Origin of the sequence: Qipengyuania qiaonensis (genome assembly GCF_019711515.1) — a bacterium.
Classification (GTDB): Bacteria; Pseudomonadota; Alphaproteobacteria; order Sphingomonadales; family Sphingomonadaceae; genus Qipengyuania; species Qipengyuania qiaonensis.
In genome coordinates this window covers 1-55,202 of sequence record NZ_JAIGNO010000015.1, presented here as the reverse complement: position 1 = coordinate 55,202, position 55,202 = coordinate 1, and the positions used below count along the sequence as shown (strand labels likewise).

Annotated in this window: 62 protein-coding genes and 2 tRNA genes; 21 read left to right on the top strand and 43 right to left on the bottom strand. The window is 62.0% G+C overall.

The features are described 5' to 3' along the window. Nucleotides 1-145: 145 nt before the first annotated feature. From K3174_RS15430 to K3174_RS15420, 3 genes are all read left to right on the top strand, one after another. A complete protein-coding gene (locus tag K3174_RS15430; RefSeq protein ID WP_221560329.1) occupies nucleotides 146-427 on the top strand; it encodes a type II toxin-antitoxin system RelE/ParE family toxin in 282 nt (93 codons plus the stop codon). Next, entirely contained in the window at nucleotides 427-729 is a 303-nt protein-coding gene (locus K3174_RS15425; protein ID WP_221560328.1) for a HigA family addiction module antitoxin, read from the top strand. The genes K3174_RS15430 and K3174_RS15425 overlap by 1 nt, the downstream gene beginning before the upstream one ends. Nucleotides 730-1,347: 618 nt before the next feature. After that, complete coding sequence (locus K3174_RS15420; RefSeq protein WP_221560327.1) at nucleotides 1,348-1,614, top strand: hypothetical protein; 267 nt, start codon at nucleotides 1,348-1,350, stop codon at nucleotides 1,612-1,614. A 154-nt stretch (nucleotides 1,615-1,768) separates the two neighbouring features. Here K3174_RS15420 and K3174_RS15415 read toward each other — a convergent pair. The 6 genes from K3174_RS15415 to aspS all read right to left on the bottom strand — a co-directional run bounded on the left by K3174_RS15415 (nucleotide 1,769) and on the right by aspS (nucleotide 7,034). After that, a tRNA-Met gene (locus tag K3174_RS15415) sits at nucleotides 1,769-1,845 on the bottom strand. Nucleotides 1,846-2,048: 203 nt separating this feature from the next. Continuing rightward, nucleotides 2,049-2,579 (bottom strand): 2'-5' RNA ligase family protein, encoded by a 531-nt coding sequence (locus K3174_RS15410; RefSeq protein ID WP_345719669.1) that lies wholly within the window; start codon nucleotides 2,577-2,579, stop codon nucleotides 2,049-2,051. Further along, nucleotides 2,576-3,547, bottom strand: coding sequence for an endolytic transglycosylase MltG (mltG, locus tag K3174_RS15405; RefSeq protein WP_221560325.1), 972 nt, complete (start codon nucleotides 3,545-3,547; stop codon nucleotides 2,576-2,578). The genes K3174_RS15410 and mltG overlap by 4 nt, the downstream gene beginning before the upstream one ends. A 1-nt stretch (nucleotide 3,548) precedes the next feature. Next, entirely contained in the window at nucleotides 3,549-4,808 is a 1,260-nt protein-coding gene (fabF, locus tag K3174_RS15400) for a beta-ketoacyl-ACP synthase II (protein WP_221560324.1), read from the bottom strand. Between the two features lie 94 nt (nucleotides 4,809-4,902). Next, nucleotides 4,903-5,139, bottom strand: a complete 237-nt coding sequence (locus K3174_RS15395) for an acyl carrier protein (protein WP_006834437.1) — start codon at nucleotides 5,137-5,139, stop codon at nucleotides 4,903-4,905. A gap of 110 nt (nucleotides 5,140-5,249) precedes the next feature. Beyond that, a complete protein-coding gene (aspS, locus tag K3174_RS15390; RefSeq protein ID WP_221560323.1) occupies nucleotides 5,250-7,034 on the bottom strand; it encodes an aspartate--tRNA ligase in 1,785 nt (594 codons plus the stop codon). Nucleotides 7,035-7,217: 183 nt separating this feature from the next. Between aspS and rnd the strand changes: the two genes are divergently transcribed. The 4 genes from rnd to K3174_RS15370 all read left to right on the top strand — a co-directional run bounded on the left by rnd (nucleotide 7,218) and on the right by K3174_RS15370 (nucleotide 11,544). Next, complete coding sequence (gene rnd, locus K3174_RS15385) at nucleotides 7,218-8,420, top strand: ribonuclease D (protein WP_221560322.1); 1,203 nt, start codon at nucleotides 7,218-7,220, stop codon at nucleotides 8,418-8,420. A gap of 250 nt (nucleotides 8,421-8,670) precedes the next feature. After that, the gene (locus K3174_RS15380) at nucleotides 8,671-9,567 is read left to right on the top strand and encodes a hydrogen peroxide-inducible genes activator (protein WP_221560321.1); all 897 of its coding nucleotides are present in this window, start codon (nucleotides 8,671-8,673) and stop codon (nucleotides 9,565-9,567) included. 244 nt (nucleotides 9,568-9,811) lie between these two features. Next, entirely contained in the window at nucleotides 9,812-10,849 is a 1,038-nt protein-coding gene (locus K3174_RS15375; protein WP_221560320.1) for a hypothetical protein, read from the top strand. A 20-nt stretch (nucleotides 10,850-10,869) separates the two neighbouring features. Further along, entirely contained in the window at nucleotides 10,870-11,544 is a 675-nt protein-coding gene (locus K3174_RS15370; protein ID WP_221560319.1) for a hypothetical protein, read from the top strand. A gap of 397 nt (nucleotides 11,545-11,941) precedes the next feature. Here the strand turns inward: K3174_RS15370 and pgsA are convergent, their stop codons facing one another. Beyond that, nucleotides 11,942-12,535 (bottom strand): CDP-diacylglycerol--glycerol-3-phosphate 3-phosphatidyltransferase, encoded by a 594-nt coding sequence (pgsA, locus tag K3174_RS15365; protein WP_221560318.1) that lies wholly within the window; start codon nucleotides 12,533-12,535, stop codon nucleotides 11,942-11,944. A gap of 113 nt (nucleotides 12,536-12,648) precedes the next feature. On the opposite strand from pgsA, the gene K3174_RS15360 reads away from it, so the two are divergent. After that, nucleotides 12,649-13,986 carry an MFS transporter gene (locus K3174_RS15360; RefSeq protein ID WP_221560317.1) on the top strand — a complete coding sequence of 446 codons (1,338 nt, stop codon included), beginning with the start codon at nucleotides 12,649-12,651 and terminating at the stop codon, nucleotides 13,984-13,986. On the opposite strand, the gene K3174_RS15355 is transcribed toward K3174_RS15360, so the two are convergent. Further along, a complete protein-coding gene (locus K3174_RS15355) occupies nucleotides 13,983-14,177 on the bottom strand; it encodes a hypothetical protein (protein ID WP_221560316.1) in 195 nt (64 codons plus the stop codon). The two genes, K3174_RS15360 and K3174_RS15355, sit on opposite strands and share 4 nt — an antisense overlap. Before the next feature lie 136 nt (nucleotides 14,178-14,313). Here K3174_RS15355 and K3174_RS15350 point away from each other — a divergent pair, with 136 nt between their 5' ends. Then, nucleotides 14,314-15,981: a thiamine pyrophosphate-binding protein gene (locus K3174_RS15350; protein ID WP_221560315.1), complete on the top strand. Its 1,668-nt coding sequence runs from the start codon at nucleotides 14,314-14,316 to the stop codon at nucleotides 15,979-15,981. A gap of 70 nt (nucleotides 15,982-16,051) precedes the next feature. Here K3174_RS15350 and K3174_RS15345 read toward each other — a convergent pair whose 3' ends face one another. Beyond that, entirely contained in the window at nucleotides 16,052-16,234 is a 183-nt protein-coding gene (locus K3174_RS15345) for a CsbD family protein (RefSeq protein WP_221560314.1), read from the bottom strand. 114 nt (nucleotides 16,235-16,348) lie between these two features. Continuing rightward, nucleotides 16,349-16,756, bottom strand: coding sequence for an EVE domain-containing protein (locus K3174_RS15340; RefSeq protein WP_221560313.1), 408 nt, complete (start codon nucleotides 16,754-16,756; stop codon nucleotides 16,349-16,351). A gap of 113 nt (nucleotides 16,757-16,869) precedes the next feature. Here K3174_RS15340 and K3174_RS15335 point away from each other — a divergent pair, with 113 nt between their 5' ends. From K3174_RS15335 to K3174_RS15295, 9 genes are all read left to right on the top strand, one after another. Continuing rightward, a complete protein-coding gene (locus K3174_RS15335) occupies nucleotides 16,870-18,591 on the top strand; it encodes a putative bifunctional diguanylate cyclase/phosphodiesterase (protein WP_221560312.1) in 1,722 nt (573 codons plus the stop codon). 47 nt (nucleotides 18,592-18,638) lie between these two features. Then, nucleotides 18,639-19,448, top strand: a complete 810-nt coding sequence (dapF, locus tag K3174_RS15330; RefSeq protein ID WP_221560332.1) for a diaminopimelate epimerase — start codon at nucleotides 18,639-18,641, stop codon at nucleotides 19,446-19,448. Next, nucleotides 19,445-20,620: a MiaB/RimO family radical SAM methylthiotransferase gene (locus K3174_RS15325; protein ID WP_221560311.1), complete on the top strand. Its 1,176-nt coding sequence runs from the start codon at nucleotides 19,445-19,447 to the stop codon at nucleotides 20,618-20,620. Before dapF ends, K3174_RS15325 begins: the two co-directional genes overlap by 4 nt. Further along, on the top strand, nucleotides 20,617-21,540 hold the full coding sequence (gene ftsY / locus K3174_RS15320) for a signal recognition particle-docking protein FtsY (RefSeq protein WP_221560310.1): 924 nt from the start codon (nucleotides 20,617-20,619) through the stop codon (nucleotides 21,538-21,540). Before K3174_RS15325 ends, ftsY begins: the two co-directional genes overlap by 4 nt. Nucleotides 21,541-21,670: 130 nt before the next feature. After that, nucleotides 21,671-22,333 carry an inner membrane-spanning protein YciB gene (locus K3174_RS15315; protein ID WP_221560309.1) on the top strand — a complete coding sequence of 221 codons (663 nt, stop codon included), beginning with the start codon at nucleotides 21,671-21,673 and terminating at the stop codon, nucleotides 22,331-22,333. Nucleotides 22,334-22,596: 263 nt separating this feature from the next. Beyond that, on the top strand, nucleotides 22,597-23,436 hold the full coding sequence (locus K3174_RS15310) for an oxidoreductase (protein WP_221560308.1): 840 nt from the start codon (nucleotides 22,597-22,599) through the stop codon (nucleotides 23,434-23,436). Next, entirely contained in the window at nucleotides 23,433-23,915 is a 483-nt protein-coding gene (locus tag K3174_RS15305) for a nuclear transport factor 2 family protein (protein WP_221560307.1), read from the top strand. Before K3174_RS15310 ends, K3174_RS15305 begins: the two co-directional genes overlap by 4 nt. Nucleotides 23,916-24,156: 241 nt before the next feature. Next, nucleotides 24,157-25,089: an AraC family transcriptional regulator N-terminal domain-containing protein gene (locus K3174_RS15300; RefSeq protein WP_221560306.1), complete on the top strand. Its 933-nt coding sequence runs from the start codon at nucleotides 24,157-24,159 to the stop codon at nucleotides 25,087-25,089. 40 nt (nucleotides 25,090-25,129) lie between these two features. Next, nucleotides 25,130-25,999: an NmrA family NAD(P)-binding protein gene (locus K3174_RS15295; RefSeq protein WP_221560305.1), complete on the top strand. Its 870-nt coding sequence runs from the start codon at nucleotides 25,130-25,132 to the stop codon at nucleotides 25,997-25,999. A 70-nt stretch (nucleotides 26,000-26,069) separates the two neighbouring features. Here the strand turns inward: K3174_RS15295 and K3174_RS15290 are convergent, their stop codons facing one another. The 10 genes from K3174_RS15290 to K3174_RS15245 form a co-directional block, all read right to left on the bottom strand. Beyond that, nucleotides 26,070-28,016, bottom strand: a complete 1,947-nt coding sequence (locus K3174_RS15290) for a potassium transporter Kup (RefSeq protein WP_221560304.1) — start codon at nucleotides 28,014-28,016, stop codon at nucleotides 26,070-26,072. Nucleotides 28,017-28,123: 107 nt separating this feature from the next. Then, nucleotides 28,124-28,777: a tetratricopeptide repeat protein gene (locus K3174_RS15285; RefSeq protein ID WP_221560303.1), complete on the bottom strand. Its 654-nt coding sequence runs from the start codon at nucleotides 28,775-28,777 to the stop codon at nucleotides 28,124-28,126. Next, nucleotides 28,774-29,193: a cytochrome c-type biogenesis protein gene (locus tag K3174_RS15280; RefSeq protein WP_221560302.1), complete on the bottom strand. Its 420-nt coding sequence runs from the start codon at nucleotides 29,191-29,193 to the stop codon at nucleotides 28,774-28,776. Before K3174_RS15280 ends, K3174_RS15285 begins: the two co-directional genes overlap by 4 nt. Beyond that, nucleotides 29,190-29,717, bottom strand: coding sequence for a DsbE family thiol:disulfide interchange protein (locus tag K3174_RS15275; protein WP_221560301.1), 528 nt, complete (start codon nucleotides 29,715-29,717; stop codon nucleotides 29,190-29,192). Before K3174_RS15275 ends, K3174_RS15280 begins: the two co-directional genes overlap by 4 nt. Beyond that, nucleotides 29,714-31,669: a heme lyase CcmF/NrfE family subunit gene (locus K3174_RS15270; RefSeq protein ID WP_221560300.1), complete on the bottom strand. Its 1,956-nt coding sequence runs from the start codon at nucleotides 31,667-31,669 to the stop codon at nucleotides 29,714-29,716. The genes K3174_RS15275 and K3174_RS15270 overlap by 4 nt, the downstream gene beginning before the upstream one ends. Beyond that, nucleotides 31,666-32,136, bottom strand: a complete 471-nt coding sequence (gene ccmE, locus K3174_RS15265) for a cytochrome c maturation protein CcmE (RefSeq protein ID WP_221560299.1) — start codon at nucleotides 32,134-32,136, stop codon at nucleotides 31,666-31,668. Before ccmE ends, K3174_RS15270 begins: the two co-directional genes overlap by 4 nt. Then, entirely contained in the window at nucleotides 32,133-32,276 is a 144-nt protein-coding gene (locus K3174_RS15260; protein ID WP_221560333.1) for a hypothetical protein, read from the bottom strand. The genes ccmE and K3174_RS15260 overlap by 4 nt, the downstream gene beginning before the upstream one ends. Next, a complete protein-coding gene (gene ccmC, locus K3174_RS15255) occupies nucleotides 32,273-32,995 on the bottom strand; it encodes a heme ABC transporter permease CcmC (protein ID WP_221560298.1) in 723 nt (240 codons plus the stop codon). The genes K3174_RS15260 and ccmC overlap by 4 nt, the downstream gene beginning before the upstream one ends. Before the next feature lie 60 nt (nucleotides 32,996-33,055). Continuing rightward, nucleotides 33,056-34,120 (bottom strand): Leu/Phe/Val dehydrogenase, encoded by a 1,065-nt coding sequence (locus tag K3174_RS15250; protein WP_221560297.1) that lies wholly within the window; start codon nucleotides 34,118-34,120, stop codon nucleotides 33,056-33,058. Between the two features lie 51 nt (nucleotides 34,121-34,171). Further along, nucleotides 34,172-34,248 (bottom strand) — tRNA-His (locus tag K3174_RS15245). 193 nt (nucleotides 34,249-34,441) lie between these two features. On the opposite strand from K3174_RS15245, the gene K3174_RS15240 reads away from it, so the two are divergent. Continuing rightward, nucleotides 34,442-35,077 (top strand): prolyl hydroxylase family protein, encoded by a 636-nt coding sequence (locus tag K3174_RS15240; protein WP_221560296.1) that lies wholly within the window; start codon nucleotides 34,442-34,444, stop codon nucleotides 35,075-35,077. Nucleotide 35,078: 1 nt separating this feature from the next. Continuing rightward, nucleotides 35,079-35,501, top strand: a complete 423-nt coding sequence (locus tag K3174_RS15235) for a GFA family protein (protein ID WP_221560295.1) — start codon at nucleotides 35,079-35,081, stop codon at nucleotides 35,499-35,501. 30 nt (nucleotides 35,502-35,531) lie between these two features. Here the strand turns inward: K3174_RS15235 and K3174_RS15230 are convergent, their stop codons facing one another. From K3174_RS15230 to rpsB, 17 genes are all read right to left on the bottom strand, one after another. Continuing rightward, the gene (locus tag K3174_RS15230; RefSeq protein ID WP_221560294.1) at nucleotides 35,532-35,855 is read right to left on the bottom strand and encodes a DMT family transporter; all 324 of its coding nucleotides are present in this window, start codon (nucleotides 35,853-35,855) and stop codon (nucleotides 35,532-35,534) included. 115 nt (nucleotides 35,856-35,970) lie between these two features. Continuing rightward, nucleotides 35,971-36,198 carry a 50S ribosomal protein L31 gene (gene rpmE / locus K3174_RS15225; RefSeq protein WP_221560293.1) on the bottom strand — a complete coding sequence of 76 codons (228 nt, stop codon included), beginning with the start codon at nucleotides 36,196-36,198 and terminating at the stop codon, nucleotides 35,971-35,973. A gap of 94 nt (nucleotides 36,199-36,292) precedes the next feature. Then, the gene (gene fabZ / locus K3174_RS15220; RefSeq protein WP_221560292.1) at nucleotides 36,293-36,745 is read right to left on the bottom strand and encodes a 3-hydroxyacyl-ACP dehydratase FabZ; all 453 of its coding nucleotides are present in this window, start codon (nucleotides 36,743-36,745) and stop codon (nucleotides 36,293-36,295) included. 22 nt (nucleotides 36,746-36,767) lie between these two features. Then, nucleotides 36,768-37,460: an OmpH family outer membrane protein gene (locus tag K3174_RS15215; RefSeq protein ID WP_221560291.1), complete on the bottom strand. Its 693-nt coding sequence runs from the start codon at nucleotides 37,458-37,460 to the stop codon at nucleotides 36,768-36,770. Further along, nucleotides 37,460-40,213, bottom strand: coding sequence for an outer membrane protein assembly factor BamA (bamA, locus tag K3174_RS15210; protein ID WP_221560290.1), 2,754 nt, complete (start codon nucleotides 40,211-40,213; stop codon nucleotides 37,460-37,462). The genes K3174_RS15215 and bamA overlap by 1 nt, the downstream gene beginning before the upstream one ends. A gap of 172 nt (nucleotides 40,214-40,385) precedes the next feature. Further along, nucleotides 40,386-41,522, bottom strand: a complete 1,137-nt coding sequence (gene rseP, locus K3174_RS15205) for an RIP metalloprotease RseP (protein ID WP_221560289.1) — start codon at nucleotides 41,520-41,522, stop codon at nucleotides 40,386-40,388. Nucleotides 41,523-41,531: 9 nt separating this feature from the next. Next, a complete protein-coding gene (dxr, locus tag K3174_RS15200; protein ID WP_221560288.1) occupies nucleotides 41,532-42,692 on the bottom strand; it encodes a 1-deoxy-D-xylulose-5-phosphate reductoisomerase in 1,161 nt (386 codons plus the stop codon). Continuing rightward, entirely contained in the window at nucleotides 42,689-43,384 is a 696-nt protein-coding gene (locus K3174_RS15195; RefSeq protein ID WP_247712222.1) for a phosphatidate cytidylyltransferase, read from the bottom strand. The genes dxr and K3174_RS15195 overlap by 4 nt, the downstream gene beginning before the upstream one ends. Beyond that, nucleotides 43,371-44,054, bottom strand: a complete 684-nt coding sequence (uppS, locus tag K3174_RS15190) for a polyprenyl diphosphate synthase (protein ID WP_221560287.1) — start codon at nucleotides 44,052-44,054, stop codon at nucleotides 43,371-43,373. The genes K3174_RS15195 and uppS overlap by 14 nt, the downstream gene beginning before the upstream one ends. A 25-nt stretch (nucleotides 44,055-44,079) precedes the next feature. Beyond that, nucleotides 44,080-44,637, bottom strand: a complete 558-nt coding sequence (gene frr / locus K3174_RS15185; protein WP_221560286.1) for a ribosome recycling factor — start codon at nucleotides 44,635-44,637, stop codon at nucleotides 44,080-44,082. Nucleotides 44,638-44,650: 13 nt separating this feature from the next. Continuing rightward, complete coding sequence (gene pyrH, locus K3174_RS15180; RefSeq protein ID WP_221560285.1) at nucleotides 44,651-45,376, bottom strand: UMP kinase; 726 nt, start codon at nucleotides 45,374-45,376, stop codon at nucleotides 44,651-44,653. Between the two features lie 202 nt (nucleotides 45,377-45,578). Continuing rightward, nucleotides 45,579-46,397 carry a hypothetical protein gene (locus K3174_RS15175; RefSeq protein ID WP_221560284.1) on the bottom strand — a complete coding sequence of 273 codons (819 nt, stop codon included), beginning with the start codon at nucleotides 46,395-46,397 and terminating at the stop codon, nucleotides 45,579-45,581. A gap of 3 nt (nucleotides 46,398-46,400) precedes the next feature. After that, a complete protein-coding gene (locus K3174_RS15170) occupies nucleotides 46,401-47,219 on the bottom strand; it encodes a hypothetical protein (protein ID WP_221560283.1) in 819 nt (272 codons plus the stop codon). Further along, a complete protein-coding gene (locus K3174_RS15165; RefSeq protein WP_221560282.1) occupies nucleotides 47,216-48,130 on the bottom strand; it encodes an AHH domain-containing protein in 915 nt (304 codons plus the stop codon). Before K3174_RS15165 ends, K3174_RS15170 begins: the two co-directional genes overlap by 4 nt. Further along, nucleotides 48,087-48,311, bottom strand: a complete 225-nt coding sequence (locus K3174_RS15160) for a hypothetical protein (protein WP_221560281.1) — start codon at nucleotides 48,309-48,311, stop codon at nucleotides 48,087-48,089. Before K3174_RS15160 ends, K3174_RS15165 begins: the two co-directional genes overlap by 44 nt. A gap of 410 nt (nucleotides 48,312-48,721) precedes the next feature. Next, a complete protein-coding gene (gene tsf / locus K3174_RS15155) occupies nucleotides 48,722-49,648 on the bottom strand; it encodes a translation elongation factor Ts (protein ID WP_221560280.1) in 927 nt (308 codons plus the stop codon). Between the two features lie 110 nt (nucleotides 49,649-49,758). After that, a complete protein-coding gene (gene rpsB, locus K3174_RS15150) occupies nucleotides 49,759-50,511 on the bottom strand; it encodes a 30S ribosomal protein S2 (RefSeq protein ID WP_221560279.1) in 753 nt (250 codons plus the stop codon). 351 nt (nucleotides 50,512-50,862) lie between these two features. On the opposite strand from rpsB, the gene K3174_RS15145 reads away from it, so the two are divergent. Then, nucleotides 50,863-51,102, top strand: coding sequence for a hypothetical protein (locus K3174_RS15145; protein WP_221560278.1), 240 nt, complete (start codon nucleotides 50,863-50,865; stop codon nucleotides 51,100-51,102). Here K3174_RS15145 and K3174_RS15140 read toward each other — a convergent pair. The 6 genes from K3174_RS15140 to K3174_RS15115 form a co-directional block, all read right to left on the bottom strand. Further along, nucleotides 51,086-51,901, bottom strand: coding sequence for a CDP-alcohol phosphatidyltransferase family protein (locus K3174_RS15140; RefSeq protein ID WP_425594441.1), 816 nt, complete (start codon nucleotides 51,899-51,901; stop codon nucleotides 51,086-51,088). The two genes, K3174_RS15145 and K3174_RS15140, sit on opposite strands and share 17 nt — an antisense overlap. Before the next feature lie 5 nt (nucleotides 51,902-51,906). Beyond that, nucleotides 51,907-52,659: a phosphatidylserine decarboxylase gene (locus K3174_RS15135; RefSeq protein ID WP_221560276.1), complete on the bottom strand. Its 753-nt coding sequence runs from the start codon at nucleotides 52,657-52,659 to the stop codon at nucleotides 51,907-51,909. A 39-nt stretch (nucleotides 52,660-52,698) separates the two neighbouring features. Further along, a complete protein-coding gene (locus tag K3174_RS15130) occupies nucleotides 52,699-53,841 on the bottom strand; it encodes a beta-ketoacyl-ACP synthase III (protein ID WP_221560261.1) in 1,143 nt (380 codons plus the stop codon). A gap of 493 nt (nucleotides 53,842-54,334) precedes the next feature. Continuing rightward, nucleotides 54,335-54,529, bottom strand: coding sequence for a helix-turn-helix domain-containing protein (locus K3174_RS15125; RefSeq protein WP_221560259.1), 195 nt, complete (start codon nucleotides 54,527-54,529; stop codon nucleotides 54,335-54,337). Continuing rightward, complete coding sequence (locus K3174_RS15120; protein WP_221560250.1) at nucleotides 54,526-54,732, bottom strand: helix-turn-helix transcriptional regulator; 207 nt, start codon at nucleotides 54,730-54,732, stop codon at nucleotides 54,526-54,528. Before K3174_RS15120 ends, K3174_RS15125 begins: the two co-directional genes overlap by 4 nt. 103 nt (nucleotides 54,733-54,835) lie before the next feature. Further along, nucleotides 54,836-55,202 (bottom strand): hypothetical protein (locus K3174_RS15115; RefSeq protein WP_221560247.1); only part of this gene is annotated, 367 nt, incomplete at its 5' end.

Sequence of the window (55,202 nt, the reverse complement as noted above, 5' to 3'; positions counted from 1 at the left end):
GTTACAGGCTTGCACGCGAGTCTATGGCTGAAGCCAATATCCGACTGAAGTCGGAGGGGTTACTCCTCAAAAGAGGAGCCTAAAGTGTAACTCATAGCGATACAATCCGCTTGACCTAGGTTGTAACGCATGGCATTACACGTACATGGAAATCGCCAGTATTCATCATAAGGCTCTGCGCAGGTTTGTCGAAACCGGCAAGGCTAAGGGTGTGATCGAGCCGCAACGTCTGGTGAGAATGGTGGCATTCATCGTCAACGCGGGCGGTATCGAGGATTTACAGACGCCGCCGAATTTCGGTTTCCATGCTCTTGCGGGCGACCGTGAGGGCTATTTCGCCATGACCGTCACAAAGAACTGGCGGTTGACCTTTACCATGATCGACGACGACACCCTCGCCGATCTCGACTTGGAGGACTATCACTGATGGCTATCAAGTTGCACGATAGTTTCGCGATCCATCCGGGGCCGTGGCTTTTGGAGGAGATTGTGAAGCCCTACGGCATGAGCGTTTCCAGCGCCGCCGATCATCTGAAGGTGACCAGGCCGGCGCTCAGCCGCGTTCTGAACGGGCGCGCCGCGCTCTCTCCCGAGATGGCTATTCGCTTCGAAAAGGCGTTCGGGGTATCTGCGCAGACGATGTTGCGGATGCAGTCTGCACACGATCTCGTATTGGCGAAGAAGGGAGCCAAGGCGATCAAGGTCGATCGCGTGCCCGAACCGGCATGAGCGCAGATTGGGCAAACTTAGTCCGGCTACGCTGGGTTAAGGATGCTGTGGAGCGACCCAATGCCAGCTTAGCTACGGTCAGCACGGCATAGCTTTCCACTTCGCGCTCGAACGTCTCGGAAGGGACGTTGGCAACGCGGACGGCAGTTTTGGCCTGACGCTCGGACATACCGGCACCGGAAGCGGCCTCGCGGCGCGTGGGCGCAGAAAGGACACGGGCGTCCTTTTTGGTAGTGTCCCCGCCACGCCCGTCGAACTGCTTAAGCAATTCACCGCAACGGCGGATCGCGCGGGCCTGAATGCGGTCGGCGTGGCGAGCGTCGGCTTGGCGAGCTTATGGCCGCACAGCGTGATGCTGGCGATATGTCTGGTGGTGGGCGCGCTCGCGTTTGCGGGTTGCAGGAAAACCCGTAAAGTGAACCAATCACGCTCGCCGAAGCCGGTAGCGACAAGGCCAAGCTCGGCTTCTGGGACAAGGTGGCCAGCGAGGCGACGAGACCGCAGCCGAGCTTTGGGAGCTTTCCGAAAATCTGCATCGCCTCGACCTGACAAAGGAGCAGCGCGACGAGCATATCCGGCGCTATGCCGAACTGCTGGAGTTGAGACTTTCGCGTCAAAATGAACCGAAAGTCGAAGCGCCGGTCATGGGTCGCCCAAGCCGACGCGCTGGAAATCGAGAGCCTCGCCAAGCGCAGGCTGGCCGACGAATACGACGCGGCGCAGGAGCGGGGCGAGGTTCGTAGCGCCAACGAGCGCACCGCTTCCAATGCGGAAGCGGTAGGCGTTGCCGAACTCGGCATTTCGCACAAAGAAATCCACGAAGCCCGCCAGCTTCGCGACGCCGAAGCTGCCGATCCCGGTGTTGTGCGGCGCATGCTCGAATAGCGTTTCATGTCGCATCCATGTTGCATCGAAGCGCCGCGACACAATGCAAAACCACGCAAAACCGCCAAATTCATGCAACATGGCGCAAAAGCGATTGCGACATGGCAAGAGCGCCTCAGACGTTCGTAACAAGCTGATTATACTTGGAAAATCTTGGTAGCGGAGGAGGGACTCGAACCCCCGACACGCGGATTATGATTCCGCTGCTCTAACCACCTGAGCTACTCCGCCCCGAAGAGGCATGCCGGGGCAAGCGCCCGCTCGGCAGGCGGCGCGTTTAGGGCTGTCCGACGGCGGGGTCAACCGCGCAATTGCGCTCCCCGAACGATTTCTGCCGGCACGCCACATTCCACGCATTGGCACGCCGTTTCCCTGAACGCGCTGGCAGGAAACCGGGCCCCGCCAACGCCTTCGACAACCGTGAAATTCGGCCGCTACGGCGCGTGACGTCCCCTGAACGTGAAATCGCGGATCTGTTCCCACGGACCGCCGCGGTAGCGAAAGAGTTGCAGACCGCGAAATGCGAACGGGCCGGGTTCGATCTCGCCCGCCAAAACTGCCTGCAGAGCCTTCGCTTCCTTTGCCGTCACCTTGTTCTGGACGGTTACGTGCAGACGCGGGGCGTGCTGGTCCTGCTGGGTCAGCAGGCCGCGAAAATGGTCCGCGATCATCGCGCGAACTTCGAGCATGCCATGGCTCGACAACCGGATTGCCGTTCCGCCTCCCAGCGACATCATGCCTTCGACCTGCGCAGCGACAGGCGCGAATTCGGCGGCAAGCCGTTTCAGCAGGATGCACGCCTCGCCCTCGCACATAGCCGGCAGAGCGTGGAACAGCGTGACATGCGCTTCAAGGTAGTTGCGCTCGGGCGGAAAGTGCGCGGTTCGCATGGCGGTGAAGCGCGCATGGAGGTCGCGCGGCAATTGCGCGGTGACGATCAGCGGAGCATCGCCCTCGCCGCTCACATTTCCCCACGTTGGCGGCGTATCTCGAACCATTTGGCAACGTTGCGGTTATGCTCTTCGAGCGTCTCGGCAAAGGCATGGCCGCCCGTGCCATCCGCGACCATGTAGCGCGCGCTCGTTTTGGCCGGGTTCAGCACGGCAGCGATGGCTTCTCGCCCAGGATTGGTGATCGGCCCCTTGGGCAGGCCGACCATCGTATAGGTGTTGTAATCGTTGATCGCGGCGATTTCGGACTGCTTGATCCGGCGGCCGAGCGGCTTGCCCTTGGTTATCGGATAAATGATCGTGGGATCGGCTTGCAGCAGCATCCCGTCCTTCACACGGTTGGAATAGAGGCCGGCCACCATCCTACGTTCACGCGCGACGCCGGTTTCCTTATCCACGATGGAGGCCAGCGTCACCGCTTCCTGCACCGTATCGACCGCGATCCCCTCGACGCGCTTGGGCCATGCTTCGGCAAGGTAATTCTGCATCGCGGCCTGCATCCGCGCCAATACGGCGCTACGCGCCTCGCCGCGCTCGAAATCATATGTGTCGGGCAGTACCGAACCTTCCACCGGGACGGGGATTTCACCGGTAAGATGATCTTCCGCCATCAGCCGTTCGTGAACCATTATCGAAGGCAGTCCTTCGGGAATGGTCACGAAGCGGCGGATCACCTCGCCGTGCTGGAACGTGTCGAGGATCTGCGCATTGCTCGCGCCCGCAGGCAACAGGAATTCGCCTGCCATGATCGGGTCGGACGATCCGAATATCTTGGCCCGCAGCAGAAAGCCGCCGGAGTCCGAGATCAGCCCCTCGTCGGCCAGCTTGTCCGCAACCGAGGTCAGGCTCGCGCCCGAGGGCACGATGAAATTCGTGTCCTCTTCGACCTCGGCGCCGCCCCACCAGCCCGACAGGAACCAGATCGCGCCGATCGCGAGGACCAGCGACAGGACGGCTGCCAGGAGGCACCCGGCCTTCTTCACCTCAGTCGACCTTCTTGATGATCAGCGATGCGTTGGTACCGCCAAAGCCGAAACTGTTGTTGAGCGCGGCTTTGACCTCGCGCCGCTTCGCCTCGAGCGGGACCAGATCGACTCCCTCGGTGCCGTCGTCGGGGTTGTGCAGGTTCAGCGTGGGCGGAACCACCTGGTCCCGCAGCGCAAGGATGCAGAAGATGGCCTCGACCGCGCCGGCACCGCCCAGCAGATGGCCGATGGCGGACTTGGTCGAACTCATGGAAGCCCCGCCAAGATCGTCACCCAGCACGCGCTTGACGGCGCCCAGTTCGATCGTGTCGGCCATGGTCGATGTGCCGTGGGCATTGACGTAATCGATGTCGCCCGGCTCCATGCCAGCCTTCTTCAACGCCATGCGCATGGCCAGTTCCGCCCCTTTGCCTTCGGGGTGGGGAGCGGTGACATGATAGGCATCGCCGGACAGGCCGTACCCGACGACTTCGGCATAGATCTTCGCGCCGCGCGCCTTGGCGTGTTCGTATTCCTCGAGCGCCACCACGCCGGCGCCTTCCCCCATGACGAACCCGTCACGGTCCTTGTCATAGGGGCGGCTGGCTTCGGTCGGGCGGTCGTTCATGCTCATATTGAGCGCCCGCGCCTGGGCGAAACCGGCCACGCCAAGCGGGTTGATGGTCGATTCCGCGCCGCCTGCCAGCATCACGTCGGCATCGTCGAGCGCGATCATCCGCGCCGCATCGCCGATGGAGTGCGCCCCGGTAGAGCATGCAGTGACCACGGCGTGATTGGGACCCATCAGGCCGTATTTGATCGACACCTGACCCGAAATCAGGTTGATCAGTCGCCCGTGGACGAAGTGGGGGCTGACCCGGCCCGGGCCGCGTTCGTGCAGCACGATCGATTCGCTTTCGATGCCCGGCAGGCCGCCGATGCCCGAACCGATCGATACACCGGTGCGCAGCTTGAGCGCGTCGTCCATCTCGACCAGGCCGGCATCTTCGAGCGCCTGGCCGGCAGCATCGATACCGTATACGATGAAGGGGTCGACCTGACGCTGGACCTTGTGGTCGACCCGCTTGTCGGGATCGAAGCCGTATTCATGGTCCCTGGGTTTCACTTCGCAGGCGATGGTGCATTTCTGCCCGGTGGTATCGAACCGGGTGATCGACCCCGCCCCGCTCTTGCCCGCGATCAGGTTTGCCCATGAAGTCTCGACATCGCCGCCCAGCGGGGTGACGAGGCCAAGTCCGGTTACGACCACACGACGCATGTAATTCTCCGCAGATAAGACAACAGGCCCGGCCCGCTATCGGGTCGGGCCTGTCCAGTCCCGCATATAATGCGGGATTCGAAAAGCGCGAGGCTTAGCCCTTGTGCTCTTCGATATACTTGGTCGCATCGCCGACGGTGGTGATCTTCTCAGCCGCGTCGTCGGGGATTTCGACGCCGAATTCTTCTTCGAAGGCCATGACCAGCTCGACGATATCGAGACTGTCCGCACCGAGATCGTCGATGAAGCTGGCTTCCTGGGTGACCTTGTCGGCCTCGACGCCGAGGTGCTCGACGACAATCTTCTGCACGCGGTCGGCAGTATCGCTCATTTTTGTCCCTCTCAGATTTGGGGGTTATTGAATTGCCTGTCGCCCTAATGAACGCCGAGGACAAGCGCAAGTGTCCGCTCGAATGCCGTAAGGGCAAGCACAGATTTGCCTTAGCTCTCCGTTTTGGGCGCTTCAACAGTGCGGATATGCACATCGCGTAGCTGGCGCGGGCTGACCAGGCTGGGCGCGCCCATCATCAGATCCTGCGCCTTCTGGTTGAGCGGGAAGGCGATCACTTCGCGGATATTGGGCTCGTCGGCCAGCAGCATCACGATGCGGTCGATCCCCGGGGCCGAACCGCCATGCGGCGGCGCGCCGAGCTTGAACGCCTCGATCATGCCGGAGAAGTTCTCGTCCACATCGGCTTGCGTGTAGCCGGCGATTTCGAAGGCCTTGTACATGATGTCCGGGCGGTGGTTACGGATAGCGCCCGAGCTGAGTTCGTAGCCGTTGCACACGATGTCGTACTGCCACGCCTTGATCTCCAGCGGGTCCTGCGTTTCCAGCGCCTCCATCTCGCCCTGCGGCATCGAGAAGGGGTTGTGGCTGAAATCGACCTTTTTGAGTTCTTCGTCGTATTCGAACATCGGGAAATCGACGATCCAGCAGAATTTGAAGCAGCCTTCCTCGATCAGGCCCAGTTCCTCGGCCACGCGGGTGCGCGCGGCACCGGCAAGCTTGGCAGCGTCCTTTTCCTTGCCCGCAGCGAAGAACAGCCCGTCGTTCTCGCCCAGACCCAGCTCGGCATAGAGCTTCTCCATGCCCTCGGCACCGTGGTTCTTGGCAATCGGGCCACCGAACTCGCCGCCCTTGCGAGTGACGTAGCCCAGGCCGGCGAAGCCCTCGCGGCGCGCCCAGTCGTTCATCTCGTCGAAGAACTTGCGGCTCTTCTCCTGCGTGTTCGGCGCCGGGACCACGCGGACCTTGCCGCCGGTGCCGACGATCTTCTCGAACAGGCCGAAGCCGCTGGTAGTGAAATGCTCGGTCACGTCGCTGACGATCAGCGGATTGCGCAGGTCGGGCTTGTCGGTGCCGTATTTCAGCATCGATTCCGCATAGGGAATGCGCGGGAATTCGCCCGCGGGCGTCACGGTCTTGCCGCCTGAAAATTCCTCGAACACGCCCGCCAGCACCGGCTCGATCGCCTGGAAGACGTCTTCCTGCGTCACAAAGCTCATCTCGAAGTCGAGCTGGTAGAATTCGGGCGAACGATCGGCGCGCAGGTCTTCGTCGCGGAAACAGGGCGCGATCTGGAAATAGCGGTCGAATCCGGCAACCATCAACAGCTGCTTGAACATCTGCGGCGCCTGCGGGAGCGCGTAGAAACGGCCTGGATGCAAGCGGCTGGGCACGAGATAATCGCGCGCGCCTTCGGGCGACGAAGCGCCAAGGATCGGGGTCTGGAACTCGCTGAAGCCCTGGTCGATCATGCGGCGGCGCAGCGAGGTGATGACCTTGTTGCGCAGCATGATGTTGTTGTGCACGCGCTCCCGCCGCAGATCGACGAAGCGGTATTTGAGGCGCGTTTCCTCCGGATAATCCTCCGCCGAATTGACGATCAGCGGCAGATCGTCCGCGCGGCTCTGCACATTGACCGAGCGCGCGAACACCTCGATCCCGCCGGTTGGCAGATTCGGGTTCACGGCTGCATCGGCACGCGCCTTCACCGTACCGTCGATGGTGACGACCGATTCCAGCTTGATCCTGTCGAGGATCGGCAGCGCCTCGCTATCCTCGTCGGCAACGATCTGGGTGATGCCGTAATGGTCGCGCAGGTCGACGAACAGCACACCGCCATGATCGCGCTTGTTGTGCACCCAGCCCGACAGGCGAACGGTTTCGCCGACATTGTCCTTGTTCAGCGCAGAACAGTTGTGGGTACGGTAGGCGTGCATCTAAAATCTTTCCATTTTCGGAGCTATGACGCTAAGGGCGCGGCGGTCGCGCTGCCTCTAGCAGGAATCGCGCGCGCTAACAGGGCAAGGGCGGACTTTTGTCAAGGTTCACTCGCACTCCGTTGAGTTGGGTCGTTCAGGCCCGAGGGGTGGCACTCCGCTCCACAGACACGAAATGATACGATGAAAATACATGACCTGATTATCGAAACCGCACCGCTTGCCGAACTGTGCGAGCGCCTGGCGAAAAGCGAATTCGTCTGCGTCGATACCGAATTCATGCGCGAGAACACCTATTGGCCCGAACTGTGCCTGGTGCAGATCGGCAATGAGGAAGAGGCCGCGGCCATCGATCCGCTGGCCGAAGGGATCGACCTCAGCCCGTTGTGGAACCTGCTGTGCGACAATGAAGACGTGCTCAAGATCTTCCACGCCGGCGGGCAGGATGTCGAAATCGTCTACAATTTCACCGGCAAGACGCCGCATCCCATCTTCGACACGCAGATTGCGATGATGGCGATCAGCCAGTCGGAACAGATCGGCTATGCGAACCTCGTCGAAAGCTGGCTCGGCCTGACGATCGACAAGGGCGCGCGCTTCACCGACTGGAGCCGCCGCCCGCTGACCGATCGGCAGATCGAATATGCCATCGGCGATGTCACCCACCTCGCCAAGATCTTCCCGCGCATTCTCAAGAAACTCATCAAGACCGGCCGCGGTGCATGGCTCGATGCGGAGATGGACAAGCTTGCCGATCCGGAAAACTACGCCAACGATGCTGGCAAGGCGTGGCAGCGCATCCGCTCGCCCGGGCGCAACCCGGCCGTTCTCGGCCGCCTCAAGGCCCTCGCTGCCTGGCGCGAGAGCGAGGCGCAGCACAAGAACATCCCGCGCGGCCGCATCATGCGCGATGAAACCTTGGCCGATATCGCCAGCCATCCGCCCAAGAAACAGCCCGATCTGACCAAGGTCCGCGGTCTGTCGAATGCGTGGAAAGACAACGATATCGGCAAGCGTCTGATGAAAGTGCTCGAAAAGGCGGAGCCGCTGTCGAAAGATGAAATGCCCGAAAAGCCCAAGCGCGGCGCCCCTCTCGGCAAGGAAGGCGCGCTGGTGGCGGACCTGCTCAAGCTGCTGCTCAAGATCCGCGCGCGCGAGATCGATGTTGCCGCCCGGCTGCTGACCAAGGCGGACGAGATGGAAGCGCTGGCCGCAGGCGTGCGCGATCTCAAGATCCTCGAAGGCTGGCGCTACGACATCTTCGGCAAGGACGCGCTCGAACTGGTCGAGGGCCGCCTCGCCTTCGCCGTCAAGGACGGCCGGCTGCTGATGACCCATGTCGACGATCTGCATGCCGGCATGGTCGACGCGCAGGCGGCGGAGTGATGCAATCGGTCGCGCGGAAACGCAGAGACGCGGAGTGGGCTTTTCCGCTCACAGAGGCACTGGGGCGCAGAGGCCCCAAGCCGCGCAGCGGTTTCTTCTCCGATAAGCTCGTCGTGCCGCGCCGAATATTCAATGAAACGCGGCTTCGCCGCGGGCGCAACACCTCTGTGCCTCTGCGCCTCTGTGAGCGCCCCGAAAACCTTCAAATCTTCGCGCCTCCGCATGGAATGACACGGACATCGGCATCGAGATGAGCACCTACCTCCCCACCCTCAAGCAGCTGCAATATCTCGTCGCGCTGCACGAACATGGCCATTTCGGCCGTGCGGCGGAGGCCAGTTTCGTCTCGCAGTCCACCCTCAGCGCAGGCATTCGCGAACTCGAATCCCTGCTCGGCGTGACGCTGGTCGAACGCAGCCGACGCGTGGTGCGCTTCACCTCCCTGGGCAATCAGGTGGTCGAGAAGGCGCATCGCATCCTGCGCGAGGCCGAGGAACTGGCCGACTTGGTCCAGGCCGCGGGCAAGCCGCTGGCGGGCCAGCTCCGCATGAGCGTGATCCCCACGATTGCGCCCTTTCTGCTGCCGCGCTTTCTGCCCCGCCTGCGCCGCGAACGCCCCGATCTGGAGTTGCTGCTGCGCGAGGAAACCAGCCACGACGCGGTCGAATCGCTCCAGCATGGACGCGTCGATTGCGTGCTGCTCGCCCTGCCCTTCGCCACGGGCGAGGTCGAGAAGGCGCATATCTCCGACGACGAGCTTTATGTCGCCTTTCCCAAGGACGATCCGCGCGATCCGCCCGCCGTCATTCCGCCGAGCATGATCGACGAGGGCCGCCTGCTGCTGCTGGAAGACGGCCACTGCCTGAAGGACCATGCGCTGGCTGCCTGCAACCGCCCCGAACTGCGCGCCTCGGCCACCATGATTGGCACCAGCCTGCACACGCTGGTGCAGATGGTCGACAACGATCTCGGCCTGACCATGCTGCCCAAAATGGCGGTCGATGCGGGAATCCTGACCGGCACCGACGTGGTCGCCCGCCCCCTCAAATCCAAGAACGCCACCCGCGAAATCGCCCTGATCTGGCGCAAGAACTCGCCAAGGCGCGCCGATTTCGAATTGCTGGCCGAGGAATTGCGGGCCGGGTGACACGGGGGGGTTCTTGCGGTTTCTCCTTCGGCAGGTGCGGGCGTGCTGAAACCAGAATCTGCTAGATCAAAAGAACAATCTACTTCGCACAAGCGATGACATCGCCCGGATAAAGCCGGCTGCCAATGTCTTTCGCATAACCGGTAAATCTGGAAGTCAACACGGGCGAATACCTAGACGTTTTGCGCAGAGACAGTACCGCCCGTTTCGCTCATGTTCCTGTAATCAGACGAAAGGAACACCAATGAGCGGACTCGCAAATGTCATGGCAGGCGGCACGGTGGGCGATGCCTTCCTTTTACAAGGTCCCGCGGGCGACGTATCGGTCCAACAAGGCGGCGGCAGTCTCGACCAAATTTCCGCTCAAGTCTGGAGCAAGCCGGAGGTTAAGGCACTCTACGACATGCAGGCACGGGCCATGGGCATCGATCCGGCTTCCATTGCGCGCGGCAGCGATGCGGATGCCGAAGTTATGCAGGCATTCAACGAGACTTTGAACCGTGTCGACCCACAGAAGGGCGAAGCCTCGTTCATACAGGAATTCCGGCGTTCCGCGGAGACGACCGCGAGCGACATCGATCGCCGCGACACCGCGCGATTGAACACGATGTCGGCGATGGGCGTTCTTTCCGGTTCGCTACCTGCCGCAGCCGCGAAAGCCCCCGGCGCATCGCTCGCCGCCGAAGCGCTGCCGGTAACGGAAACGTTTGCACGGATAACGCCGAAAAACTCCGTCGCGATCGCCGCAGGTGCTACCGGCGCCGCCATCGGAATCGCCGCTGGCGAATTGGCGGGGCCAACGCGCCAGGATACGGACGAGAAAGAGCGCATCGGTACGGATTCTCTGGACACGGACCACGACGGCATTATCGAATGCAAGGAAATCGGCACGTGGGTGGACGAAAACCGCAACGGACGTAGTGCGAACGCAAATGCCTATCAGGATTTTATCAGCGGCGTACCAGGCACCGATTTTCATGTCGTCAATCCGGTGACGGGACCCGTTAAGTTCGACGGCTGCCATGACCGGCCAGACGGCGCGATGCTGGTAGAGGCCAAGGCCGACCATGGTGGCTGGGTTTTAGGTGGTGGTGTGTCAAAACTGGAGGATACTGGCATTGCAGATCAAGGGGAGCGCCAAAAAACAGCAGCCTCCACCCTAGGTGTACGTAATGAATGGCACACTCAGACTTTGCATGACAAAATGGTAATCGATAATATCTTTCGTAATAGCGAAATCGCTACGCCGGTTATTCACTCGCCCATGCCGGCCCACAAGTGATACCAGAGAGAAGGATTTTATTGTCGATCGAGGTTCCTCGCGGCGTGCATCCGCAGGAAGACAATCTTGCTCGGACCCAGGATTTGGCTGCTCGGCTCGCGACCATTGATCCGCTGCTGGACAATCTCAGTCTTTTCTTTGGCATCAATAAACCTTCCGAGTCTCTACCACCAGGCCAACTGATACGTGAGATGACCCTGGAGGACTGGAGAATCCGATATGAAAAAGGGATTGTTGGTCCAGCCCTCGGATCTCGTATCGGATTTTGGAATAGAAAGAAGCCTCTTACTGATCAGGCCTTTGGATTTAATGGAAAGTATAATGTTAGGGAAGACATAAGTCCGAATAACTTCTTTGCCACCAGAAACTCCATCCCTCCCACACTTATCGATCCTGCGATTCTCAATGCGATAGTCGAGGCCTTCGTCGACAGTTTCGATGCCAATCGGGCGGACGTCATCTGCATGGATTCAACATACGAGAAAGCGAACGAGCCGATTCAGTCGCTCTACATGCTCTGGCTGGACGAGGACGCTCCCTATCCTATTGCGGGAGAGGACTTCCGCCTACGCGCCGATCATCCTCCGCCCAGCCATTCCGAACCCTGGCTCGGCGGCACGCGATACATCTGGCCCGAACACGAACCGCGCGCCTGGCTTGGGCTGGATCCCGAAGAATCCGGAGATGGCGGATAGGAGGCGTTCCGGTCCGCTTCGCTGCCAAGGTCAGCTTGTTTCCGGGGAGCGAAACCATTTTCCTACGATCGCGCGCGTCGATAGGTTGCCAACATTATTTCATGTCGTCGATGGCTTGTCGGTAACGCCCCCGAACGGTGTGGGATGCGGCCGCGCCTATCTCCAGTTGGTTTCGTCGACCAATGTCGGGAAAATGTATCTCATCGCGCGGTTCGCGAGTGTCGGAACTGGACAAACTTTAAGTGAACTTCAATTTTTAGGCAGGATTTCGGGATCTCATCGAAGGGGGCGACGAATGGTGACACGCTCAGGGACGAAATTCAGCGTAAGCTATTATTTAGAGATGAAAAAAAGACCAAGGAGTGTTTTTAGAATACCCCCGGTCCGTGTAACACGATCAGTCCATATGCTTGAGGCCGACGCGCAGATAGTCCCAGCCGGTAATCACGGTCAGCACGGCTGCGGCCCATAGCGTCGTCAGGCCAACGGTATGCGGGAGATTAGCCTCGATCTCGCCCATCGTCACGGTCCAGCGGGGCAAGCCCTGCCCCAGGATCAGCGCGCCCAGCGAAACCATCTGGAAGGTCGTCTTCCATTTCGCCAGCCGGCTGACCGGGACCGACACCTGCAGCGGTCCGAGAAACTCGCGCAGCCCCGATACGGCGATCTCGCGCATCAGGATGATGAGGCCTGCCACCACGTGCATGTCGCCCACATACGGCCCGCGCAGCACGCCTTGCGCGGCAAGTACCAGGATCACGGCGGCGACCATGATCTTGTCGGCGATCGGATCGAGGAAAATGCCGAGCTTCGATACCGTCCCGCTGGTCCGCGCGAGATAGCCGTCGAAATAGTCGGTAATGCCCATCAGACAGTAGAGCGCGAAGGCGATCAGATAGCCCACCTCCCATCCCGGCCACCACAGGAACCAGGCGAGCAGCGGGATGGCCACGATCCGCGACAGGGTGAGAATGTTCGGCAGGTTGAGCATCGCCGCTTCGCCCTAGCGGCAATCGGTGCATCGCAAAAGACGCCGAATAGCCTTGTCCGCCGCTGCGATGAGACTACACAGGACTGCAAGAATGGGTTTCTACCCGAGGGGTCATGTTCACATCCACGCATCTGCTGCGCCGCCGGCGGTTCCTTCCGCTATTCGTGACGCAGTTGTTCAACGCGTTCAACGACAATCTCTACAAGACCACGATGGTCCTGTTCGTCGTCTACGCGGTCTATAACGACGAAAGCACCGAGGCGACGTTCAGCGGGCTGGCTTCCGGCCTGTTCATCCTGCCGTTCTTCATCCTCTCCGCGCTGGCCGGGCAACTGGCCGACATGCGCGACAAGGCCAGGATCATCCGCACGGTCAAGCTGTGCGAGATCGGCCTCATGATCGTCGGCGCGATCGGGCTCTACATGGCCTGGCGCGGCATACTCGTACATGCCGTGGCGATCCCGCTGCTGCTGCTCGCGCTGTTCCTCACCGGCGTGCAATCGACTTTCCTCGGTCCGATCAAATACGCGATCCTGCCGCAGCACCTCAAGAAAGACGAGGTTCTGGCCGGCACCGGGCTGGTGGAAGCCGGGACCTACATGGCGATCCTCATGGGTACGATCCTGGCCGGGCCGCTGGCCGTGGAGCATACCGGCTGGGCGGCGATCGGCATCATCGTGGTGTCATGCATCGGCTACCTGATCAGCCGCCAGATCCCGGCTGCTCCGCCGCTGGGCGAAATCGAAAAGCTCGACTGGCACATTCTGCGGGCTTCGGTGAAGCTGGTGCGCGATACGATGCACAACGCCGAGGTCTATTACGCGATCCTGGCGATCAGCTTCTTCTGGACGATCGGCGCGGTGCTGTTCATCCAGTTCCCGCCGCTGGCCAAGAACACGATCATGGCCAGCCCGGAAGTCGCCAGCCTGTTCCTCGTCGTCTTCTCGGTCGGTGTGGCGATCGGGTCCGTGGCGGTAAATGCGCTGCTCAAGGGTAAGGTATCGGCACGCTTTGCGCCCGGATCGGTCATTGTGATGGGGCTGTTCGTGATGGCCTTCTACGTGGTGGCCAAGATGTGGGAAGCGGACCAACCCGCCAGCCTGCTGGGAGTGACCGAGTTTATCGCCTGGCCAATGGCGGCGGTGTTGTTGCTATGCCTGCTCGGCATTTCGGTGGCGGGCGGCATGTTCGTGGTGCCGCTCTACGCGTTTCTCACGACCAGGGTGTCGCCCGACAAGGCGTCGCGCACGATAGCGGCCAATAATATCGTGAACTCCGGCGCGATGGTCGGTGGATCGCTTCTCGCCATGGCGCTGAGTGCCATCGGCATGCCGATTACCGAACAGGTTCTGCTCTGCGCAGCGATGTGCCTGTTTTCCGCCTGGCTTGCAAAACGGCTGATAGCCGCCGAGAACCAGGCGGCAGAGCTGGTAGCGGCTTCCGGTGCCTAGATGATGAAGGCGAAGACGGCCGCAACGGTGGCGAAGTAGGTCGATGCCACGCCGCGCACATCCTCTGCAGTCAGGCGCCAGTCGATCGTTCCGTTTGCCGGGATGTCGGCAAAGGCCGTGCGCCTCTGTGGCAGGCTGGCGCGGAACCAGTGCCGGGAAGCTTCGCTCGTAAGGACAAGTGCGCGTCTCATGATGTCAGGTTAACGCTTTTTTAACCGATCGGTATCCCGTCGAGTCTACGTTGTCCCCCGTTGAGACGCTTTGGCGAAGATCAACCACGTTCGCCGCGATTGCGCGCTCCCTTTGGGCGGGCTACCCGCAACGGCCATGAACGCTCCCGACACTCCGCAAGCCGCCCGGCTGCTCGTCGACTGCCTGATCGAACAGGGCTGCGACCGCATTTTCACCGTTCCCGGCGAAAGCTTCCTCCAGGTCCTTGACGCGCTCGGCCGACAGAACACGATTGACGTGGTGACTTGCCGACAGGAGGGCGGCGTGGCCTTCATGGCCTGCGCCGACGGTGCGATGACCGGGCGACCCGGCGTGGCCTTCGTCACCCGCGGACCGGGCGCGACCAATGCCAGCATCGGTGTGCATGTGTCGATGCAGGATTCGCAGCCGCTGATCCTTTTCGTCGGCGACGTCGATAGCGAGATGCGCGACCGCGAAGGCTTCCAGGAGGTCGATTTCGCGGCCTTTTTCGGGCCCATCGCCAAATGGGCAGCGCGGATCGATTCGGCGGATCGAATTCCCGAATATGTAGCGCGCGCCTATGCCACGGCGATCTCGGGGCGCCCCGGCCCGGTCGTGCTCGCTTTACCTGAAGACATGCTGAGCCGGGTGACCGATGCCACCCCTCGCCCCCGCGTCGAACGCCCCGCACAGGCACCCTGCCCCGACGCCATGCAGGCAATGATGGCGCTGATTGCCGATGCCGCCTCGCCCGTGGCAATCATCGGGGGTGCAGGCTGGAACGCCAAGGCGCGCGAGCATTTCCAGCTGTTTGCCGAGCGGCTCGGCATCCCGGTCGCTACGGCTTTCCGGCGGCAGGATGCCATTTCAAGTTCAAGTAAGGTTTATGCTGGCAATCTCGGCTATGGCCCCAACCCCAAGCTGGTCGAGCGGGTCAAGCAGGCCGATCTCGTCCTGGCGGTCGGAGCGCGGCTGGGCGAGGCGACGACGGACGGATACACCGTACCGCCGCTGACCACGCCCGACCGCAAGCTGGTTCATGTCCACCCCGATGCCGACGAGCTCAACAGCGTCTATCCGGCCGATCTCGCCCTTTGCGCCTGCGTGGACGAATTCGCGGAGAGTGCTGCGCTGTGGGACGAAGGCGATGCGATCGATTTCGATGCGGGACGGCAGGCGAATGCCGAATGGCGGGAATGGGCGACCGCCCAAGTCAACGGCCATGCGCTCGATATGGGTCAGGCCGTCGAATTCATGCGCGATACCCTGCCTGCCGACACGATCATCTGCAACGGTGCGGGGAATTTTTCGGGCTGGTGGCATCGCTACTGGCGCTACGACGGGTTCCCGACCCAGCTAGCGCCGACCTGCGGCGCGATGGGCTACGGTGTGCCCGCGGCCGTTGCCGCTGCGCTTCGTTTTCCGCAGCGCACGGTGGTAGCAGTGGCCGGCGATGGGGATTTCCTGATGAACGGCCAAGAGCTTGCAACCGCGATACAGCACGGCGCGAACCTGATCGTGATCGTGATCGACAATTCGGCCTATGGCACCATCCGCATGCATCAGGAACGCGAGTTTCCAGGCGACGACCGGATCAGCGCAACACGTCTCGCCAACCCCGACTTTGCCGCACTGGCAGAGGCATTCGGCGGCTGGTCCGCCCGCGCCGGTACCACCGACGAGTTCAAGAAGGCCCTTGTCGATGCTCAAGGTCGGGGTGGATTGCGGCTCATCCACTGTTCCATCGATATAGAACAACTGGCTGCAAGCGGCGCCAGCGTCAGCGGGTTGCGCAACCGCTGAGCAACAAAAGGGCCGCCTCCCATTTTCGGGGGCGGCCCTTCATCGCTGTTCTGCGGCTCGATATCCGACCCTAAATATCGTTTCCAAGCGCACCTTCTACCTTGCCCTTTAGCTGCTGCGCTTCGCCCTTGAGTTCCTGGCGCTCGCCTTTGCGCTTCAGACGCTCGTTATCGGTCATTTTTCCGACCGCCTGTTTGCTGTTGCCGACCGCTTCGTTGGCATTGCCTTTGATTTTTTCCGTTAGTTCGCCCATGGGACGTCTCCTTCTGTGATCACGCAAATTATCGCGTAGTTGCAGAAAGATAACCGGACGACTGCTCATCACGTTCCGGTCGGATCGACAAAGCGAAATCGAATTACGACGAAGTCAAATTCCCGCCATCGAGCAGATAATCGACCATTCATCGGGCAGGATCTCGGCCACGGACAGGCGCGAGTATTTGACGAGTTCGCAATCCGCCAGCTTCGGTTCGGCCTTGACCTGCTTCAGCGTCACGGGATGCGGCAGCTTGGTCTTGGGCTTGACCTTTACCGCAGCCCATTTGCCTTCGGGATCGGTCGGATCGGTGATTCCTGCCACGCTGACTTCGCAAATGCCGACGATTTCCAGCCCCTCGCGCGAGTGATAGAAGAACGCCTGATCGCCAACCTCCATCGCGGCGAGGTTGTTCTTCGCGCGATGATTGCGCACCCCGTCCCATGTACCCTCCCCTTCGGCAACGAGATCGTCCCAGCCATATTTAAAGGGCTCCGATTTCATCAGCCAGTAGCGCATGGGTACCTGCTCCGCCATTTTCTCCAGTTCGGGGCCGGTAGCGGCACCTGACCTTATTGGCCACCCCGGTATCGAGGGCAGTTAACGGCTTTTTAGGGCTGACCTGCGTAATCATGCGGGCCGAAGGACTCCAGGGGGCGGTATTGGTCGTCAAGACTTCATCGACAACTGATCATCGACCTGCACGGGCGGGCCGAACCGGCGAAACGCCGGAGCGCGACTTTGTCGCTCTCGGTATCGCTTTGGCGGCCATAGTCCTGTTCGTCGGTACGGCAGGCGCGGTAATACCAAACCTCGTAAAAGCCTGGCACGGCATGGCTGCCCCGCCCGACAAGGCGCTGACCAACGCCCTTCTTCTGAACATCGCCCTGGTTCTGCTTGGCTGGCACCGCTACAAAGCTCTCGCGGCCGAGCTCGCCTCCCGCCGGAAATCCGAGGGGGAGGCCCGCCGCCTCGCCGATCTCGACCACCTTACGGGATGCCATAACCGCCGCAGCTTCACCGCACTGCTAGGCGATCTGTTGTCCGGCCTCGAACGACGAGAACAGGCATTGGCGGCTATTGCCGTCGATCTCGACAACTTCAAAAAGGTCAACGACCTCCATGGCCACCAGATGGGCGACGAGGTGTTGCGCAACACGGCAGAGCGTATCGAGCGACTGCTGCCCGACGGTGCGATCCTTGCCCGCCTGGGCGGTGACGAATTCGTCTGCGTCGTGCCCTACCATCCGCAAGTTCCCGACCGCATCGATCAGTTGACGGCACGGATGATCGAACAGGTAGGCCGCCCTGTGCATCGCGACGCCGTGGCAGTAGACGTGACCATCTCGATCGGGATCGCTTCGAGCAGGCAGATTGACGACATGCGCAATGGCACGGCCTCTGCGCAAAAGCTCATGCACAAGGCGGATATCGCGATGTATCACGCCAAGAAGCAGGGCAAGAACCGCTTCTACTGGTTCGAACCGTCGATGGAAAACGAACTGCGCTTCCGCAACGAGTTGGAAGCGGGCATTCGTCGAGGGATCTCGCGTGACGAATTTCGCCCCTATTACGAACAGCAGATCGATCTCGACACGGGCAAGCTCGTTGGCTTCGAGATGCTTGCGCGCTGGGAATCGCCAGAAATGGGCGTGGTGGGGCCCGATATCTTCATCCCCATCGCCGAGGAAATCGGTGTTATTGGCGAGATGAGCGAGCGGCTGATCGCGCAGGCCTTCGAGGATGCGAAAGAGTGGGATGCCGAACTCACGCTGTCGGTCAATATTTCGCCGGTCCAAATGCGCGATCCTTGGTTTGCCCAGAAGCTGCTGAAACTTCTGGTCCAGCACAATTTCCCGCCCGACCGCCTCGATATCGAGATCACCGAAACCTGCCTCCACGAAAACGTCGGCATGGTCCGATCGATGATCACATCCCTGCGCAATCAGGGCGTCCATATCAGCCTCGACGACTTCGGCACCGGTTATTCGAGCCTTTCGCAGCTGCGTAGCCTGCCGTTCGACCGCCTCAAGATCGACCGTACCTTTATCGCCGAGCTCAAGGAAGAAGAGCAGAGCGCCAAGCTGGTCGATGCGATCGTTGCCATGAGCGACGGCCTCAAGCTGCCAGTCACTGCCGAGGGGATCGAGAACGAGGTCGTGCTCGAAGCCCTGCAGCGTCTGGGGAAGATGAAAGGCCAGGGCTATCACTACGGTCGCCCCGAACCTGCCGCGGAAGTGCTGCAACGACTGGGACAGCAGGATCTGCTGGCGAAGGAGAAGCGCGACAACGTGACCAAGATCGACTTCACCAAGCCCGAGCCCAATCGCGGGGGCGACAGCCGCGCCGGCTGACGCTCGCACTGGACGCTGCCGTGCCGAATGCATAGATGCCCGGCAGGATGCGCGCCGATTTCACCAAGATGCATGGGTTGGGCAACGATTTCATCGTGCTGGACGCGCGCACGCGTTCTCTTCCCGCGATCGATCAGGCCATGGCCCGGGCACTGACCGACCGGCATACCGGAATTGGCTGCGACCAGCTAATCTTGCTCGAGCCTAGCGACACGGCCGATTTCCGCATGCGGATATTCAACCATGACGGCGGCGAAGTGGAGGCCTGCGGCAATGCCAGCCGCGCAGTCGCCCTGCTGCACGGTGCGGCGGCGTCCGTGCAGACTTCCGGCGGCGTAATCCAGGTCGAACCGCGAGCGCAGGGCGCCAGCGTCGATATGGGCGAACCGCGATTCGACTGGGAGGCGATCCCCCTCGCCTACGGCATGGACACCGCGACCATGCCGGTCGGTTGGGACGGGCTTGATAAACCCGGCGCTGTCAATGTCGGCAATCCGCATGTGGTCTTCTTCGTCGAGGACGCCGATGCGGCGCCGCTCGACACGCTTGGACCCGAGATCGAGAACGATCCGCTGTTTCCCGAGCGGGTCAACGTCAATGTCGCCACAATCGTGAATCGCGAGCACATTCGCCTGCGGGTGTGGGAGCGCGGCGTGGGCTTGACCCGGGCCTGCGGCACGGGCGCATGCGCCACGGCTGTCCACGCCATGCGCTGCGGGCTGGTGGAGCGCGAGGTGACCGTCACCCTGCCCGGCGGCGATCTCACCATTGCGTGGAGCGAAGACAACCGGATTCGCATGACCGGCCCCGCCACCGAAGCCTATCGCGGCAGTTTCGAATGGGACGATTTCGCGTGAATGAAGCGCAGGTCATTTCGCTCGGTTGCCGGCTGAATATCTCCGAAAGCGAACGCATCCGCGCCATGCTGGGCCAGGAACGCGATCTCGTGGTGGTCAATAGCTGTGCCGTGACCAGCGAGGCGGTGCGCCAGACGCGCCAGGCCATCCGCCGGGCACGCCGCGCCAATCCCGATGCACGCCTGCTGGTGACCGGCTGCGCCGCCGACATCGAGCGCGACCAGCTTGCCGCCATGCCCGAGGTCGACGGCATTGTCGCGAATACCGCCAAGCTCGACGCTCGTGCCTGGAACGTGCCCGCCAACTCCCCGCCCGCACCGCAGAGCCGTACCCGCGCCTTCATTGCGGTGCAGAACGGCTGCGATCACGCCTGTACCTTCTGCGTCATTCCTCGGGGACGCGGGCCAAGTCGGTCTTTGAGCATCGTACAAGTGCTGGCGGAGGTGGAACGTCATCTCGGTCATGGCGCGCCGGAAATCGTGCTGACCGGGGTCGATGTGACCTCATGGGGGCACGATCTCCCCGATACGCCACCTTTGGGCGAACTGGTGCGCGCCATACTCGACACATTCCCGAGTCTCGAGAGATTGCGCATGTCGTCGCTCGACGGGATCGAGATCGACCCGCTACTGTTCGAGTTGTTCGCTTACGAACAACGACTTATGCCGCATCTGCACCTCTCGCTGCAGCATGGGCACGACCTGATCCTGAAGCGCATGAAGCGCCGACATCTGCGCGGCGATGCGATAGACCTCGTGTCCAAACTGGCAGACCTTCGTCCCGATCTGGCAGTCGGCGCGGATATCATCGCTGGTTTCCCCACCGAAACCGAAGACCAGCACGCGGCGAACCTTTCGATCATCCGCGATCTCGAGATCGTCCACGGCCATATCTTCCCCTACTCGCCGCGCCCCGGCACGCCCGCCGCGCGCATGCCGCAGGTCGCACGCGAAACCGTCAAGCGCCGCGCCGCCGAATTGCGCGCCGCCGCTACGGAAACGCGCAAGGTGTGGCTGGCATCGCTCGTCGATAAACCGCATGCCGTGCTCGCCGAGCGTGACGGAACCGGCTACACGCCGCACTTCGCCCGCGTTGCCGTGCCCGAGGGGACGGGCGCCGGCACAATCGTGTCCCTGACGCCGACACGCTTCGAGAATGGCCTTCTGCAATGAGTGACAAGCAAAGCTGGACCGACCGGCTGTTCGGCGGGTTTCGCAAGACGTCCGAAAAACTGACGAGCAACCTCATCGAAGTGGGTACGGCCCGGCTCGACGACGCGACACTGGACGATGTCGAGGATGCGCTGATCCTATCGGACCTCGGCCCCGGCGCCGCCGCGCGGATTCGCGAGAAACTGCGCGACAAGCGCTTCGGCCTGGAGATTACCGAGCGCGAGCTGAAGGAAGCGGTGGCCGAGGAAATCGCCGCCATTCTTCGCCCCGTGGCAAAGCCGCTCGAGATCACCGCTTTCCCGCGTCCGCAGGTGCTGCTGGTGATCGGCGTCAACGGCAGCGGCAAGACCACCACCATCGCCAAGCTCGCTCACCTCTTCCAGGAAGACGATTATGCCGTGATGCTGGCTGCGGGCGACACCTTCCGCGCCGCCGCCATCGGCCAGCTCCAGACCTGGGCCGACCGGGTGGGCGTACCTATCGTGCGCGGCCCCGAAGGCGGCGATCCGGCCAGTATCGTGTTCGATGCCGTGAAGAAAGCGACCGAGATCGGCACCGACGTGCTGATCGTCGACACCGCCGGACGCCTGCAGAACAAGCGCGAGCTGATGGACGAGCTGGCCAAGATCCGCAAAGTCCTCGGCCGCCTCAACCCGGACGCGCCGCACGACGTGGTGCTGGTGCTCGACGCAACCAACGGCCAGAACGCGCTGGCCCAGATCGACGTGTTTAAGGAAGTCGCGGGCGTAACCGGCCTCGTGATGACCAAGCTCGACGGGACCGCGCGCGGCGGCGTGCTGGTGCAGGCGGCCGAGCAATACGGCCTGCCGATCCATGCCATCGGCGTGGGCGAGAAAATCGACGATCTACGTCCCTTCGATCCGGATCTGGTGGCGCGGGTCATCGCGGGGGTGGCATGAAGTGCTGGCGATCCGTCATTGCGAGCGGCGAAGCCGCGCGCCAATCCATCTTCCGGGAGCGAGCGGCAAACCATGCGCCATGAATTGCCGCATCGCCTGCGGCTCCTCGCAATGACAGTTTGAGGGACAAATGACCGAACCCAGAACTACTCCAGAGCCCAAGCCCAAGCCGAAATCCGGCTGGCTCAACATCCTCGTCGATTACGGCCCGCTGCTGGTCTTCCTTGGCGTGTACAAGTTCTACCAGCCGCCCGAGACCTCGACCTTTGGAGAGATTGCTGCCGTCATCTACGGCACGATCGCCTTCATGATCGCGGCGGTCGTGGCGCTGATCTTCAGCAAGTTCAAGTTCGGCCATGTCAGCCCGATGCTGATCCTGTCGACCACGCTGATTGTCGGTTTCGGCGGGCTGACCATCTGGCTGCAGGACGAGAAGTTCATCCAGATCAAGCCGACCGCGATCTACCTACTGTTCGGCGCGCTGCTGATCGGCGGCTGGCTGCGCGGCAAGGCCTTGCTGCAAATCCTGCTCGAAGCGGCATTCGAAGGCGTCGACAAGGACGGCTGGCTGAAGCTCTCGCGCAATTGGGGCATTTTCTTCGTGTTCATGGCGGGCCTGAACGAAGTGCTGCGCATGCAGCTAAGCTTCGAAAGCTGGCTCTGGGCCAAACTGTGGGTTTTCATGCCGCTCAGTTTCCTGTTCACCTTCACCCAGATCCCCATGCTGCTGAAGCACGGACTGGCGCTGGAGAACAAGGACGAGGTGGTGAAGGACGAACCGCCGATGGCTTGAAGTCTATGTCCTGGAATGGATGGAAACGGCCAATCTGCTTTAGGTGGCACAAAGCAATTTTGTGACGTCTTGATCGCGAGAAATCGCTGACAAACCCTGCCGGGCTAGGTGACCAAATCGGCCCGATAGTAGTCCGAGCGCGGTCATTCACCGGATCTCTCCATGCAGGGAATTGGGAATATCGTGCAAGGAAATGAGAGGATCGCTATAACCGTTCTGCGATAATGCCTGCATGTTCCCGGAAACACTTTCGGAGATCATACATGGACGACAAAGTCTGGTTCATCACCGGCGCGACACGCGGCCTCGGCCTCGAAATCGCGCGAGCGGCGCTCGGTGCCGGAAATCGCGTGATCGCGACAGGCCGGGATGCGACCCAGGCGAAATCGAAACTTCCCGAAAGCGACGCGTTGCTTTTTCTCGATCTCGACGTGACTAATTACCATCATTGCGGCGCGGCGATCACCCGGGCACGCGATCACTTCGGCCGCATCGATGTGCTCGTGAACAATGCCGGTTATGGCCAGATGGGCATATTCGAGACAGTCAGCGACCGGCAGATCAGGAAGCAATTCGACGTCAACGTCTTCGGCGTGATGGAGATGACTCGGCGTGTCCTTCCGATCATGCGCCAACAGCGCAGCGGCCATATCATCAGCATCACGTCCATCGGTGGCACGGTGTCGTTTCCGGCGTCCGCAGTCTATTGCGCGAGCAAACACGCCGTAGAAGGATTCTCGGAAGGTGTTGCGCAGGAAGTGGCCGAGTTCGGGATCGACGTGACGATCGTCGAGCCGGGATTTTTCCGGACGGATTTTCTCGACGAGTCCTCGGCGTCCTATGGCGAGCTCGAGATTTCGGAGATCGCGCAAGCGGTCCAGCAGCAGCGCGAGACATATACTGCGATGAATCATCGACAGTCAGGCGATCCGCGCAAGCTCGGCGAGGCGCTGGTTGCGATTGCGAAAATGGAAAAGCCACCCATGCGCCTGCTGGTCGGAACGGACGCGCTCAATTACGTTGGAAACGCATATGCGAAACGTCTGAGCGATCTTGCTACGCATGCGAAACTCTCTGCATCGACGGACTTCGAAGACCAATGAGTATGCGCTGCGCACTGATCTTCGCTTGTCTGTCATTTAACGTCGCCGGCTGCTCGGAAGTCGACACCAGAGACGCTAGCGGCGAAGCATCGACCCATCGTGCTGCTGTTGAACGGGCCTTCGCCGAGTGGTCCGACGGAACCGGATCGCCGTTCGAACTTCTGGCCGACGACATGCGCTGGACCGTCATCGGATCAAGCCCGACCGCCGGAACCTACGATCGAACGGGGTTCGATGCCTTGGTTAAGCCATTCAACGGCCGCCTCTCCGGGCCGCTGAAGCCGGTACGATGGCAGTCGGTCGCTTCGGAGGACATAGTTATGATCCATTTCACGGCGCGAGCGCCGCTCAATACAGGCGAGCTTTACGAGAACGAGTATGCTTGGATTTTTCGCTTCGAAGGGAACGAAGTGGTCGACGTCCGTGCCTTTCTCGATCTACCAAAGTTCGAGCGCGCATTGTCGGGTCAATCGCTTTGACGCGGGAGTACAGAATTGCATTTCCTAGCGAAATTTGTGTTGCCGTTGCTTGTTCGGTCACTTTCGCAGGCGAGCTTGGAAAGAAAAAGCTCGATATGAGCGATCCTGCCCGAGTCCATAGAGCGACCTTCCCGCTCATGCAAAGCTCTCGGCATCGACTGATCTCGACGATGCGTGATGGTGCAGCGCAGAATGCGTCGGTACCGTTCTGCGGCGATAGCCCGCGTTTGGCGGCGTTCGCGTGAACGACGCCGCGATGCACACAGATGCAGCCGCCATCGTGGCGACCGCGCGGAAGGTCGTTGCGGGCGACGCCACGGTCGAGACAGACATACCGCGCCTGATCCTGCACCAGTCGCTAGCCCCCAGCGAACCCGTCCCTGCATTCTACAAGCCATCCTTCTGCGCGATCGTTCAGGGGGCGAAAGCGGTGCGCAGCGGTGCGGGCGATATCGCTTACGGGGCAGGACAGTATCTGATCGCGGGCTTTGACGTGCCGGTGGTCGGTCTCATTACCGATGCCAGCGAACAGGAGCCGTATATCTGCGTGCAGCTGCTCTTTGATCGGCAGATTCTGCGCGAAATGCGCGAACAGATGCCGCCTCGCGCGCCGATCCAGGCTATCGGCATTGCGCAAACGCCACCCGATCTCATGAATGCACTTGCGCGGTTTGTCGGGCTGCTCGACGATCCGGCCTCGGCTACCCATCTTGCACCGCTCTACGAGCGAGAAATTCTCTATCGGTTGCTAACCGGCCCCTATGGCGCGCAGCTTCGCAAATTTGCCTATGAAGACGAGCGCGCGGCGCCAGTGGAACGGGCGATCACCTATCTTCACAGGACGTTCCGCCAGCCATTCGATCTCGACGAGCTGCTTTCGATCGCGGTGCGCAGCCAGTCCTCGCTCTATCGTGATTTCAAGGACGCGACGGGTCTCAGCCCGGTGCAATTTCGTACCCGCTTGCGGCTGGAGGAGGCGCGCAGCATAATGTTGTCCGCTCCTGTAGGCGCAGCAGAAGCCGGCTTCGCCGTTGGCTATGAAAGCCCGTCGCAATTCAGTCGCGACTACCGTCGTCTCTACGGGCGGCCGCCGAGCGAAGATATCGCGCGGACGAAGGACACCGAGTCCGGCAAATACCAGGCCGACACGACCTCGGCGCTGTCAAACTGCTGAGGCTCCGCAAGCATCACCGAACCAACGTCAGGAATTCATCATGATCGTCATCACTGCGCCGACGGGCGATATCGGCACTCGGGTCACCGAGCACATTCTCGAGAGCGGTAAGCCTTTCCGCGTTATAGCGCGCGATCCTTCCAAACTACCGAGGCAAGTGAGAGATAGCGGCGACATCGTCGAAGGGTCGCACAGCGATCAGGAGACGCTCGAGCGAGCCTTCGATGGTGCGACGCGGCTGTTCTGGCTCGTTCCATCCGATCCCACTGCCACCGATGCGGAAGCGGCTTATGTCGGCTTCTCCGCGGCGGCCGCGAAGCTTCTCCCGTCCTCCGGCATCACGCATGTCGTCAGCATCTCCGCTCTGGGTCGAGGCTGGCCGGACGATGCAGGACATGCGTCCGCCAGCATCCGGATGGACGATATGCTGAAAGCGACCGGCGTGAACTATGCGGCTCTTGCGTGCGCTTCGCTGATGTCGAACGTCGCACGACAGGCAGACGTAATCCGCGAAACCGGTGCGTTTTACTATCCCGCGCCTGCGGACCTCAAGCTGCGGCATGTCGCGCCGGAGGATATCGCCAAAGTGAGTGCCGGGCTCCTGCTCGATGCCAATTGGGAGGGGTTTTACGAAGTGCCGATGATCGGACCCGAAGATCTCACCTTCACTACGATGACGAGCATCCTGTCCGAGATCGTGGGGCGCGAGGTGAATTATTTCGAGATATCGATGGCCGACATGAAGGCAATCATGCTGCAGAATGGCGCCTCGGAGGGTATGGCTGTCGCAATGATCGAGATGCTGAAGGCAAAGAACTCGGGCCTCGATCAGATTGCCGAGCGCACCCCCGCAGATATAGCCAACAGCCCGACCAGCTTTCGCACCTGGGCTGAGAAGCAATTTTCATAGACGCTTCCATAGCCTACGTGTGACAGGGTTCATATGCCGCTGGCAGACGGACCTTTTTAACCCAGCAGCGCTAAATCTCCACCTGGCTTCCCAGCTCCACCACGCGGTTCGTGGGCAGCCGGAAGAAGTCCATTGCGGTCGCCGCATTGCGCAGCATCCAGGCGAAGATCTTTTCCCGCCAGATCGGCATGCCGGGCTTGTCGCTGGCGAGCAGCGTCTGGCGGCTCAGGAAGAAGCTGGTGTGCATCATGTCGAACTCGCCGCCGCAGCGCGACATTTCCTTCAGCCCCTGCGGCACGTTGGTTTCCTGCATGAAGCCGTAATGCAGCACGGCGCGGTAGAACCCGTCGCCCAGGTCGTGAATCTCGCACCGCTCGCTCTGTTCGACATAGGGCGCATCGGCGATCAGCACGGTCAGGATCACGACGCGTTCGTGCAGCACCTTGTTGTGCTTGATGTTGTGGAGCAGCGCACTTGGCACGCCAGCCGTCTGGCTGGCCATGAAGATCGCCGTACCGGGCACTCGGGTGGCGGAGTTCTTGGCGCTCTTGGCGAAGATTTCGATCGGCAGCGCGGTCTCGCTCATCCGGTCGCGCATCAGCTTGCGTCCGCGCGACCAGGTGGTGAGCAGGGTGAAGGCCACGAGGCCGACCACCAGCGGGAACCAGCCCCCATCGGGCACCTTGGCGAGGTTTGCCGCAAAGTAGGCACCGTCGACGATGAGGAAGAAGGTCACCACCGGCAGGGCCAGGAACCACTTCCATTTCCACACGCCCACGAACAGCACGCCCATCAGCAGCGTGTCGATGGTGACGGCGCCGGTCACCGCGATGCCATAGGCGCTAGCGAGGCTGGAGGAGTTCTGGAACGTGAGCACGAGCAGGATCACCGCGACCATCAGCGACCAGTTGACCACGGGGATGTATATCTGTCCGGCCTCGGTCTCGCTCGTATGGCGGATCGACAGGCGCGGCATGAAGCCCAGCTGCATCGCCTGATGCGTGATGCTGAATGCGCCGCTGATCACCGCCTGGCTGGCAATGAAGGTCGCCACGGTGGCGAGGATCACCAGCGGCAGGCGGTATTCCTCGCTCGCGAGCAGGAAGAAGGGATTGCGCACTACCTCGGCGGCCTGTTCCGCCGGCAGGCCTGCGATCATCGCCCCCTGCCCGAAATAGTTGAGCAGCAGGCACGGCATGACGAAGCCGAACCACGACAGGCGCATCGGCCCACGTCCGAAATGCCCCATGTCCGAATAAAGCGCTTCCGAACCGGTCACCGCCAGCACCACCGCACCCAGTGCGAAGAAAGCGATCGCCCCGTCGGAAATAAAGAACTGGACGGCATACCAGGGGTTCAGCGCCCAGAGGATGTCGGGGTTCTGAACGATCTGGTTGAGGCCGAGCCCGGCGATGGTCACGAAATAGACGATCATCACCGGCGCAAAGAGCGCCCCGACCTTGGCTGTGCCGCGGCTTTGCAGGATGAACAGGAAAATCAGCAGCACCAGCGCGATGGGAATGACCAGCGGGTCGAGCCCCGGATTGACCACGGTGAGGCCCTCGACCGCGGACAGCACCGAAATCGCCGGCGTGATCATGCTGTCGCCGTAGAACAGCGACGTCGCGAAGACGCCCAGCAGCACCACCAGCCAGCCATAGCTCGACCGGCCGATATGGCGGCTGAGCAGCGCGACCAGCGCGAGGCTGCCGCCCTGCCCCTTATTGTCTGCGCGCATCAGGATCGTGACGTACTGGATCGCCACCACGATCAGCATCGACCAGAAGATCAGGCTGACCACGCCCAGCACGTGCATGCGATCGATAGCGATGCTGGCCGCGCCCGCGAAAGTTTCCCGAAACGCGTAAAGCGGGCTGGTGCCGATATCGCCGAAGACGATACCGATCGCGCCCACGGCAAGGGCCGTGCGCGACCCGCTTTGGCCGTGACCGCCATGCGAATCGGCCGATGGCACGCCTTCGTTCGGCGGGGATGGCGCAGGAGCGGTTTCGTTCATGCTGGATTAGGTTCCGACAACTTCGTGTCACTCGGCCTTGATGGCGCAGTCGGGGCGATTAGCAGCATGTCTTCGCACTCGCAACAAGCGACGCATCTTGTTGATTGCTATTCGGTTTCTGGCGGGCCTGAAGGTTGCGCAATGCCCAGCAGGGCTTCAAGCCGTTCGAGTCGCACCGCAAGCAGTTCTCGCCAGTCTGCGTCTTCGGGCGCGTTTTCCAGCAGTTCGCGCCATAAAGCCAGCGTGTTGCCGGGCTCTCCAGCTTGCAAATAGGCCAGCCCCAGAAAATAGGTCGGCGCGGGATTATTCGGATCGACGTCTTCCGCCCGCGAATAGGCATACAGCGCCGCGGCGTTGAGCTGGCCGTTGGCGTGCTCGACCAGTGCATTGCCAAGGGCCACCCACGCCTCGCCATCACGCGGATCTTCCGCCACCGCATTGCGCAGGAAATTCGCCGCCTGATCGTGCTGTCCGCGCCGCGTAAAGGCATCGGCGGTGACGACGAAACGCGAAGGCAGACGTCCTTCGGGATAGAATTCGCGGCGAGCTTCGATCATCAGCTCGCCAGTCTCCGACGTCTCCCCCGCCACGGGAGCTGCAGGTGCTGCTGCCTGCCCGGGATTGCCCTGCATGGCATAGCCCGCGAGACCGAACAGCAACGCCGATCCGAACAGCGTCCACATGCTGCGCGGAAGTTTGAGCAGGAAGACCGCCAGCCCGAAGACGAGCAGGGTCAGCGCGAGGATCGGCAGCCAGCTCATGCCCCTCGCCGCCTGAAACGGCCGACAAGGATGCCGCCAGCCAGCAATATCAGCAGCACGGGAATGGCGAAGAGCGGCCAGGTCGTCGAGCTGACCTCGGGCTTGTAACTCACATAGTCGCCATAGCGCTGCACCAGCCAGGTCCGGATGTCGTCGGGACTTTCGCCGGCGGCGATGCGGATGCGTACCTGATGGCGCATGTCGCCCGCCATCGGCGCATCGCTATCGGCGATGGATTGCGACTGGCACTTGAGGCAGCGCAGGGTTTCCATCAGGTCCTGCGCGGCGGCTTCCTGCCCCGGATCGTCGAGCTGGCGATAGGCATAGGGCGCCGGTGGCATCGTATCCTGCGCCAGTGCCGGGCCGAACAGACTGCACAGCAACACCGCGTTCAGCAGCAGAATCAAGCGTCTCATTCACCTGCCTCCGCCAGTTTCTCGAGCAGGATCGGCACGTCGTTTTCGCGAATGTCGCCGATATGCTGGTAGCGGATCACGCCCTTGCCATCGACCACGAAGGTTTCCGGGACGCCCGACGAACCGATGGCGAGCTGCACTTCCGACAGATCGTCGCGCCCAATGCGCGCATAGGGATTGCCATGCTGCGCTAGGAAGCGCGCGACATCCTCGGGCCGGTCGCGGATGGCCACGCCCACGATCTCGGCCCCCTGCCGTTTCAGGCTTTCGAGATGCGGTGCCTCGGCGATGCAGGGCAGGCACCAACTGGCCCAGATGTTGAGCAGGCGCGGCTTCCCGTCCGCAAAAGTGGCGTTGGAGACGCCCTGTATACCGTCCATCGCAGGCGGGAGTTCGAAATAGGGCAATTCCTGCCCGACCATCCGGCTTTCGACGAAATCGTCCTTCGGCTGGGTCAGCTGGTAGGCCGCAAGCCCCAGAAACAGCGCGAAGGCGAACAGCGGAACCCACAGGCGCCAGCTCATGCCATTGCCTCCCGGTCGGCGCGGCGCTGGGCAATGCGGGCGGCGAGGCGGCGATGCCTGATATCGCTGATCACGCGCCCGATCAGCGCCAGCACACCGCCCAGCGCAACGAGCAGCCCACCATACCAGATCAGCGGCACCAGCGGCTTCCACCACAAGCGCAGTTGCCAGCGGCCATCCGGCGCGCGGTCACCGACAACGGCATAAAGCTGGCCATTCCAACGCGTTACCAGCGCGCTTTCGGTGGTCTGCTGGGGCGGCGCCCAGAAATTGCGCGACTGGGGCGTCAGCATTTTGACCTCGCCACCATCGTAGCTCGCCGCCAGACGCCCTTGGATCGCCGTCCAGTTGGGGCCTGCGACCGGTTCGACGCCCTGGAGTTCGATGGTCCACGGTCCCACCGTGGTGCTACCGCCCTCGGCCACTGCGGCAAGGCGCTCCTCTGTGAACGCACTCTCGCTGGCCATGCCGATCAGCGCGACGGCTATGCCGAAATGGGCGGTCACCATGCCCCAGGTGGCCAGCGGCGTGCGCGACAGTTTACGCCCGCGCAGCGGCAGCAGGCTCGCCACGGCCAGGCCGATGCCCAGCGCCAGGCCGAGCAATGGCAGGATCGCCATTTCGGCTAGCAGGCTGAACAAGATCAGCGCGGCAAGCACCAGCGCGGCGAACAGCGCCACTTCCCTGCCGATCCGGTCAGCCCGGTCGCGTCGCCAGCGCAAGAGCGGCCCGACGGCCATCACCGCCAGCATGGGCACCGTGAAGATGGCGCCGACCGGGTTGAAATATGGCGGACCGACCGAGACGCGGACGTCGAAAGCTTCGGTCAGCAGCGGGTAGAGCGTGCCCAGCAGCACGATGGCAAGGATCGCGCTGAGCATGACATTGTTGAAAACCAGCGCACCCTCGCGGCTCGCCAGTGCGAATCGCTGACCTTCGCTGATCGTGCTGGCGCGCAGGGCGAAGAGCAGCAGCGCGCCGCCGATGAAGATACCGAGCAGTACGAGGATGAAGCTGCCGCGCTCGGGGTCTACGGCGAAGGCGTGCACACTGGTCAGGATGCCCGAACGTACCAGAAACGTACCGACCATGCTCATCGAGAAGGCCACCACGCCGAGCATGATGGTCCAGGTCCGCAAGGCATCGCGGCTGGCAAGGACACTGGCCGAATGCAGCAGCGCGGTCGCCGCCAGCCACGGCATGAGCGAGGCATTTTCGACCGGGTCCCAGAACCACCAGCCGCCCCAGCCAAGTTCGTAATAAGCCCAGTAGCTGCCGGCGGTGATGCCCACGGTCAGCATCACCCAGGCCCCCAGCACCCAAGGCCGCATGGCACGGGCGAAGTTGGGCGTAACCTGCCGCGTCAGGAGCGCACCCACCGCAAAGCTGAAGGCGACCGACAGACCGACATAGCCGAGATAAAGCGTGGGCGGATGGAAAGCGAGACCGATATCCTGCAGTAGCGGATTGAGGCCCATACCTTCGGGTGCCGGCGTCGGCAGCCGCTCGAACGGGTTCGAACTGAGCAGCAGAAAGGCATAAAAGCCCAGCGATACAACGCCCTGCGCAGCCAAGGTGGCATTCATGGTCCGCTCGGGCAGACGTCGTTCCACGGCCGCGATGAGCGCACCGGCGAGGCCCATCACCATCACCCACAACAGCATCGAGCCTTCGTGATTGCCCCAGGTGCCCGATAGCTTGAAGATGAGCGGCTTCATGGAATGCGAATTCGATACGACCAGCTTTACCGACAGGTCGGTGATGGCGAACAACCAGACGAGCATGGCGAAAGAGAATGTGACCAGCACTCCTTGCGCTATCGCGGCAGGGCGGATCAGCCTGACAAGCTCGCTCGAACCATCGTCTCGCACGGCCATGAAGCCCGCGACCATCTGCAACGCGGCCAGCGCGGCAGCGAGCCACAGGGCGGCAAGACCGAGCTCTGCGATCATTCGAGGCCGACCGTCGTTTCCTCGGCCATTTTGGCGGCCTGATGCTCGTCCATCTCCTGCAATTCGCGCGGAACGTAGTTCTCGTCATGCTTGGCAAGGAGGTTGTCCGCGACGAATGTTCCGTCGGGGCCGAGGCGACCTTCGGCCACCACGCCCGAGCCTTCGACGAACAGATCCGGAGCGATCCCGCTGAACCTTACCGGCACGCGGGCATCGTCCTTGCCGGTCACGGCAAAGGTCAACGTCACGCCGTCGGCAGCCGTCTGGAGCGATCCCAGCTCGACCATCCCGCCAAGACGCACGGCCTGCCCCACCTCGGGCGGGTTTTCCAGCATCTGCTCGGGCAGGTAGAAATAGCTCGCTTGATTGCGCAGCGCATAGGCGGCCAGCAACCCCGCCCCCACAAGCGCGATCAATGCAAGCACCACCAGAACCAGGCGCTGGTGTTTGGCCTTCAACGCGGTCATTTTTTCCTGCTCTCCTCGCGGCGCTTTTCGGCGCGCTTCATGTCGAGCCAGGCCCAGGCGACCATCGCCAACGTGCCGACGACACCGACCGCATAGGCCGCGACGACGAAATCCCACTGGTCCAGCGCTTCGCGCATCATGCCGCCTCCATGGCCTTGCGGCGCAGCCGCGCCTCGGCCTGGATATCCGCAAGCAACGCGCGCATCCGCGCCAGCACCACGCCTCCGAACAGCAGCGAGAAGCCCAGCACTGCGACCAGCAGCGGGACCAGGAACTCGTCGGCGATCGCGCTCTTGCCCATGGTGATACTCGGCGGCTGATGGAGCGAGTTCCACCACACGACGCTGCGGTTGATGATCGGGATGTTGATGGCACCGAGCAGGCCGAAGATCGCGGGAACACGCGCCGATACGCCCTCGCGCTCCGCCGCCTGCGCCAGCGCGATATAGGCCAGGTAAAGGAAAGCGAGCACCAGCATGCTCGTCAGCCGCCCGTCCCAGACCCACCATGTGCCCCAGGTCGGACGGCCCCAGATCGAGCCGGTGACGAGGCAGATCACGGTAAAGACCAGGCCCGGCAGGGCAGCGGCGCGCGCGGCGAGCCCGGCGAGCGGGTGCCGCCAGACCAGGAAAACCAGGCTGGAGAAGGCGATGGCCGTCCACCCCCCCATGCCGAGCCATGCTGCCGGCACGTGGAGGAAAAGGATCCGCACGGTTTCGCCCATCAACCGGTCGGGGGGCACTTGCGAGAGCCCCCACCACAGCGCAACTGCGCTCACCAGCAAGCCACTGACCAGCAAAAGCGGGGTCAACCAGCGTGCAAGTGACAGAAAGCGCTTGGGATTGGCGAAGCCGTGCATCGATTTTTACCGTCCGCCACCGCTTTGGCAGCGCACACCCGCCCCGGCAAGGGTGCAGTTCTAACGGCCGATCAGTTCCTGCGCCATCCGGTCGGCAACCTGATCGGGCGAAGCGCCGGTCTTGTCGCTTTCCTGCCAGATCTGTTCGAGACGGCCGGGGATCAGGGCGATGCGCTTGCGCACCTCGTTGATGTCGGAAGGCGCCTTGTCGTTGCGGCACAGATATTCGAGCGTCACGGAGATGATACCGCCGGCATTGATGACGTAATCCGGCGCGTAGAGAATGCCGCGCTTCGCCAGCAGCGGGCCATGTTCTGGACGGCGAAGCTGGTTGTTCGCCCCGCCCGCCACGATCTTGCAGTCGAGCCGGGCAATGCCTGCATCGTCGAGGATCGCACCGAGCGCATTGGGACTGAAGACGTCGCAAGCGACCGACATGACGGCATCGGGCGCCGCAGTCTCTGCGCCAAGTTCGGCGGCCAGCGCTTCTGCACGGTCCGTGTGGATGTCCGAGAGCGTCAGTTTCGCGCCATCCTTGGCCAGCAGACGGGCGACACCCCCGCCGACGCTGCCGGTGCCCTGAACGGCGACATGCACACCTGCGACGCTGTCCTTGCCCAATTTGTGCTGCACCGCAGCCTTGATGCCAAGGAAGATGCCCAGCGCGGTGAAGGGGCCGGGATCGCCGCCCGCAGCATCCTCGCCCTCGACCGGGAGGCCGGACACATATTGCGTGCGCTCGGCAACCGCGGCCATGTCGGCTTCGGAAATGCCGACATCTTCGGCAGTCACATATTTCCCGCCCAGCGCATCGACCGCATCGGCGAAAGCGGCGAGCATTTCGGGCGTCTTGGTCTTGTCCTTATTGGCCAGGATGACAGCCTTGCCGCCACCCATAGGTAGCCCCGCCATGGCATTCTTGTAGCTCATGCCGCGCGACAGCCGCAGCGCATCGCGCATGGCGTCCGATGCTTCGGCATAGTGCCAGAAGCGCGTACCGCCCGCACCGGGGCCGAGATGCGTGGAATGCAGCGCGATGATCGCCGTCAGGCCGCTTTTCGCGTCGCGCACGACCTCAACCAGTTCGTGATCGTCGAAATCCGCTTCGGTCCAAAAAGCCGTCATGCGTCGCGTGCCCCCAGAGAGCTGTGGTGGACGGATGGAAGGGGGATGAAATGGGGCGATCGACGGGGTTCGAACCCGCGACCTCCGGTACCACAAACCGGCGCTCTAACCAACTGAGCTACGATCGCCACATGCCCCCGGAACCGCCCGGGAAAGGGGGCCTGATACGCCTGACGTTGACAGCGTCAACCCGCCCCGCGCAACGGCGCGTGCCTGTTGCACAATGAGCGTGGATTGGGAAGCAAAAATCGCAATCGGGCAAAATGCACGCAATTATCTTTCGCGGTTGCCGAAGTTTGTGCTCACGCTATCTTCGGGCCGATGTCGGGACCGGGCGAATCTTCAGCCGAAAGACTGCTTGCGTGCGAAGGCGTTCAACGCGTTCCCAGCGACAAGCTCGAACTGTTCCAACTGCGTGATTTCGCGGGCGCCGATTTGTGTGCGGACCTGGTCCGGCTGATCGAACAGGATCGCCGCCCCTCGACGCTCGCCGATGCGGGCGACGATCGCTATTTCCGCACCAGCGAGACATGCGATCTCGACAGCGGGGAAGCTGCGGTGAAGGCGCTCGAGACACTGCTGTTCGACCTCAACGGGATCGATCCCGCGCATGGCGAACCGCTGCAAGGTCAGCGCTACGATGTCGGGCAGGAGTTCAAGCCGCACTGCGACTATTTCAATCGGGGCGGACAGGACTGGGAAAAATACTGTTCGGTCGCCGGACAGCGCACCTGGACCTTCATGATCTATCTGAACGATGTCGATGCCGGCGGCGCGACCCGTTTCAAGGCCGTGAAGAAGATGTTCCAACCCGAAGTCGGCAAGCTGGTTTGCTGGAACAACCGGCGGCCCGACCTTCGCGAAAACCCCAACACTCTGCACCACGGAATGAAGGTAAGAAAGGGGCTCAAATACGTGATAACCAAGTGGTATCGCGAGAAGCCCTGGGGATGGTGAGATGATCGAAGGCGGCAAGATCTACGAAGGTGGCTGCCATTGCAGGACCGTGAGGTTCCGCTTCACCATGCCCGCCGATCCGGTGATCCGGCGCTGCAATTGCACGATCTGCGCGATGAAAGGCGTGGTCATGCTCGACGTACCCATGGCCGATTGCGAGACAACCGAGGGCGAAAATGCGCTGTCCCTCTACACCTTCGGCAGCGGGCAGGCGAAGCACAGGTTCTGCTCGAAATGCGGCATCCATACGTTTCATCAATTGCGTTCGGAACCCGATCACTACGGGATCAATCTCGCCTGTATCGACGGGATGACGATTTACGACCTTCCCGAAGTCCCCGTGTTCGATGGACAGAACCATCCCGCAGATAGCGGCAGTTACGGGTATGTGGGCGTGATGCGATACGAAAAGCCCGAGATCTAGGCGGTCCCACTGCCCGAACGGTTTACCCGTTCAGTGCTGCGTGGTCAGATTGAGCCCGACGGCGCCGATCAGGATCAGGACGATAAAGCCGTATTGCAGAGCACCGAGCTTCTCGTCGAATGCGAATATCCCGATGATCGAAGCAGTGACGATCCCTACCCCGGCCCAGATGGCGTAGACTATCCCGACCGGAAGCACCTTCATGGCCGGAGCCAGGAACCAGAAGCACGCGGAATAGCAGAAGATCGATAACGTACCCCAGCGCCAATCCTCGAAGCCGTTGGAAAGCTTGAGCAGAAATGTGCCAAGCACCTCGAGAGCGATCGCCCCTGCCAGAAAAAACCACGCGCTCATTGCTAGCCTCCCTGTAGCCTGTCCGATCGGAAATAGAGGCGTCGCTCGATGCAGGAAACGAAAAAGGGCGGCCCCCTGGGACCGCCCTTCGAAATGCCAGCAAGGCTCGCCGCGCTCAGTTCTTCTTGAGCGAGAGGCCGCCGAAGCGCTTGTTGAAGGCTGCAACGCGGCCGCCTTCCTGAATCTGCTTGGTGCCGCCGGTCCAGGCCGGATGGCTGGTCGGGTCGATGTCGAGCGACAGCGTATCGCCCTCGCTACCCCAGGTGGAGCGCGTCTGGAACTCGGTACCATCGGTCATTTTGACCGTGATCATGTGATAATCGGGGTGACCTTCGGCCTTCATGATATTCGTCCTTCTAGCTTCGGAACGGTTCCGACCGGTCCAGCTGTGAATGGGAGAGGCGCGCGCATAGCGGCGAGCGCCGGAATTGGCAACCTTATTCGGGCGCGTCGGCAATCATGGCGGTGAACTGCACTTCGCACGTCACCTTGCCGTCGACCGAAGCTTCGCCCGCAAACTTGCAAACACGCGCACGCTTCTGAACGAATTCGGCCTTGAGATCGAGCAACACGCCCGGCGTCACGGGGCTGCGGAACTTGGCGTTCTCGATCGCCATGAAATAGACCAGCTTCCCCGAACCGGCGAGGCCAAGGCTTTCCACCGCGAGCACACCGGCCGCCTGGGCCAGCGCCTCGATCTGCAATACGCCGGGCATGATCGGCGCACCGGGGAAATGGCCCTGGAAGAAATCTTCGTTGAAGCTCACCGCTTTGATCGCATGGATGCGTTCGTCGGCGACCAGCTCCGCCACCCGGTCGACCAGGAGCAGGGGATAGCGATGCGGCAGGCGCTTCAGCACCTCGACGACGTCGAAACCGGAATCGCTCATCACCCTGCCTCTGGTCCGGAAATCAGCGGCCGGTCGGCTGCGCAGGCTGCTGCTGCGCCGGCTGCTGCTGTTGTGTGGCTTGCTGCTGGGCGGCCTGCTGCTGAGCTACGCCGAGCAGGACCTGCGAAACGGTCTGCTGCGTGGCCAGCGATTCCTGCCGCGGACGCCAGCCTTCCGGCGGCGTGATCTGCACGCTCGGAACGCGCTGGTTCAACGCCGCGACCAGATCGTCGGTCACATTGACGGCATCCGGCGCCCACTGGATCGCGTCGGGATTGAGCAGAAGCTGGATCTTTTTCTGCTGGACGACCTGCTGCTGGACATTCTGGTAGTCATTGATCAGCTGCTCGATGGCATAGGTCTGCGCCAGCACGATCGGCTGCGATGCCTGGGACAGCTGCTGTTCCTTCTGCTGGAGCTGCTGCACAACCGACTGGTTGGCCTGAGCTTCGGCCTGGGTCACCTGACCGTTATTGTCCGTGTCGAGGCTCTGCTGCAGCGTCTGCATTTCCTGACGCAGCGTCCGCAACTGGGTGATTTGCGCGGAATACTGCTGATCGATCTGCTGATAGGCGGCGATGCGCGCCTGACTGCGAACGATCACGACTTCGGGGCTGCTGGTGGCGATACCGGCAACCTGCGCAGCAGCGGGGGTCGCGACGGCTGCCGTGCCCGCGAGTGCGGCGGCGGCAATGGTGTTGGCGAAGAGTTTCATCAGAATTGCGTTCCTACGTTGAAGGAGAAAACCTTGGTGTCGTCTCCAACCTGCTTCTTGAGCACGTGCGATATATCGATCCTAAACGGACCGAATGGCGAGTTCCAGTTGACGCCCACACCCACCGAAATACGTGGAGACGGGCTGTCGCCGAGGAAGACCTCCTGGAAGAAAGTCCCCGGAATAATGCTCGGCGGGTTGACCGTACCGTCGGGCGCAACCGGGTCGGTAACGAGAGCGGTGGTCGGGTTGCCACTGGCATCCACCCCGGACTGAACATACAGCAGATTGCCATCGGCGTCCGAGGCCTGGAGGCCATCGGGATAGTCCTGCAATATCGGACGCGTCACGCTGAACAACGAACCGACGTCGAGGAAGATCGACGGACGCAGGCCCATTTCGCGCGCGCCGCTACCGAGCGGGATCTCGAGTTCCGCCCGGCCGAGATAATAGGCTTTCCCGCCCAGCGCGTCATCCACGCGCTGATCGCCGGCAAGAGCCTCCTCGATCGTCTGCGGCACGAGGGGTGTCGTCGCATCCCCATCGTCATCGACATATTGCAGGCGCACGATCCGCGGGCCCACCCCACGAATGTCGAAACCGCGCATCTGCGGTTCGCCGAGGAAGAAGCGGTCGGTCAGTCGAACATCGTCCTGCCCGGCGATGGCATTGTTCTCCAGGCTCCGGATCCAGCCGCCTTCACCGGCAACCGAGAAAATGAAGCCGCCGCCAACGGGCCAGTATTTGGCAGCCTTTGCTCGCGAGCGGAAATACTTCGCATCGCCGCCGAGGCCTGCGAATTCCGTCGTCCAGCTCACCGTCTCGCCGCGAGTGGGTCGCAGACGACTGTCGAGCGTATTGTAGTTCAACGTCAGCCCCAGGATGGAACTGGTCCGCTTCCCGATCGCCTCGCACAGATAACGGCTGGCAAGGAGCGGATCGCAGGTCGCAACTCCGTCGCCGTCGCGATCCGAGAAATACAGCCCTTCGTCGAGCGATACGTCGTCGTAATTGAAAGTGTAGCTGCCGACGGCAGACAGGTACTCGGTCAGCGGCACGCCAGCTCGCAGCGAAATACCGGTCTGCGCCTGCTTGAAGGTCGTGTTCCGCTCGTTATTGCGGAAGTTGAAGCTGTTGATATCGCGGCGATAGATATCGACGCCGGCCGAAATGTTGCGGTCGAACACATAGGGTTCGGTAAAGCTCACCTGCGCCGATCTCGAATAGCGCGAATAGTTCAGACTAAGGCCGACTGTCTGTCCGCGTCCGCGGAAGTTGCGCTGGCGGATCGAACCGGCGAGAATGAAGTTCTCGATACTCGAGAAACCGGCCGAGAGCTGCAATTCGCCGGTCGCCTGTTCTTCGACATTGGCTTCGAGCACGATCCGGTCCGGCGCGCTGCCTTCGACCTGATTGATCTCGAAGTTTTCCTGGAAATAGCCCAGCGAATTGATGCGCGCGGTCGAACGCGCGACCGAGAGCGAGTTGAACGCATCCCCCTCGGCAAGCCGGAATTCGCGGCGGACGACCTTGTCCTGCGTGAGCGTATTGCCGTTGACGTCGATCCGCTCGACATAGACGCGCGGTGCCTCGCGCAGCACGAAGCTGACATTCATCGTCAGCGTTTCGGGATTGCGCCGGAATTCGGGAGCGACATCGGCGAAGGCATAGCCGAACGTACCGGCCAGTTCGCTCAACTGCTCGACCGTGTCCTCGACCAGCTTGGCATCGTACCAGTCTCCGCTCTGCATCGGCAGGCGGGCGGTCATCGCATCGTTGTCGAAATCGCGGATGCGCGATTCAACGCCGACATCGCCGAACTTGTAGCGCTCGCCCTCCTCGACGACATAGGTGATGATGAAGTCGCGCTTGTCGGGCGTCAGCTCGGCCACCGCCGAAACCACCCGGAAATCGGCATAACCCTCGGTCAGGTAGAATTGCCGCAGCTTCTGCTGGTCGAAGGCCAGACGATCGGGGTCGTAACTCGTGTTCGAACTCAGGAAACTCGTCAGACGCGCCTGCTTCGTGACCATCTCGCCGCGCAGCTCGCCATCGGAGAAGGCCTCGTTGCCGATGATGTTGATCTGACGAACCTTCGACTTAGGCCCTTCGTTGATCTCGAAGACAATGTCCACGCGGTTCTGCGACAGCTCGACCATCTTCGGCTCGACCGTCGCGGCGAAGCGGCCCTGGCGCTTGTAGAGCTCGATGATGCGGGCAACGTCGGCACGAACCTTGGAGCGGGTGAATATCTGCCGCGGCGACAGCTTGATCTCGGGCAGGATCTTGTCGTTCTTGATCCGCTTGTTGCCCTCCAGGATGATCCGGTTGATGACCGGGTTCTCGACCACGGTGATCACCACATTGCCATTGGTGTTCACCACATTGGCATTGGAGAACAGTTCGGTGGCGTAAAGATCCTTCAGCACCTGGTCGCCCGCGGCCTGCGTCCACACATCGCCCGGGCGCAGCTTGATATACGACAGGATCGTATTGGGCTCCAGACGCTGCGCGCCGCTCACCGCAATCGTCTGAACCACCTGCTGCTGCGCTGCCGGGGCAGCAGCAGGGGCCGACGTCTCGCCGCTCTGCGGCGCCGCCGGAGCGGGTGCAGGCGCCGGCGTTTCGGCCTCTTCGTCCTGGGCGAAGGCCGCGGCGGGCATCCCGGCAAGCATGGTTCCGGTCAACAGACCGATCGCCAGCCGCGCGGCGGGGTTCTTGCGTCGCGTGGCGGCAGAAACAAATTTACTCATCGACAAGGAGATTCCCGTCCTCGTTACACTTACAGCAGACCCGGCTGGAGCAGACCCCGATCCGGCATCGGGCCGCATTGTGCGGGGCGACCTCGCCGTCCCCTGCCCCAAGCGCCTTCGCCAATCAAGCTTTGCTGCGGTGAATTGCCGGTATCCCGCTCCCTTTCCCCGGCTAATTCCCGAATATCGGGAGGTGCACCAGATCGTTGATCGTGACGAACACCATCAGCATCAACACAAGGGCCATGCCGGCGCGATACGCCACTTCCGTTCCACGGGGACCGACCGGCTTCCGGCGGACTGCTTCTGCCGCATAGAAAGCCAGGTGCCCGCCGTCGAGCGCCGGGATTGGCAGGAGGTTGATGAATGCCAAGTTAAGCGAAATAAGCGCGACGAAATTGATGAAGGCCATACCGCCGAGGCTCAGCTGCTCGCCCGAGAACTTGGCGATCTTGACCGGTCCGCCCAGCTCCTGGACCGAACGTTCACCGGTGAATATCTGTCCGATTCCGGTGATCATCATGTCGACGATGCCGATCGAATGATCGACCGCCAGACCGAGCGAGGCGACCACTCCCTGCGGCTCGAACTCAAAGGCCGACGCGCCCGAAGCGATACCGATAAGGCCGATCTTCGACATGTTGCCGAAACGATCCTCCATTTCGACGCTGCGGACCGGAACGGCGAATATCTGCTCCGCCCCGTCCCGCTCCACGGTGATGTCGAGCGTGCGTCCGGGATAGAGCATGATCGCGTCCTGCACGTCGCGGAAATCCGTCATCCGCTCGCCCTCGACCGCGACGATCCGGTCGCCGATCTCGATCCCCGCGGCGCGCGCAGGCGAGATTTCGGCGAACTCGGCCACGGCCAGTTGCTGCTCCGCATCGGCGGGCACGGGCTTGCCGTAGAAAGCGAAGAAGCTGGCGAAGATCGCCAGAGTCAGCAGGATATTGGTGGCCGGACCGGCGAACACGATCAGGGCACGCTTCCACAGCGCGGCGTGATGAAAGCTTCCCGCCCGCTCGTCATCCGTCGCATTGATCACCGCCTCCGGATCGGGAATGCTGGCCGGGTTCATGTCGCCCTTGAACTGGACATAGCCGCCCAGTGGCAGGGCGCTCAGTTTCCATCGCGTGCCACGCCGATCGGTAAAGCCCCAGATTTCCTTGCCGAAACCGACCGAGAAAGCTTCCGCGTGAACGCCGAACCAGCGGCCGACCAGATAGTGGCCGAGTTCGTGAATCGTCACCAGCGGCCCCAGCAGCAGCGGGAAGCCGATCACGTAATAAAGCCAAAGCGGCAGGTTCAATTCCACGGGTCAGACTAGCTCCAGCATCCGGGTGGCACGGTTTCGTGCATCTTCGTCAACGCGCAGGACCTCTTCGAGGGTCCGCGGCGCATCGGGCAATTCACCTTGGTTGAGAACACGTTCGACCGATACCGCAATAGTGCTGAACGCAATCTTACGCGCCAGGAAGGCTTCGACGGCGATCTCGTTCGCGGCATTGAGCACTGCCGGGGCCGCCCCGCCCTCGGCGATGGCCTCGCGGCAGATGCGGGTTGCCGGGAACACCGTTTCGTTCGGCGCTTCGAAGGTCAGTTGCCCGATGGCGGGCAGGTCGAGCGGCGCCATCGGAGTGTCCATGCGCTGCGGCCAGGCGAGGCAGGAGGCAATCGGCACCCGCATGTCGGACGGGCCGAGCTGCGCGAGGATCGACCCATCGCGATACTCGACCATCGAATGGATGATGCTCTGTGGATGAACCACGATCTCGATATTCTCGAGCCCGACCGGGAACAGGTGATGGGCCTCGATCAGTTCGAGGCCCTTGTTGAACATCGTTGCGGAATCGATCGTGATCTTCGCGCCCATGGCCCAGTTGGGGTGCTTCAATGCCTGTTCGCGCGTCACGTTCGCGAGCCGATCGGCGCCGAACGTCCGGAACGGCCCCCCGCTGGCGGTGAGGATCACACGCCGCACGTCCTCGATCCGGTTGCCCGCAAGGCATTGGAAAATCGCATTGTGCTCCGAATCCGTCGGCAGCAGCGTGGCGCCATGCCTCCCGACTGCGGCCTTGAGGATTTCCCCTGCGGAGACCAGCGCTTCCTTGTTGGCGAGCGCGATCGTGCCGCCCTGCTCGATCGCCGCCATGACCGGCCCGAGCCCTGCGCAACCGACGATGGCCGCAACAGTAAGATCCACCGGGCGCGCCGCGGCCTCGCACAGCGCCGCGCGGCCGGCCGCCGCTTCGATCCCGCTTCCGGCCAACGCATCGCGCAGATCGCCGAGCCGGCCTTCATCGGCGACCACCGCGACTTTCGCGCGGAATTCGCGCGCTGCCTCGGCCAGGCCGGCGACATTCGTGTTGGCAGTCAGCGCCTCGACCTGCCATTCCTCCGCATTGCGACGAATGAGATCGAGCGTCTGCTCTCCTACCGACCCCGTCGCGCCGAGAATGGAAATCGAGCGCCTTGTCACAGATGCACCTGCGTCCACAAAAGGCCGGCAGTGATCGCCACCGGCAGGATGCCGTCGGCGCGGTCGAATATGCCGCCATGGCCGGGAATGAGGTCCGAACTGTCCTTCATGTGCGCGCGCCGTTTCAGCCAGCTCTCGAAGAAGTCCCCTGCCTGCGCCAGCACTGCAAGGCCCGCCCCGATCACCAGCGCCACCGCGCCCATGACCGAAAACGCACCCTCGCCGACATTCGAATAGAAGAAGCCGAAGGACACCAGTCCAGCCGCGACCATCCCGCCGAACAGCCCGGCCCAGGTCTTGGACGGGCTGATCCGTGGGGCGATCTTGGGTCCACCGATGGATCGGCCGCTGAAATAGGCGCCCGTATCGGTCGCGATCACGACCGCCACCACGCCGAGCACGACCGCAACCGGCAACGCCATGAGGGTGATTGCCGCAAGCCCCACATAGAGCAGGGCGAAAGCCGATCCCGCCGCGCGCCAGGCGCTCGATTTGGCGCCGCGCCACACCAGCCGGAGAAATTCGGCCAGGCACACCGCCGATACCGCTATGACGAACGCGTCGAACCACCACCCGCCAAGCCACAGCGCCGCTCCCGCGACCGCGATCATCACCAGGGCCGATGCGGCACGCTTCGGCAGGTCCGATGTCTTTATCGCGAGCGGAAGATCGACCGATTCACCGTCCGCCAAAGCGTCTCTCCCGTTCCCCGAACTTCATCAGCGCGCTTTTCAGGTGATCCGGAGTGAAGTCCGGCCACAGCACGTCGAGGAACAGCATCTCCGCGTAAGCCGCCTGCCACAAGAGAAAATTCGACAAGCGCACCTCGCCGCTTGTGCGGATCAGCAGGTCGAGCGGCGGCAGCGGCGCGCTATAGAGGTGGCGGTCGATGGCCTCTGCCGTGATCTCGCCTTCGCTCGCCGCAGCGCGCGCGGCTTGCGCAATCTCGGCCTGCGAGCCGTAGTTCAGCGCCACCGCCAGCGTGCGGGAGCCCCCGGCAGTCTGGGCGAGAGCATCTTCGAGCATCTCCACGATATCGGGCGCAAGCGATTGCCAATCGCCGAGAATATGCAGCTTTACGTCGTTGGCGATGAATTCGGGCAAGTCCGATTTGATGAACTTGCGCATCAAATTCATCAGATCGTCGATCTCTTCTTCGGGCCGCTTCCAGTTCTCGCTGCTGAAGGCATAGAGCGTCAGACACTCGATATTCGTGTCCTTGAGGCTGCGCACCAGTTCGCGCACCGCTTCCACGCCCTTGCGGTGGCCCATGACGCGCGGCAGGTGTTTGCGCTTCGCCCAACGTCCATTACCATCCATGATGATGGCCACATGTCGGGCCTGCTGCCCTTCCCCGCTCATCCCTTCGCTCCGCGCCCCGCCCGTTTCACTGGGTCAGGATTTCCTTTTCCTTCTGCGCGGCAGCCGTATCGCATTCGGCCACGTATTTGTCGGTCAGCTTCTGGACCTCGTCTTCGCCGCGCTTCTGCTCGTCTTCCGAGATTTCCTTTTTCTTCTCGTCGTCCTTCAGCGCTTCCATGCCGTCGCGGCGCACATTGCGGATGGCAATCTTGGCCTGCTCGGAATAATTGCCCGCCAGCTTGGCCAGCTCCTTGCGCCGTTCCTCGGTCAGATCGGGCATCGGCAGGCGCACATTCTGCCCGTCGATCATCGGATTGAGGCCGAGATTGGCCTTGGCGATACCCTTTTCGACCGCGGTGACATTGGCCTTGTCCCACACCTGCACGCTCAGCATGCGCGGCTCGGGCGCGCTGACGGTGGCGACCTGGTTCAGCGGCATCATCGAGCCATAGACCTCGACCACGACCGGATCGAGCAGGCTGGTATTGGCGCGCCCGGTGCGCAGGCCCGCAAGGTCGCTCCTGAGGCTTTCGACGGCGCCTTTCATGCGGCGCTCGATGTCGGCTTTGTCGTATTTGGCCATGGCGGCTTCCTCTTTACTTCTTCTCGTTCGTAACGATCGTCTGCACGCCCTCGCCGCTCAGCACGCGGGCGAGATTGCCCTTCTCGCGGATCGAGAAGACGACGATCGGGATATTGTTGTCGCGGCACAGGGCAACGGCACTGGCATCCATGACCTTCAGATCATCGGCCAGGACCTTGCCGTACGTCACGGTTTCGAAACGTTTCGCATCCGCATTCTTCTTGGGATCGCTGTCATAGACCCCATCGACGCTGGTGCCCTTGAGCAGCGCATCGCAATTCATTTCCGCCGCGCGCAATGCCGCGCCGCTGTCGGTGGTGAAATAGGGCGCGCCGACACCGGCGGCGAAGATCACGATGCGTCCCTTCTCGAGATGACGTTCGGCCCGGCGGCGGATGACGGGTTCGCACACCTGATCCATCTGCACCGCGCTCTGCACCCGGGTCTGCACGCCCAGCTGCTCCAGCGCGCTCTGCATCGCCAGCGCGTTCATCACCGTGGCCAGCATACCCATGTAATCGGCCTGCGCCCGGTCCATCCCCTGCGCCGCCCCGGCCATGCCGCGGAAGATATTGCCGCCGCCGATGACCAGACAGATTTCCAGCCCGGTTTCCCGCGCCGTCTTCACTTCCTTTGCGAGTTCCATGACGAATGCGGGATCTATCCCGAACTGCTGATCTCCCATCAGGACTTCGCCCGAAAGTTTCAGGAGGACGCGTTTCATCGTCGATAAGGGCATGGAGGCGGAGAATCCGTATTGCGCAAGAGGTTGCGGCTCCTTAGCCGCGAAGGGCCAGAGGCGCAAAGGGAAAGCCGGAATGCTCGGCGGCCCTGGTTCCATGCGGTATCGCTAGCGGACATTCGCAAACGTCGATCGAGGTGATGATGTTGCCCCAGCCATATTCGCGTTTCAGCAGCCAGAAACGGAATGGGATCAAAGCCTAGTAATCCCGCTGCACGGGGCCGTTGCTTTCCTCGCCCCATCGTTCGGGCTCGTAATCGTCGAGACTGGCCGGTCCGGCATCGGCGTCTTCCCAGCCGATTTCGGTGCAGGTGTAATGGGCGAAGGTGTCGTTATAGATGTGCCGCTCGGGTCCGTTGCGCCCGCGCACGATCCGCACGCGCGCGGACAGTTTCCAGAACGGGTGGTCGAAGATCATGCCCACGCAGCCCGCCTCGATCACCCGCAGCGCCAGCGCGTCGGTGGCAAAGATGCTTGCGCCGCTCTCGTCCTCGAAGAGACCGGCGGGCGCGACCGCTTCGGGCAGGAAGCAGAAATGGCCGCGAATATGCACATTGCGATAGGGATTGCCGGTCTTGCGCGATGTGGCCCATTCCCAGCTGCAATCGGTCCGCTCAAGATCGAGGAAATCGGTGAAGGTGCGTATCCGCAGCCAGCGATAGCCCATCGCCTTGGCTTTCGCGCAATTGCCGGTGAGGGTCACGGGAATGAGATCGGCATCGTCGGGTTTGAGCGCCATCGCCTCGGCCATGCGCGCGGAGACGATCCTCCAGCTGCGGCATTCGAAATAATCGGGATGAAAGTCCGGCTCGTCGAGCACGATATGCGGGACCGGCGCGTCGTCGGGCCAGGCACCGGGGTTGAGCCCTTCCTTGCGCCACAGGGAGTGAAAGGCGCGATGATGCTCGTAAATCTCCTTCCCGTTCTCCATCCGCAACAGCCCGTCCTCGGCGAGCGAGGTCGAGATATTGTGCCAGCCATATTCGTGTTTGAGCAGCCAGAAGCGGAATGGGGTCAAGGCCTAGTAATCCCGCTGCACGGGGCCGTTACTTTCCTCGCCCCATCTCTCGGGACCGTAATCGTCGAGACTGGCCGGTCCGGCATCGGCGTCTTCCCAGCCGATTTCGGTGCAGGTGTAATGGGCGAAGGTGTCGTTATAGATGTGCCGCTCGGGTCCGTTGCGCCCGCGCACGATCCGCACGCGCGCGGACAGTTTCCAGAACGGGTGGTCGAAGATCATGCCCACGCAGCCCGCCTCGATCACCCGCAGCGCCAGCGCGTCGGTGGCAAAGATGCTTGCGCCGCTCTCGTCCTCGAAGAGACCGGCGGGCGCGACCGCTTCGGGCAGGAAGCAGATATGGCCGCGAACATGCACGTCGCGGTAGCGATTGCCGGTCTTGCGCGATGTGGCCCATTCCCAGCTACAATTGGTGCGCTCAAGATCGAGGAAATCGGTGAAGGTGCGTATGCGCAACCAGCGATATTCCATAGCCTTGGCTTTCGCGCAATTGCCGGTGAGGGTCACGGGGATGAGATCGGCATCGTCGGATTTGAGCGCCATCGCCTCGGCCATGCGCGCGGAGACGATCCTCCAGCTCTCGCATTCGAAATAGTCGGGATGAAAGTCCGGCTCGTCGAGCACGATATGCGGGACCGGCGCGTCGTCGGGCCAGGGGCCGGGGTTGAGCCCTTCCTGGCGCCACAGGGAGTGAAAGGCGAGATTGGCATCCCAGATTGCCTTGCCATTCTCCATCCGCAGCAGGCCGTCCTCGGCGAGCGAGTCGGAGATATTGTGCCAGCCATATTCGCGTTTGAGCAGCCAGAAACGGAATGGGGTCAAAGCTTTATGTTCCCGATGAAGTCTGCCAAATCGCGATCCGCCAAACTATCATAGCGGCCCGATCTCAGCGCACCACGGATTTCGTCCATCAATTTGCCCACTTTCTCCTTGCCTTCGGTCGGCGTAAACTCGCCCTTCTGCATGCGTTTGGCTAAGTCTTTAAGCTGCGTGTCCACCTCATTGCTATAGTCCTTGCCCTTCCCGTGGCCTCTATTGTGCAGCGGGCGCAGCTCGCCGCAGAGCTTCTCCATATCGGTCCGAGGCTCTTCGGTCTGCGGCAGGCGGATCATGTTGGCGGGATCGTCCAGCTTGAACCCGATCGCTTCGAGGAAGACTTTGTTGTCGGTCATCAGGCTGGAGGGCACGATATGGTGGTTCTGTCCGTCGCCCGTCTTGCACGGATCGGGGGCGTCGGCCATCGCCTTTTTCGTGCTGTCCGAGGTGGTGCGCAAATCGGGATTGGTCATGCCCTTCGGGCGCATGGCCATTTCGCTGGTCGTTGCCCCACCGGGCGCCACCGCGCCGTCGCGCACCGCATTTCCGGCTAGATAGCCCGCGCCTGCCGCCAGCGCGCCGCCGTTCGCGATCAACGCTTTGTTGGGCGCGAAGCGCGCTGCGGCTTGAGTCAGGGGCAGCGCCTCTGCCGCGAGCGCCGCGCCCGGAGCATGCGCCGCGACAGCCGGCGCCGGAACGGAAGGCAGTGCGCCTTGCGCCGACAGGGTGTTCAAGCGCGCGCCGTCGGCGTGGTCGACCCGGGCGGCAGTGGCTTGCGCCTCGCGCCGGAACTCCTGGAGGAACGAGGCTTCGCCCGCATCGCCGGCAGTCGGCGAGAGATTGTTCAACGTGTCGTTGAAGGCCGCAAGGACCTTAGCGTCGGTAGCGCTCCCCTCGACGATGTTTTTGGGGAGCAATTCCCATCGCGCGCGCCTGCATGTCGTAGAGCGCCTTGACTTCGGGTCTGTCCCACACCTGGGCCGACAGCGCGTCGAGCGTACCGCCACCTTTCTGAAGCAGCACATCGCCGGCAGGTCCGTGCACGAGCAGGCCCCCGCTTGCTGCCCCGCCCGTCATCACGCCTGCTATCATGTTCATGGGTCGCACTCCTCGAGATTTCCAGCGAGAACCTCATGCATTTGTCCGCGAGTGTCTGTAATCGAAAGGATTAGGGGGGATGGTCGAAACGATTGGCCTGTCGTCGGCGGCTGGCCCTGGCGGTATCCGATCGGGGAGTTGGCCGAAAATCCGCCTGTCTCCGGCAAACCGGCGAAAGCTGCCGTCTTCCTCGGTGGTGGCAAAGGCATCTTTCCTACATCGAATCCGCACGCTACCCTCGCATCGGCTCATTCAAATCGTGATTCCGCCCAATCCAGTGCCTGCCCCTATGGCAGGTCGCGCCCCCGAATGTACTTGATCAACCAAACCCCACCGACTCGTCCGGCGCGCCACGAAAAAGGCCGCCGGAGCGAACTCCGGCGGCCCGATTGTGTAGGAAGCGTTTTCGCTTAACCGGCGACGGCGGCGGCGACTTCTGCAGCGAAGTCGCTATCTTCCTTCTCGATGCCTTCGCCCAGCTGGAAGCGGACGTAATCCACCAGCTCCACCTTAGCGCCGACGTCCTTGGCAGCCTGCTCGACGACCTGCGCGATGGGGGTCTTGTTGTCCATCACGAAGACCTGGCTGAGCAGGGCATTTTCCTTGGCGTATTTGCCTACCGCGCCTTCGACCATCTTGGCCTGGACTTCGGCGGGCTTGCCGCTTTCGGCAGCCTTTTCGGCGGCGATCTTGCGTTCGCGGTCGAGCACTTCGCTGTCGAGACCTTCGGCGGTCAGCGCCTGCGGGAACGCCGCGGCGATGTGCATGCCGAGCTTCTTGCCAAGGTCGGCCAGCTTGTCCTTGTCGCCTTCGCTCTGCAGGGCAACGAGCACGCCGATCTTGCCGAGGTCGGGCGCGACAGCGTTGTGCATGTACGGAACGACCACGCCGTCGGTCACCGAAACGGTCTTCATCCGGCGAACCTGCTGGTTCTCGCCGATGGTCGCAACATTGTCGGTCAGCTTCTCGCCAACGGTGCCGCCGGTCGGATAGGCGGCGGCCTTGAGGGCTTCGACATCGTCGCCATCGGTGCCGAGCGCGGCCTGAGTGGTCTTGCGAACGAAGTCCTGGAACTGGTCGTTCTTGGCGACGAAGTCGGTTTCCGAGTTGACTTCGACAGCCACGCCCCTGGTGCCTTCGACGGTCACGCCGACGAGACCTTCGGCCGCAGTGCGGCTCGACTTCTTCTGGGCGGTGGCCAGGCCCTTGGCGCGCAGCGCATCGACAGCGGCTTCGACATCGCCGTTCGAGGCTTCGAGCGCCTTCTTGGCGTCCATCATGCCCGCGCCGGTCTTTTCGCGGAGGGCCTTTACGTCAGCGGCAGTGAATGCGGCCATGGTAGTTTCCTTCTAGATATTATGTGCGGGCACCGGGCCTGCTAAGGTAGCGGCCCGGCGCGTAACTCCGCTTTGTGACGGGCGCATGATGGCGCCCGCTTGGAGAGGGCTCAGGCCTCGACGGTTTCTTCCGGCGGATTTTCCATCGCGCCAACATCGGCACCCGAATCCTGCACGCCTTCGCCGCGGCCGCTCTTGGCGGCATTGGCGATCGCGTCGCAGTAGAGACGGATGGCGCGAGCCGCATCGTCGTTACCCGGGATCGGGAAAGCAATGCCTTCGGGATCGACATTGGTGTCGAGCACGGCGACGACCGGAATACCGAGGACGTTGGCTTCCTTGATCGCCAGGTCTTCCATGTTGGCGTCGATCACGAACATCACGTCGGGGATGCCGCCCATATTGCGGATGCCGCCGAGGGACATTTCGAGCTTGTCCCGCTTGCGGGTCAGGTCGAGAACTTCCTTCTTGGTCAGACCCGCGGTGTCACCGGCAAGGCGCTCGTCGAGCGTCTTGAGGTACTTGATGCGTTCGCTGATCGTCTTCCAGTTGGTCAGCATGCCGCCCAGCCAGCGGTGGTTGACGTAATGCTGGCCCGAAGCGAGCGCGGCTTCGCGGATCGCATCCTGCGCCTGGCGCTTGGTGCCGACGAACAGCACCTTGCCGCCCGAACGTGCGGTCTGCTGCACGAAGTCCAGCGCGCGGGCGAACAGCGGCACGGTCTGCGACAGGTCGATGATGTGGATGCCGTTGCGCGCGCCGAAGATGTACGGCTTCATGCGCGGGTTCCAACGGTGGGTCTGGTGGCCGAAATGCGATCCGGCTTCGATCAATTGCTGCATGGTGACGGTAGGAGCCGCCATAATCGTATTCCTTTCCGGTTATGCCTCTGGAAAGCTGGAACCCGTAGTGCGGAGCGTCCCGCGTCGGGCACCGGTATGTGCGCCTTCCATGTGGATTTGCCCGCTCGGTTGCAGCCGGAAATCGACCGAATCCCTTGCGGACCGCGCGCCTTTAGCGAGGTCGGACGAAGAAAGCCAGACTCGATTCGTCGTAAAAATCGGGAATCCCGGCGTCGAAACCGCTTGACAGATCGGAACAAACAAAGAACATTGTTCTCATCGTCGGAACCTCCGGCGGGCCATACGGGTTTTCCACCAGATTTCCCCAGCCTGTCAACAGGCTTGTCGGCAGCCGGGAAAGGAGATTTCGAAATGTTCGCACTGGTCCTCATCGCCCTCGTAATCGCCGTTATGGTGGCAGCAACGGGTACGCTTGCCGATAGCGGGCTGCGCTGGTGGTCCGCCTTCGATGCTCTCCGGCGCGATTTGAAGGGGGAGATAGTTCCTGCCCTACCGTCCCTGAGACCGGTCGCGGTGGGCAGTGGCAATGCGGGTTTCGATCGTCCCTGTACGGCTCGTGCCGCAAAGGGCGCGATTAACTGCGCCGCCTGACCCGCGAATAGCGTAGCAACGTGTAGGGCAGCAGCACGAGATAGCCGGCGCATATTGCGCTGAGCGTCCACCATGGCTCGACCAGAAGAGCTGCAAACAGCAGTCCGACAAAAGCAAGCACTTCGAGCCTGATACCGCGTCGCGGGCGCAACGACGTCCAGCTCGGCGTGGCCATGTTCGAGATCATCAGCAGGGCGATCGCCACCAGCCAGATGCCTACCAGCAGCGGATGGCGGAACTCATCCAGCCCCGTGGACATCCATAGATAGAACGGCGCGAATGCGAGGCCCGCGCCGAGCGGTGCCGGCACTCCCGTCAGGAAGCCCAGCGACTTGTGCGGCTGCTCCTTCATGTCGATCTGCGCATTGAAGCGGGCAAGCCGAAGGGCGCAGCAAATTGCAAAGGCCAGCGCAGCGAACCAGCCGAGACGAGGCTCGGCCGACAAGGACCAGAGATAGATGATGATGGCAGGTGCCGTTCCGAAGCTGAGCGAATCTGCCAGACTGTCGAGCTCTGCTCCGAACCGCGACTGCGCCTTGAGCGCCCGCGCTATTCGACCGTCGATCCCGTCCAGCAATCCTGCAACGATGACCGCCGCAACCGCCGCGCCCCAATTCTCGCCAATCGCGAAGCGGATACCGGTAAGGCCTGAACAAAGCGCAGCAGCGGTAATCGCATTGGGCACCATGGCGCGTAACGTCAAAGCCCGCGAACGCCCCATCATCGGACGCTCGTCCTCCGCCGCCTTCGGCCCCAGTCGCGCGCGTTCCTCGGGTTCCGGCGTCGGCTCGGACGGCAAGAGACTCACTGGGCGACGCCCTCGATCAGCGCTTGCGAACCGATTTCCGCCAGCACGGTTTCGCCGGCGATCACGCGTTGCCCCAGCAGAACCTTCGAGTCCGTACCTGCGGGCAAATACACGTCCACCCGGCTACCGAACCGGATCAGTCCGACCCGCTGGCCTACGCCCACTGTGTCGCCAGGTTTCACGAACGGCACGATCCGTCGGGCAACGAGGCCGGCAATCTGGGTGAAACCGAGCTTTAATCCGTCGGTCCGTTCGATCAGGATGTGCTGACGCTCGTTCTCCTCGCTCGCCTTGTCGAGGCCTGCATCGACGAAGCTGCCGGGAATGTAGACGACGCGGCGTACCGTCCCGGCAATCGGGGCGCGGTTGATATGGACATCGAAGACCGACATGAAGATCGAAATACGCGTCACCGGACCGGGATCGAGACCCGCATGCCCGCTACCATCGTCGATCATCATTTCAGCCGGAGGATCGACTTCGGCAATAAGCGAGACGAGCCCGTCGGCAGGTGCAACGATCAGCCTGTCGTCCTGCGGGACCACGCGCTCGGGATCCCGGAAAAAGGCGAACACGCCAAGCGACAGCAATAGCAGCGGCCAGCCGACGATTTCCCAGTCGAGCCCCAGCAGAAAGACGAGACTGACCACCACGGCGATAACGCCGAACTTGCGTCCCTCGGGATGGATCGGGGGCCATGACCAGCGAACATCGCCGCGGCCACGATTGTCTAGAAGATCACCTGGCATTCCCGCCACCTAGGCCCTGCGGTCAGCAGTCACAAGGTGTTATGCCACCTTACGCACGAAGACAGCGCCGGCTGAATACCCCGCACCGAAGCTGCAGATGAGCCCCTCATCGCCCGCTACGAGATCGTCGCTGTGCTTGTGAAATGCGATGATGGACCCTGCACTGGAGGTGTTGGCATAGGTGTCCAGCACGGTGGGGCTTTCGTCCGAGTTTGTCTCATGCCCAAGCACGCGATGCGCGATCAGACGGTTCATCCCGGCATTTGCCTGGTGTAGCCACAGGCGCCGGAGCGCCTGCGGATCGAGGCCGAGCTTCTCCGCCTCGGTAACGATCATCTCGGCGACCATGGGGACGACTTCCTTGAACACCTTGCGTCCTTCCTGAACGAAAAGCTTGTCCGCCCTGCCTTCTCCGCCGGGCGAAGCGCGGTTGAGAAAGCCAAAATTGTTGCGAATGTTGTTCGAGAAAACCGTCTTCAGCCTGGTGCCGAGAATGTCCCAATGCGCCGCAGGCGCAATCGCCGCATCTTCGACCAGCACAGCGGTCGCAACGTCACCGAAGATGAAGTGACTGTCACGATCGCGCCAGTTCAAGTGGCCACTGGTAATTTCCGGGCTCACAACAAGGACGCTTTTGGCATTGCCCGACCGGATATAGTCCGCTGCCGTCTGGATGCCGAAGGTCGCCGAAGAGCAGGCCACGTTCATGTCGAAGCCAAAACCGTCGATGCCCAGCTCTTGCTGAATCTCTATCGCCATCGCCGGATAGGGCCGTTCCATGTTCGACGCGGCGCACAGGACTGCATCGACGTCGGCAGGATTACGCCCAGCCCGCTCAAGCGCCTGCTGAGCGGCTTCCACTCCGATCTCGGCCAAGATCGACAATTCCTCGTTAGAACGTTCCGGCCAGCGCGGCGCCATGATATCCGGATCGAGGATCGGCTCCTTCGCCATTACGTGGCGCGCCTTGATACCGCTCGCTTTCTCGATGAACTCGACCGAACTGGGTTGAAGCGCCTTTACCTCACCAGCATCTATCGCTTCAGCGTTCTCCGCATTGTAGCGCTCGACATAGCGGTTGAAGCTCTCGACAAGCTCCTCATTGGTGATGGTGTCGGTGGGGGTAAACAGCCCGGTTGCAGAGATGACAGGGCGCCCGGTCGGCTTTTGACTCTGAATCATTTCGGCTGACTAGGCCCACCCCACCGTTCCGGCAACTGTCTCGGCGACATGCCGCACGATTGCCGGGCCTCGATCTCGAAATTGGATAGGCCCATTACTCTGCGGGAAATATGGCACTCCCAGCTAAGCTACCTTGATGAGTCCCATGCAATCCGACGCATATGGTCTGGTCTGTCGGGCCGTCCTTGATCCTGCGAAGGCGGAGTGCGATAGAATAACACCCACTGATTCTTGTGTTTTTCCTAGCTTTCATACGCCTCGAAGGCGGTGGCAGGGCTTGAATCGAACCGGAAAAATAACCCTTTGATATCAATTTTTTTCTTGGAGTGAGCGCGAGGCCTCCCCCACACTCTCCCCCACATTTTCGTTCATTTAACGGTGGTTCGGTTCAGCGTTTTGGCGAAAAAGCTGAATGAATGTGTGGTTCGCAGAACGACCAAGAGCAGCATAGTAGCACGTTTTGACACCGTCCATTTGCGAGTTTGCTACGTGGTCAGTTCAATGCCCGATGCCGCTCCACCAGCTTATGAAGACTGGCCGTCGTGACCCGCGTTGCCTTGCCGAGCTTGACCGTCTCAAGTTCGCCGTTGGCAATCAGCTCGTACAGTTTTGTTCGGCCAACGCCGATCATGCGGGCGGCGTCATTGACCCGGACGCAGATCGGCTCGACGAGTTTCTGCCCGCTCATTCTGCCGGTTCCTCTTCACGATAGTGCGCAGGATCGGCAATCCAGCGATTGATAGCTGATTCATGCCAACCCGCGCCGTGCACGCTGATCTTCACCTGTGACGGGAAAGTGCCCTCGGCGATCTTACGATAGATGGTGGAGTGAGAGAGACCTGTGCGGTCGAGCACGGTCTTCAGTCGGATGATGCGTTCGGTATTGGACATTGGGCGTTCTCACACATTGACATTGGCAGCCTCTCTACGGAACATAATGAGAACTTTTTTGCTCGACGCAAGGGTCAGTCTGAGTTAGAATTCGAGCAAATCTTCAACGATTTTCATGATTTGAAACGGCTATAGACGGTCCGAGACCTTTACGGACAAACTGCTCAAAAGCTGTCGGTTCTGAAAATTTTCGCGCCCAGCGCGAATTAGCGACCGACGCGCGCGAAATTGCGACGGCAAGGACGTATTTCCGCGCCAGCGGCACCAGAATCTGCGCGAATCGAGTTGAGAATGCGCTGCTATCCCGATCCTTGCTGATTTCCCGATTTTCATGGGCGAAAGAATTTTCTGCTGTCGAACCTGGCCGCCCGCAATGACTGAAACTGGGCCGTCGCACGAACCCGCTGCGCGGGAGGGGTGCAGGCGGCGCGGGTGACGCGGTGACACAAGCGTAGCGAGTAGACCGAACA

Bases quoted from the DNA above. Each gene is read 5' to 3' on its own strand.
- K3174_RS15130 (WP_221560261.1), bottom strand. From the start codon at position 53,841: ATGATTCAGAGTCAAAAGCCGACCGGGCGCCCTGTCATCTCTGCAACC.
- bamA (WP_221560290.1), bottom strand. From the start codon at position 40,213: ATGAGTAAATTTGTTTCTGCCGCCACGCGACGCAAGAACCCCGCCGCG.
- K3174_RS15290 (WP_221560304.1), bottom strand. From the start codon at position 28,016: ATGAACGAAACCGCTCCTGCGCCATCCCCGCCGAACGAAGGCGTGCCA.
- pyrH (WP_221560285.1), bottom strand. From the start codon at position 45,376: ATGCCCTTATCGACGATGAAACGCGTCCTCCTGAAACTTTCGGGCGAA.
- rpmE (WP_221560293.1), bottom strand. From the start codon at position 36,198: ATGAAGGCCGAAGGTCACCCCGATTATCACATGATCACGGTCAAAATG.
- K3174_RS15125 (WP_221560259.1), bottom strand. From the start codon at position 54,529: ATGAGCGGGCAGAAACTCGTCGAGCCGATCTGCGTCCGGGTCAATGAC.
- K3174_RS15305 (WP_221560307.1), top strand. From the start codon at position 23,433: ATGAGTATGCGCTGCGCACTGATCTTCGCTTGTCTGTCATTTAACGTC.
- K3174_RS15420 (WP_221560327.1), top strand. From the start codon at position 1,348: ATGAACCGAAAGTCGAAGCGCCGGTCATGGGTCGCCCAAGCCGACGCG.
- K3174_RS15250 (WP_221560297.1), bottom strand. From the start codon at position 34,120: ATGACGGCTTTTTGGACCGAAGCGGATTTCGACGATCACGAACTGGTT.
- K3174_RS15345 (WP_221560314.1), bottom strand. From the start codon at position 16,234: ATGGGCGAACTAACGGAAAAAATCAAAGGCAATGCCAACGAAGCGGTC.
- K3174_RS15285 (WP_221560303.1), bottom strand. From the start codon at position 28,777: ATGAGCTGGCTGCCGATCCTCGCGCTGACCCTGCTCGTCTTCGGGCTG.
- K3174_RS15310 (WP_221560308.1), top strand. From the start codon at position 22,597: ATGGACGACAAAGTCTGGTTCATCACCGGCGCGACACGCGGCCTCGGC.
- K3174_RS15160 (WP_221560281.1), bottom strand. From the start codon at position 48,311: ATGAACATGATAGCAGGCGTGATGACGGGCGGGGCAGCAAGCGGGGGC.
- K3174_RS15275 (WP_221560301.1), bottom strand. From the start codon at position 29,717: ATGAGCTGGCGCCTGTGGGTTCCGCTGTTCGCCTTCGCGCTGTTTCTG.
- K3174_RS15430 (WP_221560329.1), top strand. From the start codon at position 146: ATGGAAATCGCCAGTATTCATCATAAGGCTCTGCGCAGGTTTGTCGAA.
- K3174_RS15295 (WP_221560305.1), top strand. From the start codon at position 25,130: ATGATCGTCATCACTGCGCCGACGGGCGATATCGGCACTCGGGTCACC.
- fabF (WP_221560324.1), bottom strand. From the start codon at position 4,808: ATGCGTCGTGTGGTCGTAACCGGACTTGGCCTCGTCACCCCGCTGGGC.
- K3174_RS15350 (WP_221560315.1), top strand. From the start codon at position 14,314: ATGAACGCTCCCGACACTCCGCAAGCCGCCCGGCTGCTCGTCGACTGC.
- K3174_RS15395 (WP_006834437.1), bottom strand. From the start codon at position 5,139: ATGAGCGATACTGCCGACCGCGTGCAGAAGATTGTCGTCGAGCACCTC.
- aspS (WP_221560323.1), bottom strand. From the start codon at position 7,034: ATGCACGCCTACCGTACCCACAACTGTTCTGCGCTGAACAAGGACAAT.
- frr (WP_221560286.1), bottom strand. From the start codon at position 44,637: ATGGCCAAATACGACAAAGCCGACATCGAGCGCCGCATGAAAGGCGCC.
- K3174_RS15260 (WP_221560333.1), bottom strand. From the start codon at position 32,276: ATGATGCGCGAAGCGCTGGACCAGTGGGATTTCGTCGTCGCGGCCTAT.
- K3174_RS15335 (WP_221560312.1), top strand. From the start codon at position 16,870: ATGCGGGCCGAAGGACTCCAGGGGGCGGTATTGGTCGTCAAGACTTCA.
- ccmE (WP_221560299.1), bottom strand. From the start codon at position 32,136: ATGACCGCGTTGAAGGCCAAACACCAGCGCCTGGTTCTGGTGGTGCTT.
- K3174_RS15425 (WP_221560328.1), top strand. From the start codon at position 427: ATGGCTATCAAGTTGCACGATAGTTTCGCGATCCATCCGGGGCCGTGG.
- ccmC (WP_221560298.1), bottom strand. From the start codon at position 32,995: ATGCACGGCTTCGCCAATCCCAAGCGCTTTCTGTCACTTGCACGCTGG.
- fabZ (WP_221560292.1), bottom strand. From the start codon at position 36,745: ATGAGCGATTCCGGTTTCGACGTCGTCGAGGTGCTGAAGCGCCTGCCG.
- K3174_RS15240 (WP_221560296.1), top strand. From the start codon at position 34,442: ATGTCGGGACCGGGCGAATCTTCAGCCGAAAGACTGCTTGCGTGCGAA.
- K3174_RS15280 (WP_221560302.1), bottom strand. From the start codon at position 29,193: ATGAGACGCTTGATTCTGCTGCTGAACGCGGTGTTGCTGTGCAGTCTG.
- K3174_RS15355 (WP_221560316.1), bottom strand. From the start codon at position 14,177: ATGAGACGCGCACTTGTCCTTACGAGCGAAGCTTCCCGGCACTGGTTC.
- K3174_RS15270 (WP_221560300.1), bottom strand. From the start codon at position 31,669: ATGATCGCAGAGCTCGGTCTTGCCGCCCTGTGGCTCGCTGCCGCGCTG.
- uppS (WP_221560287.1), bottom strand. From the start codon at position 44,054: ATGAGCGGGGAAGGGCAGCAGGCCCGACATGTGGCCATCATCATGGAT.
- K3174_RS15215 (WP_221560291.1), bottom strand. From the start codon at position 37,460: ATGAAACTCTTCGCCAACACCATTGCCGCCGCCGCACTCGCGGGCACG.
- K3174_RS15120 (WP_221560250.1), bottom strand. From the start codon at position 54,732: ATGTCCAATACCGAACGCATCATCCGACTGAAGACCGTGCTCGACCGC.
- K3174_RS15340 (WP_221560313.1), bottom strand. From the start codon at position 16,756: ATGCGCTACTGGCTGATGAAATCGGAGCCCTTTAAATATGGCTGGGAC.
- K3174_RS15375 (WP_221560320.1), top strand. From the start codon at position 9,812: ATGAGCGGACTCGCAAATGTCATGGCAGGCGGCACGGTGGGCGATGCC.
- pgsA (WP_221560318.1), bottom strand. From the start codon at position 12,535: ATGCTCAACCTGCCGAACATTCTCACCCTGTCGCGGATCGTGGCCATC.
- dapF (WP_221560332.1), top strand. From the start codon at position 18,639: ATGCGCGCCGATTTCACCAAGATGCATGGGTTGGGCAACGATTTCATC.
- tsf (WP_221560280.1), bottom strand. From the start codon at position 49,648: ATGGCCGCATTCACTGCCGCTGACGTAAAGGCCCTCCGCGAAAAGACC.
- K3174_RS15230 (WP_221560294.1), bottom strand. From the start codon at position 35,855: ATGAGCGCGTGGTTTTTTCTGGCAGGGGCGATCGCTCTCGAGGTGCTT.
- K3174_RS15380 (WP_221560321.1), top strand. From the start codon at position 8,671: ATGAGCACCTACCTCCCCACCCTCAAGCAGCTGCAATATCTCGTCGCG.
- K3174_RS15315 (WP_221560309.1), top strand. From the start codon at position 21,671: ATGACCGAACCCAGAACTACTCCAGAGCCCAAGCCCAAGCCGAAATCC.
- K3174_RS15235 (WP_221560295.1), top strand. From the start codon at position 35,079: ATGATCGAAGGCGGCAAGATCTACGAAGGTGGCTGCCATTGCAGGACC.
- ftsY (WP_221560310.1), top strand. From the start codon at position 20,617: ATGAGTGACAAGCAAAGCTGGACCGACCGGCTGTTCGGCGGGTTTCGC.
- K3174_RS15135 (WP_221560276.1), bottom strand. From the start codon at position 52,659: ATGCCAGGTGATCTTCTAGACAATCGTGGCCGCGGCGATGTTCGCTGG.
- K3174_RS15145 (WP_221560278.1), top strand. From the start codon at position 50,863: ATGTTCGCACTGGTCCTCATCGCCCTCGTAATCGCCGTTATGGTGGCA.
- rpsB (WP_221560279.1), bottom strand. From the start codon at position 50,511: ATGGCGGCTCCTACCGTCACCATGCAGCAATTGATCGAAGCCGGATCG.
- rnd (WP_221560322.1), top strand. From the start codon at position 7,218: ATGAAAATACATGACCTGATTATCGAAACCGCACCGCTTGCCGAACTG.
- K3174_RS15360 (WP_221560317.1), top strand. From the start codon at position 12,649: ATGTTCACATCCACGCATCTGCTGCGCCGCCGGCGGTTCCTTCCGCTA.